Below are 54,475 nucleotides of genomic sequence, written 5' to 3' on the forward strand. Positions count from 1 at the left end.
ACGACCACGGTCTCGCCGTCGGAGAACGGCTCCGGCTGGCTCACCTCCGGCCGCTCCGAGATGGTGACCGTCAGGTTGCCCTGCGCCACGGCGACCTGGGAGACGCGCACGTCCCGCCCCATCACGATGATCCCCGAACGCTCGTCGACCACGATGCGGGCCGTCTGGTCGGGCTCGATCTTCAGCTGCTCGATCTCCGTGAGGAGCTGGATCATGTTGCCCCGGTATTTCGGGGGAATGTTGAGCGTGATGGTGGCCGGATCGGTCGGCTCGGCCGTATCCGCCCCGAGGAAGTCGTTGATCGAGGCGGCGATCCGCTTCGCCGTGGTGAAATCGGGGTTCCGCAGGGACAGCCGGAGCGAGCGCTGCGCGTTCAGCTTGAACTCGACCTCGCGCTCGATGACGGCACCGTTCGCGATCCGGCCGACGGTCGGCACGCCGCGCGTGATCTTCGCGGCGTCTCCCTCGGCCTGAAACCCGGAGATCGTGAGCGAGCCCTGGCTGACGGCGTAGACCTCGCCGTCTGCGCCGAGCAGCGGCGTGACGAGGAGCGTGCCGCCCTGCAGCGACTTCGAATCCCCGAGCGCGGAGACGGTGACGTCCAGGCGGGTGCCCTGGGTCGCGAAGGCCGGGAGGCTCGCCGTGACCATCACGGCCGCGACATTCGCCGTCCGCAGCGTAGCGCCGCGCGTGTTGACGCCCAGCCGCTCCAGCATCGCCGTGAGCGACTGCTTGGTGAAGGGGGCGTTGTTCAGCGTGTCCCCGGTGCCGTTCAGGCCGACCACGAGCCCGTACCCGACGAGCTGGTTCTGGCGCACGCCCTCGACCTGCGCGAGGTCCTTGATGCGGGACAGCGCAGCCGCGGGCGCGCTCGTCGCCGCCCAACCGACGACGGCCGCGACGAGAAGAAGAGACGGAAAGGAGCGCTTCAGGAGGCGGGGCAGCATGGCGGGCCAGTTTGTTGGCATCGCTCGTGCGAGCCGCGTGCCAGCCACCAGGGCAGGCCTAACTCCTTGATCTAGCTCGGAGTGCGTAGCCGAATGACCTCCGATAGCCCTATCCGGAGGGCGGGAATGACTAGCCAATTCGGCAAGTTCTGCCGGGCGCTTAAGAGCGTATTAACCATAGCGGCCCGAACTTCCTGGCCTGAGAGAAGGGCCCGGAGCCAAGCCGACCATGCGCATCGATCCGCGTTTCGCGGCTTCCGCGATCACGCCCTCGATACGCTCGGGCCAGGCATCGGGAACCAAGTTCAAGCTCGAGGAGGGCGGGAAGGCGCACGCCACCGCGACGCACGGCGCGACATCGCTTGCCACGCTCGACGCCATCCTCCAGCTGCAATCGGAAGAGGACCCCGCCGAACGCCGGCGACGCTCGGCTCGGCGTGGCCACGATCTCCTCGACGGCCTCGACAGGCTCAAGGCCGCCCTCCTCGCCGGATCGGTGCCGGCCGCGGAACTGGGCCGGATCGCCAGGTCTCTCGCCGATGCCGGAGCGAGCGGCGACCCGCAGCTCGACGGCATCGTCGCCCAGATCGAACTGCGCGCCAGGGTCGAGCTCGCCAAGCTCGGGCGGGCCGAGTTCACCTGAGCGGGTGAGCGCGCAACCGAGACAATCGTCGGATGTGGCCCTTGGCCCCAGCGGATTGACCCGACCGGGGATATTGGGACAGTTTCCTTAGCAACGAGATGCGGTCGACGAGCCGCATCCCGGGCGCTTGCGCCCGATGATCCGGCCCGGATCGTAGAGGAAACACCGGTCCGCCAGGCCTCGTTGCTCGGTCAATACTCCGACCGTCTGCAGCGGGATCCGGCGTGCCTGCCCATCGAGGTCGCGGCGTTTGAACCTGAGCCTGTTCGTCCAGCAAATCCTGAACGGCCTCACGCTCGGGAGCGTCTATGCGCTCGTGGCGCTCGGCCTGACGCTGGTCTACGGCATCCTGCACATCCCGAACTTCTCGCACGGCGCGCTCTTCATGGCGGGCGCCTATGCGGCGTTCTTCTTCGTCGGGTCCCTCGGGGCTAACTACTGGGTCGCCCTCGCCGGCGCGGCCGCCGTGACGGCCGCGATCGCGGTCCTGTCCGAGCGCCTGGTCTTCTCCCGATTGCGGGACTCGCCTCCGCTCCACGACATGATCGCGGCGATCGGCCTCCTCCTGTTCATCGAGGCGGTCGCGCACGCGATCTGGGGCGCCGATTTCCGCCGCCTCGCCCCGCCCTATCCCGGGATCATGCGGATCGCCGGAACGGTGCTGCCGATCCAGCGCGCGCTCATCATCGCGGGAGCGATCGGCCTGATGATCGCGCTGCACCTGTTCCTGAAGCGCACGACCACCGGGTCGACCATCGTGGCGATGGCGCAGAACCGGGAGGGGGCGTCGCTGGTCGGTATCGACCTCACGCGGGTGTCGATCATCACCTTCGCGATCTCGGGTGCCCTGGCGGCAATCGCGGCCGTGCTCTTCGCGCCGATCAACCTGATCTCGCCCGCGATGGGCAACCTCGTGATCCTGAAGGCCTTCGTGATCATCATCCTGGGCGGGATGGGCTCGGTGCCCGGCGCGATCCTCGGCGGCATGATCATCGGCTTCGCCGAGAGCTTCGGGGCCTTCTACATCTCGACGGACCTGAAGGACATCATCGCCTTCGCGCTGCTCGTCGCGATCCTGTCGCTCCGGCCCCAGGGCCTGTTCCCGGCGCCCGCACGATGACCCGAATGCTGTCCCCCCGCGTGATAGCCCTCGTCGGGCTGGCACTGGCCATCGTCTATCCGCTCGTCGTTCCGAACGACTACTTCATCTATGTCATGGCGCTCGCGTTCATCTTCGCGATCGCCACGATCGGCCTGAACCTCATCCTCGGCTATACGGGCCAGCTCAATCTCGCCCATGCCGGGTTCATGGCGATCGGCGCCTATACGCTCGGCCTGCTCACCGTCGATTACGGCGTGCCGTTCTGGCTCGCCCTCTTCCTGTCCGGCATCGTGGCCGCTGCCTTCGGCTTCCTGGCCGGCCTCGTCTCGCTGCGGCTCCGCGCCGATTACTTCGCGATCTTCACCCTCTGCGTCGGGCTCATCATCTGGCTTGTCATCGAGAAGTGGGACGCGCTGACCCATGGCGTGGTCGGCGTCATCGGCATCCCGGCCCCCTCCCCGATCGGCCCGATCCGGTTCGATACCCCGCTGGCGAACTACTACCTCGTCCTCGCCTTCCTGGTGCTCGCGCTCTTCGTCATGGACAGGATCGTCCACTCGCTGCTCGGGCGCGCCTTCGTGGCGATCCGCAATGGCGAGGGACTGGCGGAGGCGCTCGGCATCCCGCTGATGCGGACCAAGGTCACGTCCTTCGTCATCTCGACCGCCTATGCGGGCTATGCGGGCGGCCTCTATGCCGGGTTCGTGCGCTTCATCGGCCCGCAGATCGCGAGCGAAGCGAACGCCTTCGACATGATCGCCTTCATCCTGGTCGGCGGGCTCGGCACCCTGTCCGGCCCGGTGCTGGGCGCCATCGCCCTCACCTGGGCGACACAATCGCTGCAGTTCCTGCAGGATTACCGCCTGCTGGTGTTCGGGCCGCTGCTGATCGTGCTCGTCATGTTCCTGCCGAAGGGCATCATCGGAACCCTCAAGGCCCGGCAGGCGCGACAGGCGGCAGCCCACGCGGCGGCCGAGCGCGCCGCACTCGGAAAGGTGGAGACCCGGTCGCACGAGACGGACAGGAGCCCCGCGCATGCTTGAGGTCCGTGGGCTCACCAAGCGCTTCGGCGGCCTCGCCGCCGTGAAGGACGTCTCGACCAGCTTCGAACGGGGCAAGATCACCGCCGTGATCGGCCCGAACGGCGCCGGCAAGACGACCTTCTTCAATCTCTGCGCCGGAACGCACCGGCCGACCGAGGGCCAGGTGCTCCTCGACGGCCAGGACATCACCGGGATGCGGCCCGACAGGATCGCGCATCTCGGGATCGCGCGGACGTTCCAGACGACGACCCTGTTCGAGGATGCCAGCGTCCTCGACAACCTGATCGTCGGCCACCGCCTCCGCACGAGCTCGACCCTGCTCGACGTCGTGCTGAACACGAAGCGGCTGCAGGCCGACGAACGGGAATGCCGGGCGAAGGCCGAGGAGGCGCTGCATTTCGTCGGCCTCGAGCACGCGGCCATGCGGGTGGTGGCCGATATCAGCCAGGAGGAGAAGAAGCGTGTCGCCTTCGCGCTCGCGCTTGCGACCGAACCCCGCATCGTCCTCCTCGACGAGCCGGCCGGCGGCGTGAACCCCGACGAGACCGAAGGCCTCGCCCGCCTCATCCGCAAGATGGCGGAGGGCGGGCTCACGGTCGGGCTGATCGAGCACAAGATGGGGATGATCATGGGGCTCGCCGACCGCATCGTGGTGCTGGATCACGGCGAGAAGATCGCGGAGGGAACGCCGGCGGAGGTGTCGCGCGATCCGAAGGTGATCGAGGCTTATCTCGGGGCTGACTATGCTGCGGTGTGAGGGCGCGACGCTCGATTACGGCAGCTACCGGGCACTGTCGGGCGTCTCGATCCATGTCGACAAGGGCGAGCTCGTCGTCATGCTCGGCGCGAACGGCGCCGGCAAGTCGAGCCTGTTCCTGGCGATCAGCGGCCTGCGCAAGCTGAAGGCGGGTTCGATCCGGCTCGGGGAGCACGAACTCGCCGGCCGCAAGCCGTCGCAGATCGTCGCCGACGGCCTCGTCCATTGCCCGGAGGGACGGAAGCTCTTCCCGGGCATGTCGGTGCTGAAGAACCTGATGCTCGGCGCCTACGTGCACCGGAGCGACTCGGAGGGTTCGAAGCCGATTCTCGAACACGTCTTCGAGATGTTCCCGATCCTGCGGGAGAAGCAGCACGACACTGCCGGTTCGCTTTCCGGCGGACAGCAGCAGATGGTCGCGATCGGCCGCGCCCTGATGGGCAGGCCCAAGGTCCTTCTCCTCGACGAGCCCTCGCTGGGCCTCGCGCCGCTCGTCGTGAAGCAGGTGCTCGCCGCCGTGAAGGCCATCAACGAGGCGGGGACGACGGTGCTGCTCGCCGAGCAGAACGCCTTTGCGGCGCTCAAGATCGCGCACCGGGCCTATGTCATCGAGAACGGCCGGATCGTCATGGAGGGGAACCCGGACGCGCTGCTCGGCGACGAGCGCATCCGCAAGGCGTACATTGGGGCGTGAGTGCGCTCCGGGCGTCATGGCCGGGCTTGTCCCGGCCACCCCGGTCGGAGGCGCTCCAAACGATCGGGGTCACCGGGACAAGCCCGGTGATGACACCGTAGAGCGAAGATAAACGACGGAGAGGAAACGATGAACGCAACGAGGCGCACCATTCTTGCCGGCACGGCCGGCGCTGCGATGCTCGCCATGTCGGGCGCCGCCTTCGCCCAGCAGGAGACCCTCACGATCGGCTGGACGGGCCCGCTCTCGGGCGGCGCCGCACTCTATGGCAAGAACACGCTGTCGGGCCTCGAACTCGCCGCGAAGGAGATCAACGACGGCGGGGGCCTCGAGGTCGGCGGCAAGAAGTACAAGATCGAGATCGTCGCCCTCGACGACAAGTATTCGCCCTCGGAAGCGGCCGTGAACGCCAAGCGCCTGCGCTCGCAGTACAAGGCGCCGATCGTGTTCTGCCCGCATTCCGGCGGCAACTTCGCCATGCAGGCATTCAACGAGCAGGACGGCTTCATCATCGGCGCCTATACGAGCGTGCCGCAGATGACCGAGCGCGGCAACAAGCTGACGCTCCGGATTCCGCCGTCCTTCGCCGGCTATATCGACCCCTTCATCAAGACCGAGATGACGGCCTTCGGAAAGAAGCTCGGCATGGCCGGCGCCGACCATGATTACGCCAAGGCCTGGGCGGCGCTCATCGGGCCGGCCTGGAAGGCCGCGGGCGGCCAGGTCGTCGCCGAGAACCCGATGTCCTACAACAAGGACACCGACTTCTATTCCGGCGTGAGCCGCGTCATCGCCGCGAGCCCGGACGTGATGTTCGTGGGCGGCGCATCGGAGCCCACGGCCCTCGTCGTGAAGCAGGCGCGCGAGCTCGGCTTCCAGGGCGGGTTCATCGTGATGGACCAGGCCAAGCTCGACGAGATGGCGGCCGTGCTCGGCAACGACATGTCGCTGCTGGAGGGCGCCATCGGCACGCTGCCGCTCATCCACGACTCGCGCCCGGGCGCAAAATCCTTCGTGCCGAAGTACCGCAAGGCCTATAACCGCGATCCCGGCACCGAGGCCTCGCTCAACTACACGAGCCTGAACGGCGTGACGGAGGCCATGAAGCTCGCCGGCACGGTCACGGACGCTACCGCGATCCATGCCAAGCTGTCCGAGGCCTTCGGCAAGCTTCCGGCCGAGCGCAACCCATCCAACATCAACAGCGTGGACCCGAAGGGCGGCTCGAACGCGGTGCTGGTCGTCGGGCTCGTGAAGGGCGGCAAGGTCGTGCCGGTCGACGCGGCCTCGGGCGCGATCGGCAACTGAGCGGCACGGCATAGGCACCCGGCGGATTGGCATCCGGGCGGCGGACGGGTAATGCCCGCCCAACCGCCCGGAGCCTCCAAGCAGGACCATGACCGACACGCTGCCCGATCGTCTCTCGACGGACCCGAACAGCCCCTACCACGACGCCGACCTGCTGCAGCGCGGCGTCGGAATCCGGTTCAACGGGGCCGAGAAGACGAATGTCGACGAGTATTGCGTCAGCGAGGGCTGGATCCGGGTCGCGGCCGGCAAGGCGCGCGACCGGGCCGGCAACCCGATGACCATCAAGCTGAAGGGCAAGGTCGAGCCCTATCTGCAGCCGCCGGCCGACGGCGCCTCGGAGTGACCGCTCATCCCGGCGAAAGCCGGGATCCAGGTCCTCGCAGGCTACAGGTAGTTGACCAGCGAGAGCCGCTGGAGCGCTGACACCGTCTGGTAACTCGCCTCGAGTCGCGTCTGCGTCGCGAGCAGCTTCATGGCAGCCTCGTTCGGGTCGGCGTCCTCGATCCCGGCGAGCGCATCCTCCGTCTGCGACTTCGTGACCTTCAGGTCCTTCGCGGTCCGGTTCATCACGCCGTTCGCGATGGCGAGCTCGGTCGTGATATCCGCGACGCTCTGCTGCCCCGTGCCGTTGAGGCGAACGGAAACCTGCGCGCTCACGGCCTGGTAGCGCTTCAAGGCGTTCGGGTCCGTCTCCGGGAACGTGTCGGAAGCGAGGACCGCTATGCTCGCCAGCACGGCCTGGAAGGCCGGCTCGTTGGCCTGCGCGCCGATGCCGACAACGTGCGTATCGCCGATCTTCACCGGCGCCGTGTCGCGAGGCGAGGACGAGGTATCGCCCCTGTACCAGGTGATCGTGTTCTCGGGCGTGCCCGGCACTATCCCGGTCGCGGTGTCGTAGGGCGGGCCAGCGACACGCGGCGGCGGGCTCGACGGGGTCGCGGCGAAGAAGTCGTTCGCCGCCTTCATGGCCGAGGAAGCCGGCAGGTCTGACACGGCGATCTCGCCGATCGCGCTCGCGAGCGCCGCCTGGATGTTGGCCGCCGTCTCCGCGAGGGTCGCGCCGATCGCGTAGCCGGTCGTGCCCGCGGCGGTGCTGCCGCCCGCGACGAGCTTGATGGTCTTCGCCGTCCCGTCCGGCAGGGTCAGCCCGAGTTCGACCGTGTCTCCGGCCGCGGGCTGGGCCGCCACGGAAACAGCGACGCTCCGGGGCGGGCCGGCAGTGACGGAGGCCACGACGCCCGTGCCGGTCGCAGTCGCGTCGCCGAGCTTCAGGCCGAACGGCACCGCCTCCTCCGCCAGGCTCACGCCCGTCCCGGTCCCGGACAGCGTCAGGCGCCCGAGGCCGCCCGACCCGAGATCGGCGGCCTTGCGCTCGGCGATGAGCGTCTTGAGCCCGGCGCGCGTGCCGTCGCCATCGAGGATCAGCGACGCGGCTGCCACGGGCTCCGTGTCAGCCGAACGCCCGGAGAAGAGATACCGCCCCGCAACATCCGTGTTCAGGATGTCGATGACGTTCTGCAGGCTGCTCCGGGCAGAGACCGCCACGTTGGTCGCGCCGACCGGCGTCGCGCTGGCCGAAGCCGCGAGGCTCGTGGTCAGGCCCGAGGCGAGCTTCGTGATCTGCTCCAGGCCGGAATTCATCATGCTCAGCCGCAGCTGCCCGTCCCCGATGCTGCTCGCATAGGCGTCCAGGCTCGTGAGGCGGGTGCGGAGCGACAGGCTGGCGGCAGCGCCCCCGGCTCCGAGGCCGGAATAGGTCGCCGACGCCTTCCCGGTGACGAGCTGGCTGCGCAGCGCATCGAGATTCGTCTTCGCCGCCTCGAAAGTCTGCGTCGAGCGCAGGGTGCTGAAGGCGCCCGTGCCGTAGGCCCTGATCGTCACAGGCCGATCCTCATCAGCATGTCGAGCATCTCCTTGGCGGCGGTCATCACCCGGGCATTCGCCCCGTAGGCGGTCTGCAGCTGGATGAGCTGCGCCATCTCCGTGTCGATGTTGACGCCGGACTGCTCGGAGAAGCGGCTCTGGAGCGCGTTCAGAACGACTCTCTGGCCGGAGTCGAGGTTCTGAGCCGAGATCGCGTTGGTGGCCTGGGTGGCCACGATCTGGTTGGCGAAGTCGGAGACGGTGCCGGTCCAGGCCGTGTTGGCCCCGCCGATGCCGGCTGCTCCCGAGAACGAGAAGGAGGCGGTCGTCAGCGCCTGGCGGAGGTGTTCCGGGCGGGTCGTGTCCCCGGCAAGGATCGAGGAATTGTACGCGACCAGGAGCCCGGGATCGTTCTTCACGTCCGCGTTGACGGTGATCCGGGAGGCAAGCCCGAGGAGCTGCGATCCGTTCTCGTAGGATCCGGTATAGACCGCCACCCCATCTTTGAAGAGGGGCAGTTGGACGGCGCCGGTCGTGCCGGTGACGGTCGCCCGCGCCGAGAGCCCGGTCACCTGGGCGGTGCTGCCGTTGCCGGTGATGCGCAGGACGGAGCCGCCCGCGTCGCCCGCCGCGAACCCGCCGCCCATCGCGGCGCCGATCTGCGCGGCGACGGAAGCCATCCCGCCCGAGAAATCGATCCCGATCACGCCGTTGCCGGAGCTGGTCGCGGCACCGGCGGCCGCGGCGCTTCCGGTCTTCACGAAGGTCATCGTGCGGGGAACGCCGCCGACCGTCATCGAGACGGTGATCGGGTTGCCATTCTGCAGCGCTGCGAGGTCCAGCTCGAACCCGGCCGGCGGTCCTGCCACGGCTGTCCCGGCCTCGTTGCGGTCCGAGAGCGCCGAAGCGAGGCCGGCGGCCAGGGCGTCCAGCTGCGTCTGTGCCTGCGGCAGCACCTCGTCGCGCTGCTCGATGAGCGCTGCGATCGTGCCGGACCGGATCAGGCCCGATGCGATCACATCCGTCCTGCCTCCCTGGGCGTTCATGGCCGTGATGGTCCCGACGCTCCGCTTCGCCGGATCGGGATCGTAAGCCGAATGCGGCCCGAGGGGCGATTTCGGGTCGAATTCGAGCGTCACCGGCTGCTGGCCGTTGAAGAGAAGCAGGCCGCCGGTGGTGGAAATGGTGATCACGCCGTTCTGCCGGGGCGTGACCTGGATATCCATCAGCTCGGAAAGCTGGTCGATGAGGAGGTCGCGCTGGTCCTGCAGGGCCGGGCTCTGCGCATTGGCCGGGTCGGCATTCATCTGCCGGCTCACGGCCCCGATCTGCTGCAGGAGCGTATTCGCCTGCTGGACGGCGCCGGACAGCGCGTCCTCCGTCCCTTGCCGCAGGGCCTGGACCTGCCCGGAGAGCGAATTCAGCGAGGCCGCCAGATCGGAGGCGGCAGCCAGAACCTGCGATCGGTTGCTGAAGGTGGAGGGATTGCTCGCCAGCGCCGCGATGGCGCTCGTCAGCGAACTCATGAGGCCCGGCAGCGAGGCGGTCGCGCCCGGCGCATCGAACATCGCATCGAGCGATCTGTGATAGGCCGTCTTGACCGAGGTGTAGCCCGCCCCGGCATTCTCCAGCCGCATCTGCTTCTGCAGCAGGGTGTCGAGGATGCGCCGCACGCCGACGATGTTGACGCCGGTCGTGTTCGTGCCCGCGGTCGCCTCGCGGGTGACGAGCTCCCGGCGGGTGTACCCGACGGTTCCGGAATTCGCGACGTTGTTCGAGACGAGGTCGATCGCGGCCTGCGTCGCCCTCAGGCCGGTCAGGGCGGAATTGATGGCGCCCGAAATGCTCACGGCACGCTGCTCCTGCCGGCCCGATCAGCTTCAGCGGACGATGTTGATGACGTCCTGCAGCATCTGCTGGGCCGTCGACATGACGCGGGTATTCGCCGAATACGCCTGCTGGGTGACGATCATCTTCGAGAACTCGTCCGAGATATCCGTGTTGGACTCCTCGACCGCCGCGCCCGTCATGGTTGTCCCGAACATGCCGAAGATCGGCGGACCCGATTCCGAGGTGGCGCTGAACGTGCTGCCGTCCTCGCGCTTCAGGGAGTCGTCCGCCGCGAAATGCGCCACCGAAACCTGGGCGAGCTTCGCCGTCCGGCCGTTGGTGTAGCTGCCCATGACCGTGCCGTCCGTGTTGACGGCGATTCCGGCCAGCGTCCCGAAGGCGTAGCCGTTCTGCGTGATGGTCGGTGTCGGCTGACCATTGACGTCGCCGAACTGCGTCAGGCTGCCCGCGCCGAAGTTCAGATTGACGTCACCGACCGTGATGCCGTCGACCGTGAGCCCGGTGAGTGAAATATTCGCCGCGGATGTACGCTGGCCATTGCTGTCGAAGGTGACGGGCGTGCCGATGCTCTGCCAGGAGGTTCCCGTTGCGCTCGGCATGGAGTCGGACTGGTAGAACATCATCCAGCTGTTGTCGGCCGTCTTGCCCCAGCGGAACTGAACCGTCGCGGCAGTGCCGTTGCCGGCATAGAGGGTGATCTCGCCGCCCGGCACCGACTGGTTGAGGAAGGTCGTGGCGTCGGCCCCGACCACGGTTCCCGTGGTCACCGGGTTGACCGTGTAGGTGGCAGGATCGATGAGATCCGATCCCGGCTTGCTCTGGGAGTAGCTGTCGGATTTCGGGATCGTGGGGATATTGCCCGAATACAGAACCTCGGTGCTCTGTTTCGCCGGTATGGAGGTTTCGGGGATCTGGATCGGGCTCGTCGAGGAGCCCATGACGGCCCCCGTTGCGGGGTTGTAGGTCGTCCCGACAAGATAACGGCTGGCGCCGTTGACGAGGAATCCCTTCGCGTCGAGCTTGAAGTCGCCCCGCCGCGTGTACTGGTTGATGCTGTTGAAGATCGGCAGCGACTCGGAACCCTCGTTCTTCGCGACCACGAAGTAGCCGTCGCCGGACAGCGCCATGTTCGTCGACAGATTGGTCGAGCGGAGCGTTCCCTGCAGCGTGTTCGTCAGTGCGGAGTTCGCCATCACGGAGCCGGACGCAGCGCGCTTGATCGGCGAGTCCGGGATCAGGTCGACGAAGCTCGTATCGACCCGCTTGAAGCCGACGGTCTGCGAATTGGCGATGTTCCCCGAGATGTTCTCGAGCGCGTAGGATTGGGCTGACAGCCCCGAAACGGCCGTCGACAACGCACCCAGGATACCCATGACTCGCAACCCTCCCCGCCCAGCGCAACGGCGCGGACCAAGACGGGACTAGCCGAGCAACCGATGTGCCAGCGCCAAGTCATTGATTTTCCTGGATACAGAGCCGACGAGGTCGGCTGATACGGCCCGCCTGAGCGGCCGGCCCGGCAGAATGTGCCGGGTTCAGAGCGGCGCGGTCGCCCCGTCCCCGGACCGCGAGAGAAGCTCCCCCGCGACGTCGCCGATCCGTGGGGGCTCCTCCTTGATGAACGGCAGCGGCCGGCAGACCTCGAGCGCCGCGAGCCCGAACCGGGCCGTCATCAAGCCGTTCAGGACGCCCTCCCCCAGCTTCGCCGAGACGCGCGCGGCAAGCCCGAGGCCGAGGACCTGCTGCACGATGCTGTCCCCCACGGCCACGCCGCCCGTGACGGCAAGGTGGTTCACGGCGGCCCGCGCGAGCCGCAGCGCGCCGAAGAAGCCGGGCCGCGCCCCGTAGATGCGGGCGATGCGGCGGAGCAGCTTCGCGGCCGCGTAGACCACGAAGGCGACGTCCACGATCGCCCGCGGCGAGATCGCCGTGACGACGGAGACCTGCTTGGCAGCGCCCGCGATGGCCCGCTTCGCCTCGGCGTCCAAGGGTGCGAGCAGCGTCCGCTCGGCGAGCGCCAGCCTGTCCTCCGCATCCATGATCTCGTCGTCGACGTCGCGGACCCGCGGGCCGATCGTGCGCATGATCCGCGGCTCGTAGAGATCGGCGAGTTCGCGGGCGAGCCTCCGGGCGGCCGTGTGATCCCGGACCGAGAGCGCCTCCGCCGCCGCCTGCCGCAGCCGCTCCAGCCGGCGCTCCTGCCAGACGCCGCGCAGCTCCCGCGTGACGATCGCGAGGAGCGCGAGTGCCGCAAGGGCAGCCAGGGCCAGCGCGATCCAGCCCAGCCAGGGCGCGGCCGCGAAGAGATCGACGATCAGGCGCTCGATCCCGAGGCCGATCGCGAGCGTCGCGAGCGCTCCGACCGAGGAGACCAGGATGCCGATCCACGGCAGGCGCCGCTTTCGCTCGGCAAGCACCGGCACGCCGTCCGCGGCCTCGATCGTCTCCAGCGGCTCCTCCGTGACGGTCACGGGAGGCACCTCGGAGGGCGGCCGAGTCTGGTTGAGGCGATAGGCTCGCGGGCCGGAAGCCAAGATCAGGAACTCCGAACGAGAGGACGGCCGGGGCCGCGAAGGTATGCCAGGGGCCTCAACGGGGCAGGTCGCGCCATTTCACCATTCGGTCGCTGTGGTCGATCACCTCTCCGTCCACGACGAAGGAGCCATCGCCACGATGGTGCAGCGTGCGTCTCTCCTTCCGATCGGGATCGATCCAGACGCGTTCCACGCCGAGGATGAAGAGGTTGTAGGCGTCGACCATCCGGGTATCGGCCACCTTGCATTCGAGATTGGCGAGGCACTCTTCGATCAAGGGCGGCGCGCCCCCCTTCGCAGGCCTCGGCGTCAGGCTGAACTTCTCGAACTTATCGAACTCGTCACCCGAACAGTTTCCGATGTCGACCACCGTCCTGGCGAGATCGACCGTCGGGATCGCGATCACGCATTCGCCCGTCGATCTCAGGGCGCCGTAGCTGTAGTCCCACGGCCCGATGATGCAGCCGATCAGCGCCGGATCGTGCTGGACCACCATGTGGAAGCCCATCGTCATCACGTTCGGTCGGCCGTCCTCCGACGTGGTCACAAGGACGATCGGCCCTGGCTCCAGCAGGCGATAGGCGTGGGAGGCCGGCAATTCCTTCACGTCGTTCCCCTCATGTCTGGTCCGTTCGGCCGCATCGTTTCGAGCAGGCCGCGACGCCCGGGATGGCGCCCGGCCCGTCGCTGGCCACCCCTAGAGCCTGTCGCCCATCAGGAATTCGAGCGCACGATCGAGCCGGATATGCGGCAGAGCACCTGGTCGGCCGACCGCGTCGAGCCCGACGAGCGGCGGCCGGAAGCGGGGGAACCGCAGCGAACCCGGCGCGACGGCGCCGTTCACGATCTCGGCCGGATCCGCCGGCAACTCACCGGGATAGATCGCGGCCTCCTCGGTCCCGTCGAAGACCTCGTCGCCGATCCGCTCCCCGGCTTCGGGCGTGCCGACGACGGTCTTCAGCGTCGCGCGGCCATCCTCCACGGAAGCCTCGCGGGTCGCCCTCACGGAAGCGAGCGCGACGGAGCCGACGCGGGCACCCGCCGCTTCCGTCCGCCGCCCGGCCCGTCCGACGAGATGGCGCAGGAGACGCTCGAGCCGGTCGTGGCTCGTGTGGTGGATGTGATCCGCCTTCGTGGCCGCGAAGAGGACCCGGTCCGCCCGCGGCGCGAAGAGGCGCGACAGGAGGGTGTTGCGGCCGGCATTGAAGGCGAGGAGCACGCGGTCGAGCGCCTCCTCGAGTTCAGCCAGTGCGGCCGGACCGGCATCGACGGCCGCGAGCACGTCGACCAGCACGATCTGCCGATCGACGCGCTGGAAATGGTCGCGGAAGAACGGCCCGACCACGCGAGCCTTGTAGGATTCGAAGCGCCGCTGCATCAGGCTCGCGAGGGTTCCGGGCGCAATCACGGCACCCGGCGGAAGATCGAGCGGCGCGAAGGTGAGCGCCGGCGAGCCGGCGAGATCGCCCGGCATGAGGAAGCGGCCGGGCGGGGTCGTCGCGACCGCCTCCGGGTCGGCCCTCAGCTGCTCGAGATAGGCGCGAAAAGTCTCGGCGGCCTGGGCCGCCACGGCCTCGTCGGCCGGGCCGCCCGGATCGAGGCGGGCGAGTTCGGCGAGCCATGGCGACGCGAAAGCGGCGCGCTCCGGCCGACGGGCGGCCGCGACCGTCGCCGCGGCCCAGTCCGCGAAGTGCTGGTCGATCAGCGCGAGGTCCAGCAACCACTCGCCCGGATAGTCGACGATGTCGAGCGTCAGGCGGCCCGGCCCGGAACGCCAGCGCGATCGGCGCTCGAAATCGATGTCGAGGCGCAATTCGGAGATGCGCGTCGTCGAGGCCGGCCAGCGCCGCTCGGCGATGAGCGCTTCGAGATTGGCCTCGTAGGCGAAGCGCGGGACGTCGTCGTCCGGCTGGTGCGCCAGCCGTGCCCGCCTGATCCGCCCTTCGGCGGCCGGCCGGAAGGCCGGTAGCGGCGTGCCGCGGACCAGATGATGCACGAGCGCGGTGGTGAAGACCGTCTTGCCCGAGCGCGCGAGCCCCGTGACCCCGAGCCGGAGCGTCGGCTGGAAGAGGTTCTGCCCGGCCTCGAAGGCGGCGTGTGCAGCCGAGCCGGCTCGGTTCGCGATGTTGAAGAGGGACGCCAAGAGGTGGGGGCTGCCAATCCTAACCGGAACTTGGGATCGGCGCGGCCGGACCGCAAGCCGCGCCTGCAGGGCGTCTCAGTCGTCGTCGCCGAGGCCGAGCGACTTCGGCGTTTCGAAGGAGACGAGCCGCCCCGTCCGCCGGGCGAGCCGGCGCCATCCGTCGATCTCGAACTCGAGCACCGCGACGCCGGCCGTCGGAAAGCCGCGGCGAAGACGCTCGGCGGCCTCGCCCTCCTCGCCGGCCCGGACGAGGTCGAGCGCGAGCTCCTCGAAGGCCGGGTTGTGCCCGACCAGGATGACGGAGTCGGCCTGCGGATCGGCTTCCCGCGCGACCGCGAGCAGTTCCGGCTCGCTCGCCTCGTAGATGCGCTGGTCGAACTCCACCGGAATGTCGGAGCGCCGGGCGAGCTTCCAGGTCTCGCGCGTGCGCGCCGAGGGTGAGACGAGGGCAAGATCAAGGGACATCGGCGCGAGGTGCTCCGCCATCACGTCCATCTGCCGGCGGCCGCGTGGCGCGAGAACGCGGTCGATATCACGGGCGGCGTCCTTCCCGACGGCCTTGGCGTGGCGAAGCAGGATGAGCCGTTTCATGTGATCCCGTGATCCCTTGATACGTAGGCGCTAGACCGGCAGGGCGGCGTCGATGATCCGCAACTCGACCCGCTCGCCCCCGCCCCACCGGTCGAGGCAGAGCGAGCCGGCCACATGGACCTGCTGCCCGATAGCTCCGAGGAGCGCCCGGCCGAGCGGCTTGTCCGCAGCCCTGAACGCCACCGCGCGCAGGTTCGATCCATCTCCGGATTTCAGCGTTGCGCGGACATGGTTCTGCCCGACCTGCCGGGCATCGACGAGACGGTGCCGCCCGAAGGCGAAAACCGGCTCTGGCTGCCCCTGCCCGAACGGCCCGGCGGTCTCGACAGCGCGGACCGTCTCGATGGTGGCGCCGCCGGCCGTGAGCGCGGCGTCGATCACCAGCGGGTCGGGCGGCTCGTCCGCCGACCGGGCCGGCAGCGATGCAGCCAGCGCATCGCGGAATCGCTCCAGGTCGCCGGCCCGGATGGTGGCGCCGGCCGCCATCGCATGGCCGCCGCCCTTCAGCGCAACACCCTCCTCCGTCGCAAGGCGCACCGCCCGGCCGATATCCGCGCCCGGCACCGAGCGACCGGAGCCGGTCGCAGTCCCGTCCGGCTTGGTCGCGAAGGCGAAGGCGGGGCGGCCGAAGCGTTCCTTGAGGCGGGCGGCCACGAGCCCCACGATGCCGGGATGCCAGTCGGGCGAGGCGAGCACGATGACGGGCATCTCCGGCTCGGCCTCGAGGCGTCGTCCGGCCTCGGCCTCCGCCTCTTCGACCGCCCGCGCCTCGATGGCCCGGCGCTCCTCGTTCAGGCGTTCGAGCGTCGCCGCTATCGTGCTCGCGATCCCGGGGTCGCCGGTGATCAGGAGGCGGGCTCCGAGGGACGAGTCTCCGATCCGTCCGCCCGCATTGATGCGCGGCCCGAGGCAATAGCCGAGATGCCAGCATTCGGGCGCCGTCTCCACGCGCGCGGCATCGATCAGGGCCGCCAGCCCAAGCCGGCGGCGATTGCGCATCACGGCCAGCCCCTGGCGGACAAAGGCACGGTTCAGGCCGTTCAGCGGAACGACGTCCGCAACCGTCGCGAGAGCGACGAGGTCGAGCGCGGCGAGGAGGTCGGGCTCGGCCCTGCCTTGCCAGAAGCCTCGCCGCCTGAGTTCGCGGGCAAGCGCCACCAGGGTCATGAAGACCACGCCCGCGGCGCAGAGGTGGCCGAGGCCGGAGAGGTCGTCCTGCCGGTTGGGATTCACGATCGCGACCGCGCGCGGGAGCTGTTCCGGGGCCCCATGGTGGTCGAGCACCACGACGTCGGCCCCGAGCCGGGCCGCCTCCTCGAGCGGCGCATGGCCGGCCGTCCCGCAATCGACCGTGACGATAAGCGAGGCGCCCTCCCCCACGAGGGCGCGCATCGCCTCGACATTCGGGCCGTAGCCCTCCGTGAGGCGGTCGGGAATGTGGATGGGGGCGGCGAGGCCGCAGGCCTGCAGGTATTCGGCCATCAGGGCTGCCGAGCAGGCGCCGTCGACGTCGTAGTCGCCGAAGATCGCGACCCGCTCGCGCCGCTGCACGGCATCTGCAAGCCGCGCGACGGCCGCCTCCATGGCGGTCAGCGCGCTCGGATCCGGCATGAGGTCCCGCAAGCGCGGCGCGAGGAAGCCGGGGGCGCCCTGGACGGAGACGCCCCGGCCCGCCAGCACGCGCGCCACCACGTCGGGTATGCCGTGCGTCTGGGAAATCGCGGCTGCGATGAGCGAGGATGCGGAATCGAGCCGTTCCACCCAGGTCCGCCCGCACACGGACCGACTTACCCCGTGGACCGGACGGAAGGCCGGAGCCGTGCTCGCGAGCGATTCGGACATGGCCCGAATGTAGCGGAGCCCGGCCGTCAGGCCAGCTTCGCCACGGTCGCGGGCGAGAGCTCGGTCAGAGCGCCTTCCGGTACTGGATGAAGCCCGGCTGGTCGGCGACCTTGTCGTAGAGCGCTCGAGCGGTGGCGTTCGACTCGTGCGTGAGCCAGTAGACGCGGCTCGCGCCTTCCTGCCGCGCGCGATCGTAAACCGCCTCGATCAACGATCGCCCTGCGCCCCTGCCCCTAGCGGCTTCCACCGTGAACAGGTCCTGCAGGTAGCAATAGGGGCCGATCGTCCATGTCGACCGGTGAAAGATGAAGTGGACGATGCCGATGAGTTCCGGTCCGTCGAAGCAGCCGAGGACATTCATCGGCTCGGCCGGGTCCATCAGGCGTGCCCAGGTCGTGTCCGTCACCTCCGGCGCGACGCTCGTCCGGTAGAAGGTGAGGTAGCCGGCCCAGAGCGGCTCCCAGGCGGCGCGGTCGGCCTGTGTCAGCGGGCGAATCTCAAGGTCGGCCAAGCAAGTCCCCCTCAATCGACGATGTTGTTCTCGACCACGTTGTCGGTGGCATGGTCTCCGTTATCGGCCGAACTGCCGAAGGGATAGCCGGCATCCTCACCGCAATAGAGGCGCCAACCCTCGCGGGACCCCACGCTGATCGCCGGCGAATGGAGCGGGGACGCGTAGTCGAAGCGGTTGCCCGCGATGGTGTTGAAGGACGGGGTCTGATGCCGGATCGTGCCCCCCTCGCCGCAATTGCGGTAGAGGAAGATCCCGCCTCTCCACGTCAGCCGGAAGGTGTTGTCGATGATGCGGTTGCGGGCGGATCCGTCGACGGCGATCACCTCGCGCGCCGTGTCGATGTCGAAGCTGTTCCCCGCGATCGTGTTCCCGGCACTCTCTGCGTCCAGATAGACCCCTACCGACACGGAGCGGCCGCGGATCTGCGAGCCGGTCAGGGACACGCCGGTGACGCCGGGCCCGACGTAAAGGGGGATGGCGCCGGCCGAGAGCAGAACCGACTTCTCGATGGCGATCCGGCGCGGTGCGGCCTCCTGGGCGCGCTCCGTGTGGCCGAGCGACCGCGAGGAGCGCTTGAGGACCTCGCCCTGTCCGTTGATGGCCATGCCCCAGATACGGACCGATCCCCTGACCGTGCAGTTGCGGATGGTGATGTCCGTCGGCCGGTCCCACTCGGGCCTGCCGCCTTCCCGCTGCCGCGAGCGGATCTCGACCGTGAATTTCGGAAAGGCCGGCTCGGTTTCGGGCCGGCCTATGGCGCCGCCGCCGCAATCGACCTGGATGCCGCTCGAAGCGCTTCCTTCCAGCAGCAGCCGCCTGCTCACCACGTCCTCCGGCCCGAGCCGGAGGCTGCAGGTGAGGCGCGCGACGTCATCTTCGCCCGAAGCCGGAGACAGGATCGCAGCGCGCGTCCGCGCATCGCATGGCGGCGCGGCTGCGCTCGCACCTGACGGGAAGGCGATCCAGGCGATGCTGCCGAGAGCCGCAAGCCCAGCCGACCGGATCGCCCGCAATGGATCAGCCAGCCGATCCGTGCGTGCTGGCGATCTTGGCCGACATGTCGACGACGATCGCGGAAGCGGAGCCTTTGACGAGTTCGATGCCGCGCTCGCAATCATGCCGGTGCGCATAGCCCTCGCCCGAATCCGCGACCACGTTGCCGTTCTGGACCCGAAGGCGCCAGCGCCATTCCCCATTCGATCCCTTGTAGATCTCGAAGCGCATCGGTTCTCTCCCTGTGCGCAGACCAACGAAGGATCGCGAGGCGGGTTCGCACCGGCCTCGCGCTGGATGTCAGCTCTCCAGGTGGAACTTGGCCATGTTGCGGTGCTCCGCCTTGATGCGCCGCACCGTTCCGGTCGCCGAACGATAGACGAGCGTGTCGGTCTCGATCACGTGCTCGCCGAACTTCACGCCCTCGAGGAGCGCACCGTCCGTGACGCCGGTGGCGGCAACCACGACGTCGCCGCGGGCGAGCTCGTCGACGTTGTACTTCTTCTCCGGATCCGCGACACCCATCTTCTTGGCGCGCTCGCGCTTCTCCTCGGTGTCGAGGATCAGGCGGCCCTGCATCTGGCCGCCGATGCAGCGCAGTGCGCCGGCCGCGATGACGCCCTCGGGCGCCGCGCCGATGCCGAGATAGATGTCGATCCCGGTCTCCTTCGGCATGGAGGTGAAGATCACGCCCATGATGTCGCCATCCGTGATGAGCCGGATGGAGCAGCCGAGCGCACGGACGCGCTTGATCAGATCCTCGTGCCGCGGACGCTCCATGATGAGCGCCGTGATGTCCTTGGGCTCGACGCCCTTGGCTTTCGCCAGGGAGCGGATGTTCTCTTCCGGCGTCCAGTCGAGATCCACGGTCCCCTTGGGATAGCCCGGCCCGATCGCGATCTTGTTCATGTAGACGTCGGGGGCGGCGAGCAGGCTGCCGCCCTCGGCCATCGCCATCACGGCGATCGAGCCCGGCATGTCCTTCGCGCAGAGGGTCGTGCCCTCCAGCGGGTCGACCGCGATGTCGACCTTGGGTCCGGTGCCGTTGCCGACGCGCTCGCCGATGAAGAGCATCGGGGCCTCGTCGCGCTCGCCCTCGCCGATCACGACCGTCCCGTCGATCGGAAGGGTGTTCAGTTCGCGCCGCATCGCGTCGACGGCTGCCTGGTCGGCGGCCTTTTCCTGGCCGCGCCCGCGCAGCCGCGCCGCGGCGACGGCGGCGCGCTCCGTCACGCGAACGAGTTCGAGCGTCAGGATACGCTCGATCAGGATACTTTTCGGGGGCTTGGTGTCTGGCATGGTGCTGCGGGTTGTCCGTCCCTAGCCCGGCGGGAAGGCGCCGGGAGCCTTCGAGATGTCTGGTGTGACGCGCATCAATGATAATCGATCGGAGCTGCCGCCGCTTCACCCTTCGGGAGGAGATCGGATCCCGATCTCCGCTGGCTCACTCCCGCTCGATCCGGATCACCTGCGGCTCCTCGGAAACGAGCCCGTCCGCGGCAATCTTCTCGAGTGCCTCCCGGATCGCGGCTTCCGTCGCCGCATAGGTGATGAGCACGAGCGGCACCGGCTCGGCGCCGCGCCCGTGCTTGTCGGTCGGCGGCAGGCTCCCGGTGGGGCGCTTCTGGACGATCGACTCGATGGAGATCTTCGCCTCCGCCATGCGGCTGGCGACGCCGGCCGCGACGCCCAGCCGGTCATGCACGGTGAGGCGGATGTAATAGCCTCCCTCATGGCGCTGCATCGGGGCCCGCTCGGCCTTGTCGAGCCGGGAGGTCAGCCGGCCGAACGGTGGCGACACCATCCCGGAGGCCACGTCCGCGATGTCGGATACCACCGCCGAAGCAGTCGCATCGCCGCCCGCGCCCGGCCCGATCAGGGTCAGCTCGCGGACCGCGTCGGCATCGATGGTGACGGCGTTCGTCACGCCCATCACCTGTGCGATGGCGGAGGATTTCGGCACCATCGTCGGGTGGACGCGCTGCTCGATGCCGGTCTGGTTGCGCTCCGCCACGCCGAGCAGCTTGATCCGGAAGCCGAGCTCGTCCGCCATCTTCAGGTCGAGGGACGCGATCTTCTCGATGCCCTCGACATAGATGCTGTCGGCATCGATCTCGGTCCCGAAGGCGAGCGCCGTGAGGAGCGCCAGCTTGTGCGCCGTGTCGAACCCGCCGATGTCGAAGGTCGGGTCCGCCTCGGCGTAGCCGAGCTTCTGCGCCGCCGCGAGGCAGGTGGCGAAATCGAGCTCGTCGCTCTCCATCCGAGAGAGGATGTAGTTGCAGGTCCCGTTCAGGATTCCGTAGATCCGCGTGACCTGATTGCCCGCGAGGGCCTCGCGCAGCGTCTTGACGATCGGGATGCCGCCGGCGGCCGAGGCCTCGAAGGCGAGCGAAACGCCCCGCTCCTCCGCGCGGCGGGCCAGGTCGAGCCCATGCCGGGCGAGCAGCGCCTTGTTGGCGGTGACGACGTGCTTGCCGTGCTCGATGGCGGTCTCGACGACGGCCTTGGCCGGACCGTCCGCGCCGCCCATGAGCTCGACGACGCAATCGACCTCCTCGGACCGCGCAAGCGCAACCGGGTCGTCGAACCACCGGTACCGGGAGAGATCGTGGCCGCGGTCGCGATTGCGATCCCGCGCGGAGACGGCCGTGACGCGGATCGGGCGCCCTGCCCGTTCCGTCAGGGCGTTGTCCTGGCGGGCAATAATCCGGAGAGCCGAGCCGCCGACCGTGCCCAGGCCGGCCACGCCGACCCTGAACGGCTGCGCTTGCATGCGGAACTCCTCAACGACGCGGTCGCGTAAAAACGATGTGTGGTCTTTAAGCGGGGCAGGCCTCGGTGTCGAGCGACGGGCCCACCCAGGCGCAGGCTCGGCCCAGGATCGCAGGAACGGAAGCGCAGCCGCCCGTCCTCGCCTATTCGGCGCGTCCCGGATTGCGGCCGAGATAGAGCTCGGCCGCGCGCTCGTCCTGCAGAAGCTCGCCCGCCGTACCCTCCATGGCGACGCGCCCGCCATCCAGGATGCAGCCTCGGTTCGAGATCGCGAGGGACTGCCGGGCCCGCTGCTCGACCACGATGACGGTCACGCCGAGCTTCGGCAGGCCCGCGATCAGCCGGAACGCGTCCGCCACCTTGGCGGGGGCGAGCGCTGCCGTCGGCTCGTCGAGCAGCATCAGGCGCGGCCGGGGCATCAGGGCACGCGCAAAGGCGAGTTGCTGGCGCTCACCGCCGGACAGGCTGCCGGCGCGGGTCCGCCGCCGCTCGGCGAGCGCCGGGAAGGCCTCGAGCAACTCGGCGATCCGCGCCTTCCGGTCCGACACGCCCGTGACGACCTGCAGGTTCTCCAGGATGGTCAGGGACGGAAAGACATTGGACACCTGCGGCACATAGCCGACGCCGCGAGCGACGCGTGTCTCGGGGTTCAGCCCGGCGAGCTCGTTGCCTTCGAGGCGGATCGAGCCGGACATGCGAGGCAGGAAGCCCATCACGGCCTTGGCGAGCGTCGATTTTCCGGCGCCATTCGTCCCTGCGACGGTCAGGATCTCGCCTGCCGACACGGAGAGCGACACCCCGTTCAGGATGTCGACCTCGCTATAGCCGCCGCGGACGTCGTCGATCTGGAGGAGGGTCATGCGACGCCTCCGAGATACGCTTCGCGGACGGCGGCGTCACCGAGGACGGCGCCCGGCTCGCCCTCGGCGATGATCCGGCCGCGGTCCATGACGGCGAGGCGCGGGACGAGGCGGGTCAAGGCCTCCAGGTCGTGCTCGATGATCAGGAAGCCGATCCCGCGCCCGTTGAGCTCGCGGATCCGCTCCATGATCTCGCCGATCAGCACGGGATTCACGCCCGCGAAGGGCTCGTCGAGCAGGATCAGGCGCGGCTCCACCATCAGGGCGCGGCCGAGTTCCACGAGCTTCTTCTGCCCGCCGGAGAGCTTCCCGGCAGGCTGGTCCGCCACATGGGCGAGCCGGAGGAACTTCATCGTCTCCTCGACGCGCGCCGCGATCGCGGCCTCCTCCTTCCGAACCTGACCCGGCCGGAGAAACAAGCCGAGCAGGCTTTCGCCGGTCTGGTCGGGCGCGGCCGCCATGAGGTTCTCGCGCACGGTGAGGTGCCGGAAGTCACGCGGCACCTGGAACGTCCGCACCATCCCGGCCCTCGCGCGCGCCGGGGCGGAAAGATGATCGACCGCCCGATCGTCCAGGAGGACGCTCCCGCTATCCGCGGCGAGAAAGCCGGAGAGCACGGAAAAGAGCGTCGACTTCCCCGCCCCGTTGGGGCCGATCAGCCCGAACAGCGCGCCCGTCTCGACCCGGAACGACACGCCGTCGAGGGCCTGGAACCCGCCATAGGACTTGGTGATGTTGCGTGCTTCGAGGCTCATCGGCGGGTGTAATCCCCGACGAGGCCCTGCGGACGCAGCAGCGTGAACAGGATGAGCATGAGGCCGACCACACCGATGCGGATGGAGGCCATCTCAACCTCGGAAATTCCCGGCAGCACGTCGCGAATGAAGCGCGAGCCCTCGAGGAACAGCATCAGGAGGGCCGTGCCGAGGATCGCTCCCGAGATCCGGCCGACGCCGCCCATGATGATCGCCATCCAGACGTAGAAGGTGACGAGCGGGATGAACTGATCCGGCACGATGTAGGTGATGTAATGGGCGTAGAAGGCGCCCGCGATCCCGGCGAGCGCCGAGCCGACGATCAGGACCTGGATCTTGAACCGGGCCGGATCCTTGCCGAGCGCCTTGATCGCCTCCTCGTTGTCGCGGATTCCCTCCAGCACGCGCCCGAAGGGCGACTTCGAGATCCGCCGCATCATCCAGGCGCCGACCACGACGGTCGCGAGGATGACGGCGAGTACCGCGACCTGGGCCGTCGTGCCGGTCAGGTTGCCGAAGAGCCGCGGAATGCCGGGCAGGCCCTGGACGCCGTTCGTCAGCCACTTCTCGCTCGTGATCACGAGCCGGACGATCTCGGAGAAGCCGAGCGTCACGATGGCGAAGTAGTCGTCCCGCAACCGGAGCGAGATCAGCCCGATCGGCCAGGCCGCGAGCCCGGCAAGCACGGCTGCGGCCACGAAGGAGAGGACCAGGGGCACGCCGTTGAGCGCCAGGATGGCGCTCGCATAGGCGCCGATCGCGAAGAAGCCCACATGGCCGAAATTGATGAGCCCGGTGAGCCCGTATTGCAGGGTCAGGCCCAGGCTCAGCAGGACATAGATCAGCGCGATGATGGCGATCGCGGTGAGATACGCGTCCATCAGCGGGTCGCCTCGATGCGGCCGAGAAGTCCGCGCGGCCTGACGAGCAGCACGGCCAGCATGACCACGAAGGAGAGGGCGATCTTGTAGGTGAACCCGACGAACGGGGTCGAGACTTCCTGCGCGACGCCGAGAACGAGTCCCGCCAGCACGGCGCCGATGGGCGAGCCGATGCCGCCCAGGATCGCGGCCGCGAAGGCCGGGAGGAGCAGTTCCCAGCCGATCTCCGGCGAGACGATCGCCTTGATGCCGAGCATGAGGCCGCCGACGCCCGCGGCTGCGCCCGCCAGCGCCCACATGGCCAGCATCACGCGGTCGGGACGGATGCCTGAAGCACGCGCGAGATCGGCGTCATCGGCGACCGCCCGCATCTGCCGCCCGATCGGGGTCAGGTAGAGAATGGCAAAGGCGACCGCGAGAGCGGCGACCGCGATCCCGGCGAGTTGCAGGTCCAGCGGCGTGATCCTCAGCCCGCCGATCACATAGGGGCGCGCAAGCGGCAGCTGGAAGACCATCTGGCTATGGCCGAAGGCGACGCCGAGCACCGCCCGGATGACGAAGCCGACGCCGATCGACGCTACGAGCAGGGCCACGACGGAGCGCCCCGCGAGGCGCCGGAACACCGTCACATAGGCAAGGAGCAGGACGGCTGCGGCAGCCAGGATCGAGGCGGCGCCGCCGACGGCCAGCGACCCGGTCGCTCGCTGGGCCAGAAGCCCGCTATAGGCACCGAGCGTCATGGCGTCGCCCGTCGCTGCGTTCGGAAAACGCGCGATCCCGAAGACGAGCGTGATGGCAAGCGCCGCAAGCCCGACGACCAGGCCTTGCACGACGCCGTTGACGGCGAGTTGAGCGTAGAACATGCGATTGCGCCCTTGTCCGAGACCGCTCCGCCCGTAAGGGACGGAGCGGACCCGCGATCGGGCTCCAGACCTTAGATCTTGACGACGTATTTGCGGTTGAGCTTGCCGCCCTCGATGAAGAACACGCCGAAATCGGGCGTGACGTCACCGTACTGATCGAAATCGAGGACCGACGAGGCACCCTCGTAATTGATCTTGCCCTGTTTCAGCGCCGCCTTGCCGTCGGCGTAGCTGAAGACCTGGGTGCCGGGCGGGTTCGCGATCTCGCGGATCTTGGCGTTGATGGCCGCCGTCTCCGTCGAGTTGGCGGCTTCGATCGCCAGCGCGATCACGTGGACCATGTCCCACGTCATGGCGGCATAGACGTTCGACTGGCCGGGCTGCCCGCCCATCGCCTTGCGGTAGGCCTCGTCATACGCCTTGTACGAGGGAGCATTCTCGTTCGAGATCGAATCGACGGAGATGACGCCCTCGAGGACGTCCGGGCCGACCGCCTTCACGAGGTCCGGGCTCGCCGCCCAGCCCGGCATGATCCACTTGGTCTGCGCCCCGGACTGGAACCACTCCCGCATGATGATGGTCGTGTCGGCCAGGTACGAGCCCGTGACGATGACGTCCGGATTGGCCGCGAGGACCTTCTGGAGCTCCGAACGGTAGCTGGTCTGGTTGGGCTCGTAGACGACGCTCTCGACGACCTTGCCGCCCTTCGCCTCCCAGGCCTTGCGGAAGCCTTCCGTGTTGCCGATCCCGGAGGCGTTGTTGAAGGCCATCATGGCCGGGCGCTTGAAGCCCTCCTTGGTGGCGATCTCCGCGAAGGCGCGGCCGAAGCGGTCGTTGGTGGCCTGGTAGCGGTAGGACAGGCCCTTGGCGTTCGCGGGCGGCACCGAGAGGGCGGGCGCGCCGGACGTGTTCATCATGATGATGTTCGCGTCGTTGGTGAGCGGCACGACGGCGAGCGACACGCCCGAAGACCAGGTCCCCATAACCGCCCGGACCTTGTTCACGTCGATCAGCTTCTTGGCCGCGAGCACCGCGGCCTGCGGGCTCGTCTGGGTGTCCTCGGGAACGATCTCGAGCTTGCGCCCGGCCGCGCCGCCAGCCGCGTTCACGATCTCCGCGGCCGCGGAGATCATCTTCTGCATGCCGGATCCGAAGGGGCTGCCGGCGCCCGTCACCGGGCAGAGCGCGCCGATGCGGAAGGTCTCCGCGGTCTGGGCCCGCAGGATCGAGGGCGCGGCCACCAGACCGGCAGCGGCTCCAAGCGTCCCGACGAATTGGCGACGTGTCGTGCTCATGCTGTTCCCCATCTTCTCAGGCGTTTGGCCTGTTATGCGTTGAGTTCGTTCTTGGCGAAGCGGCCGGCCTTCATGATCACCGGCAGGTGCTGCCCCTGGCGCGTGAGAAGCGAAAGATCTGCCAACGGGTCGCCGTCGACGACGACCAGGTCGGCATTGGCGCCCTCGGCGAGCACGCCGATGCGGCCTTCCTGGCGGAGCAGGGTCGCCGCGTGGATCGTGGCGGAGCGGATCACGTCGATGGCCGACAGCACGCGGCCGCGCAGCACGAATTCCTCCGACTGGTGGCGGTGCATGGCGCCGAGCAGGTCGGTGCCATAGGCCATCGTGACGCCGGCCTTCTGCATGATCTCCAGCGACTCGAAGCCCTTGAGGCGGACGTCGTCGATCTTCGCCACCGAATCCGCCGGGAAGCCGAGGGACGCGCCCTCGTTCTTCAGGGCCTCGTAGGTCACGAGCGTCGGGCAGGCGATCGCGCCCTTCTCCCGCATGAAGGCGGCCGTCTCGGGCGTGATCAGGTTCGCATGCTCGACGGAGCGCACGCCCGCCTCGACGGCGCGACGGATCGCCTCGTCCGTGTAGAGATGCGCGGCGACATAGGTCTGGGCGTTCTCCGCCTCCTCGACGACCGCCCGCAGTTCGTCCTTGGAGAACCCCAGGAAGGCGATCGGGTCCGTCGGCGAAGCGACGCCGCCATTCGCCATGATCTTGATGAAGGTCGCGCCCTGCCGGATCTCGTCGCGCGCCGCGGCCCGGATCGCCTCGACTCCATCGCAGATGCGCCCCATCGCGCCGAGCCGGAGCGTCTGGTAGTCGGGATCGCGATGGTCGTAGCGGCCCCGGAAATCGGCGTGACCGCCCGTCTGCGAGAGCGCCTTGCCGCAGATGACGAGGCGAGGACCCTCGATCAGCTCCTCGTCGAGCGCCTGGACGAGCGCATGCGTCGCGCCGCCGACGTCCCGCACGGTCGTGAAGCCGCGCATCAGCATCTCGCGCATCAGCTTCGCGGCGCGGTACGCCACGATGGCGTCGGGCAGCATCGCGTTCTGCCCGAGGTTCGGGACGCTCGCGATGACGTGGACGTGGCAGTCGATCAGCCCCGGCATGAGCGTGCGGCCGGCAAGATCGACGACGCGCGCCGACGCGCTTCGGATCGGCTTGTCGGAGACCTCGCGGATGATCCCGCCCTCGACCAGGACGTGGCCTTCGACGGCGTGGTCCGCCGTGCCGTCGAGCAGGGCGGCGTTGCTGAACAGGATCGGGGCCGAGGAACTCATTCGGAGGAGCAGCCGGGAAAAGAGGGCGAGCCGCTCAAAGCCGGCTCTCGACGAGTGTCGTGCTAACCGACCCTAAGCTGTCGGACAACCGCCAAGCCGTTTGCGGGCTTCAGCAAAAGCCCGGCTCCCGCTAGGGTCCTCGCCTGATCAAGGGCGTAGTGGAACCGTGCCGTATATCGAGATTCAGGGCGAAAGCTTTCACGTTCAGATCGACGGAGCGGAGGGGAACCCCGTCCTGCTTCTGTCGAACTCGCTCAGCTCCGACATGACGATGTGGGAGGACCAACTCCCCACCTGGGCCGAGCGCTTCCGCGTCGTGCGCTACGACCAGCGCGGACACGGCAAGTCGGTGGTGTCGCCCGGCCCCTACTCCATCGCGCAGCTCGGGCGGGACGCGATTGCTGTCCTCGATGCCCTGGGGATCGAGAAGGCGCATTGGTGTGGCCTCTCGCTCGGCGGGATGGTCGGCATGTGGGTCCTGACCCATGCCGGCCACCGGATCGATCGCGCCGTGCTTGCCAATACGGCGGCCCGCATGGCCCCGCCCGACCTGTGGAACGGCCGCATGAGGCTCGCCCGCTCGGGCGGCATGGAAGCGACCGTGGAGCCGACGATCACGCGCTGGTTCCCGCAGGAATTCCGGGAACGAGCGCCCGCCACCATGGACAGGATGCGCGCGATGGTCCGCCGCACCCCTCTCGACGGCTACCTCGCGAGCTGCAGCGCGATCCGGGACATGGACCAGCGCACCGCCATCGCGGCTATCGCCAATCCGGTCCTGGTCGTCATCGGCAGCAAGGACCCGGCCACGAAGCCGGCCGACGGAGAGTTGATCCACCAGGCCATTGCGGGCTCGGAGGTGGCCTATCTCGACGCGGCCCATATCTCGAATGTCGAGCAGCCGGAGGCGTTCGGGAAGCTGGTCCTAGAGTTCCTGTCCCGGGCCTGACTCACTGGCCGACGAAGGGACCTCGCCCGGGCAATGCGATCGGGCGGGGGATCGCGTCGGGGTTCAGCCCGGAGGCCGGCGGCGCGGCCCCGGCCTCCCCGGCCCCGATCGTGTACAGGAAGGAGGCGAGGTCGCGCGCTTGCACCTCACTCAGGCCGACGGCCGGCATCCCCGTGTTCGGTACCATGGCGGGCGGGTCGAGGAGCCAGGGAACGAGGTTCTGCGGCGTGTTCGCCATGATGCCGGCGAGCATGGCCCGGCCGCTCCAGCTTTCCAGCGAAGGCCCGACCGTACCCCGCGCGCCCGGCACGCCGGGAACGAGGTGGCAGGCGCCGCAGCCGAAGCTGAGCACCAGGGCCCGGCCGCGCTCCGGATCGGCGCCAGGGATCAGGAGGTGATCCGGTGGCTCCGGGGCGTTGCAGCCTGCCAAGAGCAGCAGGAGCGCCGCAGGTATGAGGCTCCTCATGTGACCGCCCGTCGCGCGGCGGTGGGGCCGGACTCCGACAGCAGCCGGCTCGCCAGATAGAGCCCTGCCGCCAGATAGGCGGCTCCTGCCGGAACCCACATGATGGCGCCGGCAAGCTGCTGGTCCTCCAGCGGCGTCATGCCCCAGAGCGGCGCCCAGAAGGTCGAGCCCGGGTAGATCGGCTCGGGGCTCAGCCCGATCAGGGCCGACAGGAAGCCGCCCTGCACCAGCGTTGCCAGGGCGGCCGCCATGCCGGCGATGGCCGCGCGCGAGGTCGCGGCCGCGGCGATGATCGCCCTCCAGAATAGGAGTGCCGTCCCGAAGAAGCAGGCGTGCTCGAAGGCGTGCATCCAGTCATCCGCGCGTCCGAGTTCGAACGCCGTGGGGGCGTGCCAGATCCACAAGGCGGCGCCGTGCAGGATCGTGGCCGGGGCCGGGCGGGAGAGCCAGTCGAGGGCGGCGTAGAGGCGGCGGGCCGGGGCACTCTGCAGGAGCGGCTTGCGGAGCCCGGCGGGCAGCCCGACCGCCCAGGCGAGATGCGGACGGCCCAGCACCAGCAGCGGCGGCGCGGCCGCGACGAGGAGCACGTGCTGCACCATGTGGGCGGAGAGGATCGTCTCCGAGACGGCGTCCACCGGCGAAACCAGCGCGACGAAAAGCAGGACTTCGCCCGCGAGAAACGAAGCCACGCGCCAACGGGGCAGCGCGGCCGGCAGGCCGCCATGTCGCCGGCGCCAGACCGAGAGCCCGCGGCCGTAAAGCCAGTGCCCGGCGAGCAGCGGGACGAGGACGAGCGGGTCGAAGGTCCAGAACATCCAGGCATCGCCGGGCGGGATCGGCGCGAAGCCGTGCGCGGCGGCCGGGCCTGAGGCCGCGAGCCCACACAATGCCGCGAGGGCGAAAACCGCGCGGGCGTTCGGCTTGTCGGTCGGGCGCATCCCGCTTACGGCTACATCAGAATGACCCGCCATTCGACTCCCCCCGCAAGGGCGCCGGTCGAGACGGGCCACGGCGGTGGCGCGGCTCAGCTCGCCTGCATCGGCTTCGCTGCTGCCGCCCTCGGCGGCTGCAACAGCGTGCAATCGGCCCTCCACCCGGCCGGAAACGACGCCGCCCTCCTTCTCTCGCTGACCTCGCTCATGACCTGGGGCGGGGCCGCGATCTTCGCCTTCACCATGGCCCTGCTCGGCCTCGCGATCTGGGTGAGGCCGCGCTGGCTGCGGCGGCGCGAGACCGTCGTTGCGCTCGGGATCGTGTTCCCGACGACGGTGCTGACCCTGCTGCTGGCCTACGGCCTCCTCGTCCTGCGGGCCACCAATGCGCCGGCGGCGAGCGAGGCGCTCACCATCGAGGTGACGGGCGAGCAATATTGGTGGCGGGTGCGCTACCCGGCCGAGGGCGAGCGCCCGGCCTTCGTGACCGCGAACGAGATCCAGGTGCCGGTCGGGCGGCCCGTCCGCCTCGTGCTCGAGGCCGCGGACGTCATTCATTCCCTCTGGATCCCGAGCTTCGCCGGCAAGATGGACATGATTCCCGGCCGCCGGACCCTGATGCAGTTCACGCCCGAGCGGCCCGGAATCTATCGCGGGGTCTGCGCCGAGTTCTGCGGCGAGCAGCATGCCCGGATGATGTTCGACGTGGTCGCGCTGCCGCCGGCCGAGTTCGAGGCGTGGCGCGAGGCCCAGGCCAGGCCCGCCTCCGAACCCGGTTCGGACTTCCTGCAACGCGGGAAGGAGCTCTTTGCCCGCAGCGGCTGCGGCTCCTGCCACGCCGTCCGGGGCGCCGGCTTCACGGGCGAGCTCGGGCCGGACCTCACCCATGTCGGCAGCCGCCGCTCGATCGGGGCCGGCCTCTTCCCGAACAATGTCGGCACCCTCGGCGGCTGGATCGCGGACGTGCAGGGCCTGAAGCCCGGGGCGCGCATGCCCTCCTACGGCTCGCTCTCCGGCGAGGAGCTGCGCGCCCTGGCCGGCTACCTGGAGCAGCTCAAGTGAACGCCCCGCAGCGCCCGGACAGCTTCGAGGCAGCCCCGTCGGCCCTGCCCAACCCGCTCCCGCGGCCGGAGAATGAGCTCCCCGATCTCGAGCGGGCCTGGAAGCCGCCGCGCGGCATCGCCTTCTTGACGGAGACGAACAACAACTTCGTCGGCCTCTGGTATGTCGGCACGGCGCTGTTCTTCTTCATCGCGGCCGGCATCATGGCGCTGCTCATGCGCGCCCAGCTCGCCCAGCCGGAGAACGCGCTCCTCGGCCACGAGACCTACAACCAGCTCTTCACCATGCACGGCACGGTGATGATGTTCCTCTTCGCGGTGCCGGCCGTCGAGGCCGCCTCCGTCTACCTGCTGCCGAACATCCAGGCGGCGCGCGACCTGCCCTTCCCGCGCCTCTCCGCCTACGCCTTCTGGGCCTATTTCTTCGGCGGCCTGTTCTTCCTGTCGAGCCTGTTCCAGGGCGTGGCGCCGAATACCGGCTGGTTCATGTACCCGCCGCTCACCTCGACGGAGTTCTCGCCGGGCGTCAATGCCGATTACTGGCTGCTCGGCATCGGGTTCATCGAGATCTCGGCCATCGCGGGTGCGATCGAGATCATCGTCGGCGTGATGAAGACGCGCGCGGTCGGGATGAGCCTCAACAAGCTCCCCGTCTATTCCTGGGCCATGCTGGTCTTCGCCGTGATGATCGTGATCGGCTTTCCGGCCATCATCCTCGGCACGATCCTGCTCGAGCTCGAACGCGCCTTCGACTGGCCGTTTTTCATTGCGGCGCGCGGGGGCGACTCGCTCCTGTGGCAGCACCTGTTCTGGTTCTTCGGCCACCCCGAGGTCTACATCATCTTCCTGCCGGCCGCCGGGATGGTCTCCATGATCGTGCCGACGGTCGCCCAGACGCCGCTTGTCGGCTACCGCCTCGTGGTCCTCGCGCTCATCGCGACCGGATTCCTGTCCTTCGGCCTGTGGGTGCACCACATGTTCACGACGGGGCTGCCGAAGATGAGCCTCGGCTTCTTCTCGGCGGCCAGCGCCGCCGTGGCGATCCCGTCCGGAATCCAGGTCTTCGCCTGGATCGCCACCATCGCGTCGGGCCGGATGAAGCTGACGACGCCCGCGCTTTTCATCATCGGTTTCCTGTTCATCTTCACGCTCGGCGGGCTGACGGGCGTGATGGTCGCGGTCGCGCCCTTCGACTGGGTCGCGCACGACACCTATTTCGTCGTCGCGCATCTCCATTACGTGCTGATCGGCGGGATGGTGTTCCCGCTCTTCTCCGCCCTCTACTACTGGGTGCCGGTCGCCTCGAAGCGGCAGCTCTCGGAGAAGTGGGGCCGCTGGGTCTTCGGCCTGATGTTCGCGGGCATGAACATCGCCTTCTTCCCCATGCACATCGCCGGCCTCATCGGCATGCCGCGGCGCGTCTATACCTACCAGCCCGGCCTCGGGCTCGACCCGTACAACCTCGTCTCGACGATCGGCGCCTTCATGTTCGCGGCGGGCGTGGCGCTGTTCCTCATCGACATGCTGCGCAACTTCCGGCCGGGCGGGGAGAATGCCGGCAATGTCTGGCGCGCCCCGACCCTCGAATGGCTGCCGAACGGCAACTACAACACGCGCTCGGTGCCCTGGATCGCGAGCCGCGATCCGCTCTGGGACCAGCCGAAGCTGCCGCAGGAGGTCGAGGAGGGCCGCTGGTACATGCCCGGCACCGTGACGGGGCGGCGCGAGGCGCTCGTCACGAGCCCCATCGAGGCGCGGCCGCAATACATCCTCATCGTGCCGGGTCCCGGCTGGGCCCATGTCCTCGCCGCCGCCTTCACGGCCGCCTTCTTCGCGCTCCTCACCGTCAAGGCGAACTACCTGGCCCTCGCCTGCGGGATCGCCGGCATCGGCTGCGTGATGTGGTGGCTCTGGCAGCTCGATCCGGGGCCCATCGTGCCTCCGGCCGATATCGGGGGCGGCGTGACCCTGCCCGTCTACGCGACCGGGCCGAGCAGCCATTCCTGGTGGGCGATGGCCGTGCTCATGGTCGTGTGCGGCATGATCTATACCTGCCTCGTCTTCTCCTACCTGTTCCTCTGGCTCGTGAACCCGACCGCCTGGCCGCCTGCCGGCGTATCGCTGGCGCCGGGCTGGGCCGGGCTGGCCGGCATCGGCCTCTACGCCCTATCATCCCTGCTGATGTGGCTCGCCTATCGCCGGCTCGGCGGGCCGGACCATCGGCCCCTCATCGTGCCCGTCCTCGTCGCGGCGGCGCTCGTCCCGGCTCTCGCGGCGGGCGCTCTCGGCCTCTGGGCCGAGCTGTCCGTGGGGCTCGACCCGAAGGGCTCCGCCTATGGCGCCGCCGTCACGACCATGCTGGCGATGCAGATCCTCTTCGTCGGCATCGTCGTGCTGATGGCGGGCTTCACGCTCGCCCGCTGGTGGGCCGGCAAGATCGACCGGGTGCGCCGGTCGATCTTCGATAACGTGACGCTGTTCTGGCACTACACGACGGGCCAGGGGATCGTTGCACTGACGGTGATCCACGGCTTCCCTCGCCTCGCGGGAGGCCTGTGAGGTGGAGCGCCACCGGCCCACGCTGCGCCTCCTGGAGACCACGGGCGGGTTCCTGGCCTGGGGCGCCCAGTTCACGATCGTCTACATGGCCGTCTCGGTCGCCTGCTCCCGCGGCTGGGGTGGCCAAAAGCTTCTCGGATTGCCGGCCCTTCCGGCCGTGATCGTGCTGGCGACCCTCGCAGCCCTCGCGGCCGCGGCTACCCTGCTCCTCCTCGGCCTCAAGCGCCGAAAGGGCTCGGGGCTCACGGCGAGCCAGGACTTCCTGAACAACGTCACGATCCTGGTGAGCGCGCTCTCGCTGGTGGCGATCGTCTACAACGCGCTCCCTGGCCTCCTGCTGCCGAGTTGCTCCTGACGGAGGCGCCGCTTGACCTTCCAGCGGTGGGAAGCGGCAGGGTTCCGCCATCCCGGCTTCGAAGCCGGCCTGGAAGGACCAAGATGAAGACCGTTACCCTCCTGGCAGCCGCCCTCGCGCTCGCCACCGCGAGTTCCGCCTCCGCGCAGCATGCCGGGCATGGCGGCCATGCCCATCACGGCGAACAGGCCGGCTCGGCGAGCCACGCCGGCCATGCGACCGCGGGCGGCGGCAAGCATGGCGGCGGCGTGAAGTGCCATGGTGGCAAGGCCAAGCACACCCATGCCGGCGCGCCCCGGGCCAAGAAGGCCGGCGCCTCCGCCGAGACCGCCTCGACTCGCGAGTTCAAGGAGGCGCACGCGCGCATGATGAGCGGCATGGACCAGCCGTTCACGGGCGACGCCGATATCGATTTCCGCGTCCACATGATCCCACACCACCAGGGCGCGATCGACATGGCCCGGGTGGCGATGCGGCACGCCAAGGACCCCTGGACGCGCCAGCTCGCCGAGGCCGTGATCGTGGAGCAGCAGCGGGAGATCGCCGAGATGCAGGCCTGGCTCGCAAATCGCGGCGTCGCGGCCCCTGCCGGCGGCCAGCCGCGCCACATCATGGGCTCCGACGCCTACCGTACCCTGCACGAGGAGGCGGGCACGCGGGGCGAGGCGCGCGGCCAGTCCTGGGCGCCGGGCTCGGGCATTCGGTAGGCGTGCAGGCCGCGACGGGTGGCGTCGACCGGCAGGGTTGGCGTCAGCCCGTTGCGGCCGCTCCGCGTCTCACCGAAAGCGGGCTGTTTCCGCGCTGCTCAGGGCGTCAGGGGTAGTGCCTTGAGCTCCTTGCGGGCTGTGCCGAAGCTGCCGAGTTGATACACCGACGCGCCGGTCACCCCGAATGTGAATGCAGGGAATGGCTCGGCCAGCATCTTGTTCAAATAGGCTTCCGTGGCGACGCCGGTCGTCACGTGCGGATTGAAGTGCTGGCCGGCCGCCATGGTGACGAAACGGGACACATACTCGATCAGGGCCGGTTGAATGTCGCGCCCGTTCTCTTCGCTAAAGAACGCGGCGGGAGTGCCGGTCGGGACGGTGTAGGGTTCGACGGCGGCGATCAGGTTGCCTTGCAGGCGACGCAGATCGTCGGTCGGTTCGACCACGATGCCAGCGAGGCCGACGGGAGGCGATGGAATGTAGTAGTATTTCACCGCCTTCATCGTCCAGTTCGTGGGCTTAGCCTTCGCCAGCACTGCATTTGCCGCCGCAAACACTTTGTCGAGATCGTCGGTGCGGACGAATTGCTGCAACAGGGTCACGTGCTGATGGTGCGTCGCGTCCAGCGCAAAGCCCTCGGGAAAGGATTGCCGCAGGCGCTCGTTGGCGGCCTTGGCGTGCTGCATCATGGTCGCGTCGGGTTCGAGTGCGATGTCGATCGCGGTCACTGCGACGGGTTGCGCCGTTGCGGCGGCGGCGATGAACAGCGGCGCTATTGCTGCGGCAACCGATCCGGCGCCGAGCAGGACGGAACGGCGGTGGACATGCTTCCCGGAAGCCATCTCTCGTCCTCCCCTCGCCGAGCAGAACGCGGCGGTTCGGCCGACCCATGCTCGTCCGAGACGAGCGCCTGCTTGATCGCTTTGGACAACGGCCAAGATGCTGGCGGCGATGCGTCAGCGGGCTTGGGACATGCGGGCGGGCCCTTACTTGAAAGCGGGTGCGGGGCACGCGAGGGAGCCTGCAAGACTGCAACGCCGCGCCGCTCGCGACCCAGAAATCCTCGAGGCTCTCGAGGGTAGCGCCCGCCCGAGAATGCCGCCTTGATCCGGATCGACGCCTTTCTGTCCTTCAACCTCGCCGTTGTGCTGCTTCTCTGCGGCAAGGCGCTGGTCATGAAGCTGCCGCTCCTGCAGCGGTACTCGATACCCGAGCCCGTCGCGGGCGGGATCCTGTGCGCGGCGGTCGTCGGCCTGATCTATGCCCTCTCGGGAACGAAGATCCTGTTCAGCCTCGGGGTTCGGGACTTTCTGCTCCTCATCTTCTTCGGAGGGATCGGCCTCAACTCGGACATCCGCTCCCTGCTGCGCGGCGGAAAGCCCCTCGGCATCCTCGTTCTGCTCGCGACCGTCTTCATCCTCGCGCAGAACCTCACCGGAATGGGTGTCGCCTCGCTGTTCGGGCTCGACCCCAAGGCCGGGCTTATGGCCGGCTCCATCTCGCTCACGGGAGGGGTCGGGACGACTCTTGCCTGGGCGCCGATCTTCGTGCGGGACCACGGGATCGCCAACGCGCTCGAGATCGGGGTGGCGGCCAACACGGTCGGTCTCGTCGCCGCCTGCGTCATCGGCGGTCCGATCGCAGCCTTCCTCATCAAGCGTCGGCACCTGAAATCGGCGAGCGATGCCGCGCTGGAGATCGGGGCGCCGAACGCGCGACGGTACGTGCCGCTGGACTATATCTCGGTGCTCTGGGCCGTTCTGGCGCTCAACCTCACGCTGATGCTGGGCGTTGGGCTCCACCGCCTCATCGAGACGACTGGCGTGACCCTGCCGACTTTCGTGAGCTGCCTGCTGGCAGGTATCCTGCTGCGGAACCTCACCCCGATTGCGGTCGGCCAGGCCCTCAATCGCGCCTGGCCGGGCATCGGCCAGGGGCTCGCCCTGCTCTCGGACCTCGCGCTGGGCATTTTTCTCACCATGGCCCTGATGGGGCTGCAGCTCTGGGAACTTCACGGCGCGTTCCTGTTCATCGCCACCGTGCTTGCGCTGCAGGTCGGCCTCACGATCGCCTACGTGATCCTGGTCGTGTTTCCGGCCATGGGCCGCGACTACGAGGCCGCGGTGGTCTCGGCGGGTTTCGGCGGCATCACGCTGGGTTCGACGGCGACGGCTATCGCCAACATGGCAGCGGTGACTCAGCAATACGGTCCCGCACCCCGCGCCTTCATCATCGTTCCGCTCGTCTGCGGCTTCTTCATCGACATCATCAACGCGATCATTGTGTCGGCTTTCCTGAGCTGAGAGGCGGCGCGCTGGCCTCCTCGCCTGCGTGCCGCTCGCTGTGGAAGGTCGGGCGGCGGCGATGGGCGGCCGCGAACCAGGCGGCCCAGAGGATCGCAAGGCCGGGCGGGACGAGGAGGTCCCAGAAGGTGAGCGCCGGGTCCGGGGCAGCGGGACGCAGGAGCCACAGCATCTTGAGGCCATAGGCCAGGAGGCCGAGGGCGCTTCCGGCGATCATCGTCCGGTGCCCGACCCCGATGGGGATCAGCAGCACGAGGGCGAGGCCGAGGGCGGCGAGCGCGGCCTCGAGCGCGAGGAGCCAGGAGCCGGAACGCCGGAGATACCAGGCGGCCTCGCCGGGAAGGTTCGCCAGCCACACGATCAGGAACTGCGCGAACCAGGTCCAGATCGCCAGCAGCATCAGGGTCACGAGCGCGCGTTCGAGGCTCACCATGCGGTGGCCCGCCGGGCTCTCGCCGCGCAGCAGCGACAGAAAGATGCCGCCTGCGAGCGCGGCGAGGAGTTGCGTCAGCACGAAGGCCCAGGGGAACAGGCCGGATTGCCAGCGCGGCTCGCGCGCCATGATCCAGTCGCCGGCGGCGGCGGTCGCCGTGACCGCGACAAGCGCAAGGCCGATGGCGCTGGCGCGCCAGGGGTGGCGCGTCCCCGTGATCCAGTAGGCGAGCGCGGACCAGACCGCGAGGTAGAGGGCCGAGCGGAGGAGGATCATGTCGGGCCGCAGCACGGCCTGGCGGAGCCCGCTCATTCCCGTCGCGCCAGGGTCGGCGAGCCAGGGATAGAGCTCCGGCAGCCGGACCGAGAGCGGCAGGGCGAAGAGGGCGAGAAGCGGGACGGTCCGGGCCGCCGCCTCGGCCTCGGACCGTACCGGATCGAGCCAGTGTTCGCCGAGGATGTGGCCGAGCATCAGCACGCCGAGGCTCCCGACCGCGAGGCCGCTTCCGACCACGAAGGCGAGATACCAGGCCTCGACGGCCGGTCCGGACGGGAGCAGGAAACCCAGGGCCGAGGCCGCCGCCCCGCAGGCGACGATGATCGCGACTCGCGTCCAGGAGACCGGGCCCGCCCGCCCCTGGTCGGTCTCGCTCATGGTGCATTCCCCAGGCGCGAGACATGCTCGGCGATGGCCCAGGAATCCGCATTCCCGACCTGCTCGGCCATCGGCCGCATCCTGCCGTGTCCATGGCGAATGACGTCCACGATCCGGTTCGGGGAGCGCGCCGCCTCGTCCAGTTTCGCGAAGGGGAGCGGGGCCGGGAAGCCGCGCCGGACGACCGGCCCGTCGCCACGGCCGGCAGGGCCATGGCAGGGCGTGCAGAACGCGGCGTAGGCCTCCGCGCCTCGCGCCAGCAGGCCGGGCGTCACGGCCGGCCTCTCCGTCGAGGCGCCCGGGAAGGGGCGCGGCACGGAGCCTTCCGGCAGGGTGCCGGAGGGCCGCATGACGGCGCGCGTCGCAGCGTTCTCCGGCCGTTCTTCCGTGCCGCTGTCGCAGGAAGCCGCGACCAGGGCGACGAGAGCCGAGGCGAGCAGCGCCCTCACGCTTCCACCTCCGCCACACGCCGGGGCTCGAGCGCGGCGAGGAAGCGGCCGGTCGCGGCCGCATCGAAGAGCGGGTCCTCGCACCGGATCACGAGGAAGAATCGGTCCTGCGAGGCGCGTTCGAAGCCCGGCACGGCGAAGACCGGGTGGTCCAGCCGAGGCAGGCGCAGGATGACCAGCATGCCGATCAGGGTCGCGGCGCCGGCCCACAGGATCGCCACGATGATGGTCGCCGGGATGAAGGCCGGCCAGGCATGGAGCGGCCGCCCGCCGACATTGATCGGGTAGTCGACGGCGTTCATCCAGTATTGGAGGAAGTATTGCAGCGCCGCCCCGAATGCGCCGGCGAGAACCGCGATCCAGGGCAGGACGCGCGGGTGGTAGCCGAGCGAGCGAGCGAGATCCCGCATCGGGAACGGCGCATAGACGTCGAGCCTCGCATAGCCCGCCTTCCGGGTCGCTTCCACGGCGCGCATCAGGGCCTCGTGGTCGGTGAATTCCGCGATGAGGCCGTGGAGCGGCGCCGCCATCACGCGCGCTCCATATGCTCGTCGTGCCGCGCCTCGAACATGGAGACGACCGGCAGGAAGCGCGCGAACAGGAGCAGCAGCGCGGCAAAGAGCCCGATCGTGCCGGCGAGGAGCCCCGTCTCGACGAGGGTCGGCGTATAGCTTCGCCACGTCGAGGGCAGGTAGTCCTTCTGCAGCCCGCCGATCAGCAGCGAGAACCGGTCGCACCACACGCCCGCATTCACGCCGATGCCGGCGAGAACCGGGACGAGAAGGCCGATGCGCCACGAGCGCCGCCAAAGGAGTTGGGGCACGAGCACCATCAGCAGTGTCGCCGCGATCGCGTAGCCCGCATATGGGCCCGTCCAGCGGTTGAGCATGGCCTCGCGGCGGACCGGCTCGGCCATGAGCGCCGCCAGGATCTCGTCGAGGAACAGGTAGCCCGCCACGAGCCCGCTCCCCAGGACGAGCTTGCCGAGAAGGTCCATGTCCTCGTCGTCGATGACGAAGCCGAGATCCAGCGACCGGCGCAGGATCGCCGCGACGAGGAGGACCGTCGCGAGCCCCTGGGTGAGGCCGGAGGCCACGAACTGGAGCGGCAGCCGCGTGTCGTGCCAGCCGGGCACGAGGGTCGAAGCGAATTCGAACGCGACCGTCGACTGCATCACGAGGATGAGCGGCAGGACGAGGATCGCGGCGATCCGGTACGCGACCTGGTGATAGGCCCATTGCCGGAGCGAGAAGCGCCAGCCGAGCGCCAGGATGCCGTAGACCCGCGCCGCCCTGACGGAGCGCGCGCGGTCGCGCAGGGTCGCGAGATCCGGGATCAGCCCGACATACCAGAGGAGCGAGGTGATGATGACGTGGGTCGAGATCGCCCAGAAATCCCAGGTGAGCGTCGAGCGGAATTGCGGCCAGACCTCGAAGGTCGCGGGATACGGAAAGGTCCAGTAGAACAGCCAGGGCCGCCCGAGATGGATGATCGGGAACATGGCCGCGCAGGCGACCGCCATCAGGGCCGCACCCTCCGCGAAGCGGTTCACGGCGGTGCGCAGGTCGTGCCGGCGGAGCACGAGGATGGCGGCGAAGAGCGAAGCGCCGTTCGCGACGCCGATCCACCAGGCGTAGTTGATGAGGTCGAAGCCCCAGACGAAGGGGATGTTCACGCCCCACACGCCGACGCCGCGCAGCCAGGAGGCGCCGAGCGTCACGGCGAGCGTCAGAACCATCAGGCCGGACAGTCCCAGCGACAGGCGCCAGAGCGGCCCGAAGCCCGGCGAGAGCGGCTTGTCCGCGATGCGCTTCGCGGCCGGGGCGGTGACGGCCTCCTCGCTCACGGCCCCTCCCCGCCCGGAACCACGCGGGCCAGATAGGTGGTGCGGGGACGCGTGTTGAGCTCGCCGAGCAGGGCGTAGTTGCGCCCGCTCGCCTGCGCCCGCGCCACGGCGCTCTCCGGGTCGGCGAGGTCGCCGAACACGATCGCCCGCGTCGGGCAGACGCTCGCGCAGGCCGTAGTGATCTCGCCGTCGCGGATCGGGCGGTCCTCCATCCTGGCGGCGATGCGGGTCGCGGCGATGCGCTGGACGCAGAAGGTGCACTTCTCCATCACGCCGCGGCTGCGGATGGTGACCTGCGGGTTCGCCGCAGCCTCGGGTACAGCATAGGGGCCTTCCCGGGGGTCGCTGAAATTGAAGCGGCGAACCTTGTAGGGACAGTTGTTCGAGCAGGTCCGCGTGCCGATGCAGCGGTTGTAGACCATCTCGTTCAGCCCCTCCGTCGAATGGACGGTGGCGTTGACCGGGCAGACGACCTCGCAGGGCGCGTTCTCGCAATGCATGCAGGGTACCGGCTGGAAGGCCGTTTCATATCCAGCACCCTCCTCCGCCTCGTAGCGGTCGACGCGGAGCCAGTGCATCTCCCGGCCCTTGGCGGCGTCCTCGGGCCCGACCACCGGGATGTTGTTCTCCGACTGGCAGGCGACCATGCAGGCATTGCAGCCGATGCAGGAATCGAGGTCGATCGCCATGCCCCAGGCATGCCGGCCGGGAGGCCAGGCCGGGTAGAGCGATGCATCGGGCGGGCGGTCTTGCAGGTCCGCCCCGCGATCCTCGACAATCCGCACGATCTGCCGGCCCGCCATCGCGGCATGGTGCTGGGTCGTGATGAGTTCGTCCCGCCCCGCGGCCTTGAAGACCGTCCCGCTCGCGATCCAGGGATCCTGTGATCCTCGGACGCGATACGCATCGAAACCGACATCAATCCCGACGCGGCCTGCGTCGCGCCGGCCATAGCCGAGCGGCAGCGTGACGGCGCCCTCGGCATGGCCGCGGAGCGGCCAGACGGGACATTGCAGCCTCCGTCCCGCGACCGTCACGTCGATGCGGTCGCCCCTCTCCAGACCCATGCTTCTGGCCGTCTCGGGTCCGACCAGGGCGGCATTGCCCCAGACCTGCTTGGTGAGCGGCTTCGGGAGCTCCTGGAGCCAGCCGTTATTGGCGTAGCGCCCGTCATGGAGCGATGGATCCGGCGCGAAGACGATCTCGATCGCCGCCTGCCTCGATTGCTCCCCCGCCCGGTCCCAGCCGGGGGCGAGCTGGACCTCGACAGGTTCCGCCGCGCTTCCCTCCACGATCCCGGCCCCGAGCGCCGCCTCGAACCGGCGCTCGAAATCGGAGCCCCAGCTCTCCCGCCAGGTTGCCGCGACCCGCTCGCGCTCGCCGAGCCCATCGCCGATGAACGCACCGAGCACGTCCTCTGGAGAGAGGCAGAAGCCGTCCCGCCGCATCGTGGGCTGGCGGAACGACACCGTGCCGTCGAAGGCACGCGCATCGCCAAAGCTCTCCAGCGCATGCGCGGCCGGCAGATGCCAGCGGCACAGGGCGGCCGTTTCGTCCCGGGCAAGGCCGAGATGAAGGGTGTTAGGCACCCGGGCGAGCTTCCCCACAAAGTCGATATCCGCCGGTGCGTCATAGGCCGGGTTGCCGCCGAGGATCGCCAGACGCGTCACGCGTCCGGCGTCGATCGCCTGGGCGAGTTCGCCGATCGAGCCGAGGTCGCGGGGAAGCACGGGCGCGATCGCCCGCACGCTCCGCCCGAAGCTGCCGAGCCGCATGTTGATCCCATGCGCCAGCGCGTGAATCTCGGACGGCTGCTCCGGCCCGACCGTCACCAGCCCCGCAGGCCCGGCCTCGCGCAAGGCGTCGGCGATTCCGGCGGCGGCCGGGTGAGCATCGGGCGAGGTGTCTCCGTTCAGCCCAGAGATGATGGCGCGGAGGAACGGGCCGATTTCGCTCGGCCGAAGGGCGACCCGCTGGTCAGCGCGAGCGCCGACGAGGCTCGGCGTCGTCTCGACGGCAAACAGCCGCGGCAGCGGCCGGCCGGTCACCCTGCGGCGCGCGGACCAATCCATCGCGTAGCGCAGACGACCCGGGCCCGCGGCGAAGAGGTCGCCGCCCACGGCCAGAACTGCGTCCGCTGCAGCGAGATCGTAGACGACATCTGCGGCCCGCCCGAAGGCCAGTTCGGCCCCGCGCGCGGCCTCGTCCCGCACCAGCGGGGCATGGGCGAAGAGGCCGATCTGCGGAAAGCGGCTGCGGAGTTCGCCGAGGAGCCGGCCGTACGTCGGGGAGGCGCTCGGCTCGACCAGAACGGCCGTGCCGCGACCGGAGGCGGCGAGAAGCGCCTCGCGCCAGCGTGCCAGTTCCGCCTGCACCTGCGCCGCGTTGCGCGGCTCTCCCGTCTCGACCGGAATTCGCGACCGGTCCGGGTCGTAGAGGGCCAGGATCTCCGCCTGCGCAAAGACATCCGCGGCGCCGAGACTCGCCGGATGGAGCGGATTGCCGTCGATCCTGATCGTCCGGCCGTCGACGGCGGTTGCGAGCACGCCCGTTCCGTAGCCGTCGCGCTCCAGCGTGGTGGCGAACTGCACCGGCTCGCCCGGAGCGAGACCCGGCGTCCGGCGCGGCTGCGAGAGGAGCGCCGCCCGGCCGGATTCCTCCCGGTTGTCGTCGCAGCCGGACAGCCCCAGCGCCGCCACCGAGGCGGCGACGAGTTGCAGCAGGGTGCGCCGATCCACCGGCCCGGCCTGCGCCACATCGGGGAAGACCTGCGCGACGAGCCGGCGGCCCTCGGGCGCGTCCGCCAGTTCGTCGAGGCCGCGTTGCCGGCCGGCGCCCTCCGTCATCGGTGGCATGTCGAGCAATCCGTGAGCCGGCTTCGCGCCTCGAGGTAGAAGGCCCTGACCTCCTCCGGGGCGCCTTTGTCGTGCGGGCCCCAGCCCATCGAGAACACCGCGCCCTGCGGCCGGATCCGGTCGGCCGGATCGCGGTGGCAGTCCAGGCACCAGCCCATGGACAGCGTCTGCGTCTTCACCGTCTCGGCCATCTGGTCGACCCGGCCGTGGCAGGTCTCGCAGGCGACGCCCTTCTGGACGTGGATCCCGTGGTGGAAATAGGCATGCGCCGGCAGCCGGTGCAGCGACACCCACGGGATCGGCACGTCGAGCGCGGCGCTCGTGCGGACGGGTTCGAGAAGGCTCGCGCCCTGCCAGATCTCGGAATGGCAGGTCAGGCAGGTCGAGGCGGTCGGCATGCCGGCCGCGGCGGCGCGCTCGACCGTGGAATGGCAGTAGCGGCAATCGATCCCGAGCGTGCCGGCATGCAGGCTGTGCTGGAACGGGATCGGCTGCCTGGCGGGCTTGCCGACGTTCCAGGCGGCATCCGACCGCGCCCAGAAGAACAGGAGCGCCGCAAGGCCAAGCCCGCCGGCCAGAACAAGGGCGATCGCAGCCCTGAAGCGCACGGTGGCTCGATGAGTGAAGAGCTGAGCCATGTGCTCCTTGAGGCGGGACCGCCCGGGAGCCTGGCCGTCGGTCCTCCCGGCCGGCAACGAAGCGCGACCATTTGCGAAACCCGATCAGCGGGTTCGGGTTTCATCCGGATGCAGCGCCGCAATGGAAAACAGGATCTCGACCGCGCATTCGACGTCCTGGTCCGGCATGTGCCCGCCTGGCTCGGCCGGATCATCGGTCGGGTACGTCAGCCGAGTTCGCGCTGGTGGCGCATCCCGCTCGGGCTCGTCTTCATCGTGTCGAGCTTCTTCTGGTTCCTGCCCGTGGTGGGAATCGAGTTCCTGCCTCTGGGACTGCTCCTCATCGCACAGGATGTGCCGTTCCTCCGTGGACCGGTCGGCCGCGCGGCACTCTGGCTGGAGCTCAAGTCCGTCCGGCTGGTGCGCTGGTGGAAGGGCCGCACGCGGCCGGGCGCGCGGGGCGGGCTCGCTCCGCTGGCCTGAGCGCGCCTCGACCCCGTTCAGTCGATCCCGACCAGCCAGGTCACCGCGATACTGATCAGGACCAGCGCCACGAGGGAGATCACCACGCAGGCCGAGATCGGGCCGCCGATTTCCCGCATCGTCTTCACGTCGACGCCCAGGCCAAGGGCCGCCATGGCGACGATGGTCAGGATCTTGGCAGCGCTCGTCGCCGGGGGGACCACCGCATCGGGCAGCCATCCGGCCGACCGGATAGCTGCAAGCGCCACGAAGGCGAGGATGAACCAGGGAACGAGGCGCGACAGCTGCAGCTTCGGCGCGCCATGTGCCCCTCCCTCGGGCCGGTTGTGCAGGATCGAGAGCACGAGCAGGAGCGGCGTCAGCATCAGCACCCGCGTCATCTTCACGATCGTGGCGATCTGCGCGGCGCCGAGCCCGACGGGCAGGGTCGCGGCCAGGACCTGCGGCACGGCATAAACCGTGAGGCCCGCGATGGTGCCGTATTGCGCGTCCGACAATCGAAGCAGGGGGACCAGGAGCGGCAGGCCCAGCACGACGAGCACGCCCAGCACCGCCGTGAAGGCGATCGAGCCCGCGATATCCCGGGCACTTGCCCCGATGACGGGAGCCACCGCCACGATCGCGGAATTGCCGCAGATCGAGTTTCCGCTCGCCACCAGGATCGATACGGTCGAACTCAGCCCCATGGCGCGGCCGACCAGGAAGCTGATCGCGAAGGCCACCACCACCGTGGCGACCACGCCGATCAGCAGCGGACCGCCCGATGCGAGGATCGCCGTCAGGCTCACGGACGCCCCGAGCAGCGCGACGGCGATCTCGAGGATGAGCCCGCCGCTCAGCCGGATACCGCCCACCCAGGCCCGGCCAGGGACCCAGAAGGTCCGAACGGCGACACCCAGCAGCAGCGCGATCACGAGCGCATCGACGAAGGGGAAGCCGAGGAGCGCAGCCTCGATCCGCTCGATCAGGAGCGCCGCCCCGGTAAGGCCGATGCAGAGGAGCAGGCCGGGAGCGGCATCGCCCACATGGCGGCGAAGCCGGCCGCCGCGGGGATCGGACATTGCCACGCCGCTACGCTACGCCGGGGAGGCAGAGCCCGCGCCCGGCGATCGTGAAACATGCGGGCAGGCGAATGCGCGCCGAACAGCCAGATCGAACCCGCGGCATGGATCACCTTCCGAGAAAGCTGGAGGCGAAAGCCGCCATCGACCTCGCGCTTACGGACGCGCGTTCGGCCTCGATGGCCGGTTTCCGCTTCCGAAAGGCGACCGCGTGGTGGAACAGCGCGCGCGACGATTCAAGCCCGATCTTCGCCCCGGCTACCCGCGGGTGAGCGACCGTCCCCCTTCGGGCCAAGCGGAGGGCACGGTGTCGCTTTCACCAATGCGCCATCGCGGCCGTCAGACCGCGATGGCGAACTCCACGATGCCTTGCGGGCGCCGCCTATGCGACGTCCGTCGAGAGCGCTGCCTCGAGCTTTCCGAGGCCCTCGACCAGGATGTCGTCCTCGACCGTGAGCGGCACGAGGATCCGGATCGTGTTCGCGTTCGTGCCGCAGGACAGGAGGATGAGCCCGTTCTCGTAGGCGCGCTGGACGACACGCTTGGTCATCTCCGCATCCGGCTCGCTCGCCCCGCGCTCGCGCACGATGTCGAAGGCGACCATGGCGCCCAGGCCGCGGACGTTGTCGACGGGAACGATGTCGTTCCGGCGCGGCAGGGCCTGCAGGCGAGCCATCAGCTTCTCGCCGAGCTGGCGCGAGCGCTCGATGAGGTTTTCCTCCTCGAAGACCGAGATGACGGCGAGCGCGGCCGCGCAGGCGAGCGGGTTGCCGGCATAGGTGCCGCCGATGCCGCCCGGCGCAGCGGCGTCCATGAGGGAGGCCCGGCCGATCACGCCCGAGAGCGGGAAGCCGCCTGCGAGGCTCTTCGCCACGCAGATCATGTCCGGCTGCACGTCGTAGTGCTCCATGGCGAACATCTTCGCCGTGCGGCCGAACCCGGTCTGCACCTCGTCCGCGATGAAGACGATGCCGTGCTCGTCGCAGATCCGGCGGATTGCCCGCATCAGCTCGGGCGGCGCCTGGTGGAAGCCGCCCTCGCCCTGCACGGGCTCGATGATGATGGCCGCGATCCGTGCGGGATCGACATCCGCCTTGAAGATGTAGCCGAGGAACTTCAGCGCCTCGTCGACCGACACCGAATCCGGACCAGCGGGGAACGGCACGTGCCAGATTTCGGGCACCACGGGTCCGAGGCCCTTCTTGTAGGGCACGACCTTCCCGGTCAGGGCCGAGGCGAGCGCCGTGCGGCCGTGGAACGACCCCGTGAACGCGATGACGCCGCTGCGGCCGGTAGCGGCCCGCGCCATCTTCACGGCGTTCTCGGTCGCTTCCGCGCCCGTCGTGAACAGGGCGGTCTTAAGCGGCCCGTCGATCGGCGCGAGCGCGTTCAGCTTCTCGGCGAGCTCGATATAGGGCTCGTACATCAGCACCTGGAAGCAGGTGTGCGTGAAGCGGTCCATCTGCTCGCGGACGGCCTGCAGCACCTTCGGATGGCGGTGCCCCGTGTTCAGGACCGCGATGCCGCCGGCGAAATCGACATAGCGCCGGCCCTCGACATCCCAGACCTCGGCATTCTGCGCCCGGTCGGCCGAGATCGGCGTCACATGGCCGATCCCTCGCACCACGGCCTGCTCGCGCCGGGAGAGCAGCTCTGAGTTGGTCGCCATCTTCTTCCTTTCAGCTTCGTGCGGAGGCATCGGGGCTGGACCGGATGCCATCCTCCGCAACGATCTCGATCACGGTCGGCCCATCGGCCGCAAAGGCCGCGGCGAGGGCGTCCCCGAGCCCGGCCGGTTCAGTCACGCGCGCAAAGCCCGCGCCGTAGGCGGCGGCCAGGTGGTCGAAGCGCGGAGGCGTGATCTCGACCCCGATCCGCTCGATGCCCTGGCGGTCCATATCCTGCGCGATCTGGCCCAGGGCGGCATTGTTCCAGACGAGCACGGGCAGCGGCAGGCGAAGGTCCGCCGCCGTCCCGAGCTCCTGTCCGGTGAAGCCGAAGCCGTAATCGCCCGCAAGCGCCACGACGGGGATGTCCGGCCGGGCGAGCTTGGCGCCGATCGCGGCCGGCAGGGCGTAGCCGAGCGTGCCGAATCCGACCGGATGGATCCAGCTCCGAGGCCGCCGGGCCGGAAAGGCCTGGTTCCCGGCATAGGCGATCTGCGTCATGTCGGTGACGACGAGGGATTCGTCGGGCAAGGCCTGCCGCAGCGCCGCCAGCATCGCCAGATGCGGCGCGCGGCGCTCCAGGAGGCCGGCGTCGGAGCGCCGCCGCAGCGCCGCGACGTCGCCCGCCCAGGCGGCCTTGCCACGGCCCGCCAGCGCGCCGAGGAGATACTCCACCGCGGGGCGGACATCGCCGAGGACGGGCAGCGTGTCGAAACGCTCGTCCGAGAGCATGTCCGGGTCGAGATCCACCCGGATCAGCTTGCCCCCGATCGGCAGCGTGTCGGCCCAGTGATCCGGAACGGCGAGTTCCGTGCCGAGCGCCAGCACGACGTCGCTCCGGCGGAGCAGGTCCCGCCCGGCCTCGGTGCCGAGCCGCGCCCCCAGCGAATACGGGCCGTCGTCGGGCACGATGCCCTTCCCGGCGATGCTCGCCAGGACGGGGAGCCCGAGGAGATCGACGAGCTGCCGGATCTCCTCCGATGCACCCGCGGCGCCGCCGCCCACGATCAGGAGCGGCCGCTCTGCCTCCGCCAGGAGGCGGGCCGCGTCCTCGAGCGCCTGGGTGTCGCTCCCGCAGGGGCGGAGCCGCGCCATCGGGGCGGACCTCGGCGCGGCGGGTGCCGCCCCCACGTCGAGCGGCAACTCGAGATAGACCGGACGCGGACGCCCGGCCTGGATCCTGCCGACGCTCAGCGCGACGGCCCGGCTCGCGGAGACCGGGTCGAGGATCCGGAGGTTGGACGAGACGATGCCGCCGAGCGCCTGCGCCTGGTCCCGCATCTCGTGCAGTTCGCCGCGCCCCAGCCCGAGATGGCGGCGCTCGTTGACGCTCGCGAGCACCACCATCGGGACGCTGTCGGAATAGGCCTGCCCGATCGCGGTCGCGGCGTTCATCAGGCCTGGTCCGCTGATCAAGACGCAGAGCGCCGCCCGTCCGCTGGCCCGCGCGTAGCCGTCAGCCATGAAGGCTGCGCCCTGCTCATGGCGCGGCGTGACGTGGCGCAGGCCGGAGCGCGCGATCGAGCGGTAGAGGTCGAGCGTGTGGACGCCGGGGATGCCGAATGCGACGTCGATCCCCGCCGCCTCGAGGTCGGCGATCACGACATCGGCGGTGCTCGTCCCGTTCGTCATGCGATGTCGTCCCGTTTCACCGCCCGGGGCACATGATCCGGGAAGACGAGACGGGCTGCGTCATCCGGCTGGAAGCCGTCATGCCCGCTGCCCGTCGGCTGCTCGATGCGTATCTCGCCGAGCGGCGTATCGGCCAGGATATGCACGGACGCGCCGTGATAGGTCACGTCCAGGATCTTCGCGGACACGCCGTTGGGAAATGCCGCGGTGCGGGGTGCGAGCGCGAGTTTCTCGGGGCGGAGGCTCAGCATCACCCGCTCGCCCGCAGCGGCTTCGATGCCGGACGCCGCGAAGGTCTCGCCTCCCGCCGTGAGCAGCGCCGCGCCGCCGGCATTCGCGCTCACCGTCGCCTCGACCACGTTGCTGCGCCCGACGAAGCTCGCCACGAAGGCGGTCGCGGGCCGCTCGTAGATCTCGGTCGGCGAGCCGAGCTGGACGATGCGTCCGCGGTTCATCACGGCGATCACGGTCGAGAGCGACAGCGCCTCATCCTGATCGTGCGTGACGTTCAGGAAGGTGCGGCCGAGCTTCCGGTGCAGGCGCTTCAGCTCGTCCTGCAACTGCACGCGCAGGAGCCTGTCCAGCGCGCTCAGCGGCTCGTCCAGGAGCACGATCGCGGGGTCGAACACCAGCGCACGCGCCAGCGCGACACGCTGCTGCTGGCCGCCCGAGAGCTGCGCCGGCTTCCGGTCCGCGAAGGCGGCGAGACCGACCAGCTCCAGAACGGCCGCAACCTTCGCCCGGATCTCCGCCTTCGGGAACTGCTTCACCTCGAGCGGGAAGGCGACGTTCCCGAACACCGTCATGTGCGGAAACAGCGCGTAGCCTTGGAAGACGACGCCCAGCTCGCGCTTCTCGGGCGGCAGCCGCGCGATGTCCCGCCCCTCGAGGCGGATCGTGCCGGCGCTCGGCGACACGAAGCCGGCGATGGCCATCAGGAGCGTCGTCTTGCCCGAGCCGGACGGTCCGAGAAAGGTGACGAATTCCCCGCGCGAGACGGCCAGCGACACATCCGACAGGGCGGAGGAATTGCCGTAGCGCTTGGAGAGGCCCTCGATCTCGAGAAGCCGCGCCTCAGTATCTGTCTTGGTCATGTCGTTGCGCGCTCAGCGCTCGCCGCAGGGCGCCAGAGGCGCACGAGCAGAAGCAGCAGCGTGAGGCCGATCATGATGCTCGATGCTGCCGCGACCGCGGGATCGACCCGCTCGGTGAGGCTGCTCCAGATCACGAGCGGCAAGGTGCTCACCTTTCTGCCGGTGATGAATAGGGCGACGACCACCTCGTCCCATGAGGTGACGAACGCGAAGGCGGCTCCGGAGAGGACTCCCGGCCAGATGCTCGGCAGGACGACGCGGCGGAGCGCGAGGAGCGGTGACGCGCCGAGGCTGCGCGCGGCATCCTCGATGCGCCGGTCCACCCCGGCGAGCGACGTCGAGACCGTGATGACGACGAGCGGCGTGGCGATGAGCGTGTGGGCGACGACGACGCCGATCGGTGTGTCGATCCAGCCGAGGTCGATCCAGGTCCGGTAGAAGGCCAGGGCGTGCACGACCGGCGGCACGATCAGCGGCCACAGGATCAGCGAGCGGATCACCCCCGCGACGGACGGGCTCAGGCGCCACAGGCCGGTCGCGCAGAGGGTCCCCAGGACGGTGGAGCAGAGCGCCGTCAGGACGGCGATGCCGAAGCTCGTCACGATGCCGCCGGACCAGCGCGGGTCCTGCACGAGCTTCGCGTAGTGGCGGAACGAGATCGAATCCGTCGGCAGCGAAAGATATGTCTCGGGCGTCACCGAGACGGGCAGCACGACCAGGATCGGGGCGATCAGGAAGATGATCGCGGCCCATCCGACCAGCAGGACCAGCGCGCGGGCGAATCCGCCTGAAATGGTGCGGCTCATCGGGTTCGCTGCCCGAGCATGCTGCCGAGATCGGCCACGCGTCCGAGCGTCGCCAGCGCGGCCACCACCGTCAGCAGCAGCATCGTGGCCAGCATCGTGGCGGTGCCCCACTCGATGGATTCGTGGACGAGCACACGGACATATTCCGCCACCATCAGAACGCGGCCACCGCCCAGGATCGCGGGCGTGACGTAGAAGCCCAGCGAGAAGACCAGGGTGATGAGCAGGGCGCTGTAGAGGCCGGGCAGGCTGAGCGGAAAGAACACACGCCGGAAGATCGTGACCGGAGAAGCCCCGAAGGCGCGCGCGGCCTGGAAGAGGCGCGGGTCGATGGACTTCATGCTCGCCCAGAGCGGGAATATGGCAAAGGGCAGCATGTAGTGCACCATGCCGATCACGACGCCGATCTCGTTGCGGACGAGCTGCAGGGGCGCGTCGACCACGCCCGCCGACAGCAGTGCGGAGTTCAGGACGCCGTTGCCGCGCAGGATCGTCACCCAGGCGAATGCCCGGACGAGCACCGAAAGCCAGAGAGGCAGCAGCACGAGCACGATCATGACGCGCCGCGCGCGCTCCGATGCGAGCGTCAGCGCCGCCGCGGTGGCGTAGGCCACGACGAGCGTGATCACCGTCGTGAGGGTGCAGATGCGGATCGTGGCCAGGAGCACCCGATGGATCACATCGGACACGAAGAGCTGGCGGTAGTTCTCGACGAAGCCCGGCGCCTCCGTCACGCTCAGGCCCAGGATGCGCAGGAGCGGGAGATTGTAGAGGACGACGATCAGCAGCACGGCGGGCGCGACCAGCGCGACGCCGAGCCTCGTCGTCGAATCCATTCTCTGCAGCACGGTCCCGCTTTCCAGCTACGCCGCTCAGGCGGCTCCGTGGACGACCTTGCCGTCCACGAGGGTCATCCAGGAAGCGATCTCGGGAATCCGCTCTTCATCCACCGTGAAGACGTCCGCATCGAGAATGGCGATGTCGGCGAGCTTCCCGGGTTCGAGGGTGCCCTTGAGATGCTCCTCGCGACCGGCATAGGCGCCGTCATACGTGTAGGCCCGGAGGGCATCCCAGACGCCGACGGCTTCGGATCCATCCAGGTCCCCTCCCCGATCCGTGCGCCGGGTCACGAGCGAGTAGATGCCGCGCATCGGGTTCGGATGGCAGATCGGGGCATCGGAATGCCCCGGCGCGATCACGCCGAGTTCCTTCCAGCTCCGGTGCGGGAACATGTCCTTCATGGCGGCAGCGCCGCGATTGGCGATGTATGCCTCGCCGAGATCGTACATGAACCCCGTCGCGGAGGTCGGGATGACCCCGAGCCGCTTCATGCGCTCGCGGATCGCCGGCGGCACGCAGCAGCTGTGCTCCACCCGCATGCGGTGATCCTGTGACGGGTGGGCGGCGAGCGCCGCCTCGAACGCGTCGAGCACGAAATCCACGCCGCGGTCGCCGACGCCATCGGCGCAGACCGTGAGGCCCGCGGCGGTCGCCTCGGTCACGCGCCGGGTGAAATCCTCGGGGCTATAGAGGAGCATGCCCGTGTTGTTCTCGGGCTCGCCGACGATCGGCTTGCCGATATACGGCTCGTAATAGGCGGCGGTGCGGCCGCTGGTGCTGCAATCGGGGCACCACTCCACGCCGACGATGCGAACCCATTCGTCCCCGAAGCCCGAGCGGATGCCGCTGCGAATGACGGACTCGACGAGCCCGTCTTCCTTGCCGCTGACGATGACGCCGATGCGCATCGGGAGCCGCCCCTCGCGCCGGAGCGTCTGATAGGCGCGGATGCCGTGGGAGGTGGTGAGCGAGTTGTGGAGGGACGTAATCCCGTAGCTCAGGAATTCCGCGAAGACGGTTCCGAGGCCGGCCGCGAAGTCGTCCGCCGTATAGTCGCGCATGATCTCGTCGATCACCGCATAGGCGGCATTCTCGCGTAGCAGCCCGGTCGGCTCGCCCGTCCCCGGATGACGATCCGTGCGGCCGAAGGGCGGGTCCGGATAGTCGCCCCCGAGCTTCGCGCGCCGCAGCGCCTCGCTGCTGGCCACGCCGAGATGGCAATCGGTGCGGAACACGAAGACGGGCCGCCCGCCGCCCGCCTGGTCGAGTTCCTCGCGCGTCGGATAGCCGCCCAGCTTGTTGTCGTCGTAGCGGAAGCCTGCACACCAGGCATCGGCCGGGAGTGTGGCCGCGCGTTCGGCGATGATCGACAGGACCTCGTCCTTCGACCTCACCTTCGGGTAGCTGAAATCCGCCCAGCGATGGATGCGGGCGCCGTAGAGATCCGCATGCACGTGGCATTCGACGAAGCCGGGAAGGACGGTCCGGCCGCCCGCGTCGATGCGCACGGTCTCCGGACCTGCCCAGAGGGCGATCTCGCTCGCCGTCCCGACGGCCGCGATGCGGCCGTCCTTGATGGCGAGCGCCTCGTCGAAGCGCCCCTCCTCGACCATCGCGGCAACCTTGCCGTTCTCGATGATCGTATCAGCGAAGACCTGCATGCGGTGACGCTCTCTCAGGAGGCGACGGTGTCCAGGAAGCGCTTGCTTACCGGGATGATGTTCTCGGCGTACCAGTCGCCGTTCTGCACCACCATCAGCTTCCTGTTGTCGGGATGGGCCGGGTTCCGGGCCGCAAGCGCGGGATCGTACTGACCCTCGGCGGCCGGGTTCGCGGGCCCGTTGCCGAGCAGCTTCAGCAGCTCGATCTGTCCGGCTGGATCCTGCATGGAGGCCAGGAATTCCATGGCGAGTTTCTTGCCGGCCGGGTTGTCCTTCATCACCGACATGACGCCGGGATGCAGGAGGCCGCCGTTGAAGGTGTACTTCACGCGCCCCTTGGTCTCCTGCTCGAGCAGGTTGGCGCGGGTGTGCCAGATCTGGCCCATGACGACCTCGCCGTCGCGGAAGACCTGCTGGCTGCTGGCGCCCGTATCCCAGAGCACGAGGTGCTCCTTGATGGACTTGATCTTCTCGAGGCCGCGATCGACGTCGAGCGGATAGAGCTTGTCGAGCGGAACGCCATCGGCGAGGAGCGCCGCCTCGAGCGCGCCCGCCATGTACTTGTACATGACGCGCTTGCCGGGGAACTTCTTGACGTCGAAGAAGTCGGCCCAGCTCTCGGGCTGCTTTCCGCCGAGCGCCTTGGTGTCGTAGGCGAGGACCGACCCGTACAGGAACACCGAGGCGCCCCACTTGTAGTCGAGGCCGGGCAGCGTCTTGGCGCGGTCGAAGACCGAGTAGTCGATCTCTTCCAGCACGCCGAGCTTGCCCAGCGAGGCCTGGGTGCCGACGCCGCCGTCCAGGATGTCCCAGGTGACGTTCTTCGACTGCACCATGGCGCGAGCGCGCCCCGGGCTCGGCCCGCTGCCATCGAGGACCACCGGAATGCCGGACTTCTTCGTGTAGGGCTCGCACCAGGCCTTGCGGTACGCGTTCTCGGCGTCGCCGCCCCACATGGCGAAGACGATCTCCTTGGCGGCAGCCTGCGCGGACCCGGCGCTGCCGACCCCGGCGAGGCCCAGCAGCGCCCCGAGCTGAAGAACGCGCCGGCGGTCGAGCGAACCGCGTTCGAGCCGCTCAGCCGCGCAGAGGACGGCGTCTTCTAGATACGTCTGCACCCTGGTCATTCCCCGCCTCCGAGGCAAGTGTCTGATATGCTAGCGGCGCCTAGCTTGCAAAGCGTGGCTGCGCTGTCAATCAGGGGTAGCACGAAAGCGGGAGGACAGCATCAAAGTTAGCTCCTTCCGCAGCCGCCGCGCTACCCTCTGCCATATCAGCGCACGAAGGATCCGCGCTGGATGGCGCGCCAGACTGCGTCAGGGGTCGCGGGCATCTCGATGGCATCGACGCCGCATTCCGCGAGCGCGTCGAGAAGCGCGCCGACGATGGCGGGCGGCAATCCGACGGAGCCGACCTCGGCGCATCCCTTAGCCTTCAGGGGGTTGTGCTCGCAGGGCGTCGAATGCGTCAGCACCTCGAAGGCCGGCAGGTCGCCGGCGCGCGGAAGGGCGTAG

The 54,475-nt window shown here is 69.2% G+C and carries 53 protein-coding genes (1 of these 53 only partly in view); 15 read left to right on the forward strand and 38 right to left on the reverse strand.

Features of this window, described 5'->3' with window-relative positions:
* On the reverse strand, nucleotides 1-968 hold the 5' portion of the coding sequence (locus ACO2SS_RS23100; RefSeq protein ID WP_423280193.1) for a flagellar basal body P-ring protein FlgI. It extends 187 nt beyond the left edge of the window; the window shows 968 of its 1,155 coding nt (coding positions 1-968); its start codon is at nucleotides 966-968; its stop codon lies off the left edge, out of view.
* A 208-nt stretch (nucleotides 969-1,176) separates the two neighbouring features.
* Here ACO2SS_RS23100 and ACO2SS_RS23105 point away from each other — a divergent pair, with 208 nt between their 5' ends.
* From ACO2SS_RS23105 to ACO2SS_RS23135, 7 genes are all read left to right on the forward strand, one after another.
* Entirely contained in the window at nucleotides 1,177-1,590 is a 414-nt protein-coding gene (locus tag ACO2SS_RS23105; RefSeq protein WP_423280194.1) for a flagellar assembly protein FliX, read from the forward strand.
* Nucleotides 1,591-1,840: 250 nt separating this feature from the next.
* Entirely contained in the window at nucleotides 1,841-2,710 is an 870-nt protein-coding gene (locus tag ACO2SS_RS23110; RefSeq protein ID WP_423280195.1) for a branched-chain amino acid ABC transporter permease, read from the forward strand.
* A gap of 5 nt (nucleotides 2,711-2,715) precedes the next feature.
* A complete protein-coding gene (locus ACO2SS_RS23115; protein WP_423280196.1) occupies nucleotides 2,716-3,735 on the forward strand; it encodes a branched-chain amino acid ABC transporter permease in 1,020 nt (339 codons plus the stop codon).
* Nucleotides 3,728-4,492, forward strand: coding sequence for an ABC transporter ATP-binding protein (locus ACO2SS_RS23120; RefSeq protein ID WP_423280197.1), 765 nt, complete (start codon nucleotides 3,728-3,730; stop codon nucleotides 4,490-4,492). Before ACO2SS_RS23115 ends, ACO2SS_RS23120 begins: the two co-directional genes overlap by 8 nt.
* Nucleotides 4,479-5,186, forward strand: a complete 708-nt coding sequence (locus ACO2SS_RS23125) for an ABC transporter ATP-binding protein (protein ID WP_423280198.1) — start codon at nucleotides 4,479-4,481, stop codon at nucleotides 5,184-5,186. Before ACO2SS_RS23120 ends, ACO2SS_RS23125 begins: the two co-directional genes overlap by 14 nt.
* Nucleotides 5,187-5,315: 129 nt before the next feature.
* Nucleotides 5,316-6,494 (forward strand): ABC transporter substrate-binding protein, encoded by a 1,179-nt coding sequence (locus ACO2SS_RS23130; protein ID WP_423280199.1) that lies wholly within the window; start codon nucleotides 5,316-5,318, stop codon nucleotides 6,492-6,494.
* Between the two features lie 88 nt (nucleotides 6,495-6,582).
* Nucleotides 6,583-6,840, forward strand: a complete 258-nt coding sequence (locus ACO2SS_RS23135) for a DUF3297 family protein (RefSeq protein ID WP_423280200.1) — start codon at nucleotides 6,583-6,585, stop codon at nucleotides 6,838-6,840.
* Between the two features lie 41 nt (nucleotides 6,841-6,881).
* On the opposite strand, the gene ACO2SS_RS23140 is transcribed toward ACO2SS_RS23135, so the two are convergent.
* The 19 genes from ACO2SS_RS23140 to ACO2SS_RS23230 all read right to left on the reverse strand — a co-directional run bounded on the left by ACO2SS_RS23140 (nucleotide 6,882) and on the right by ACO2SS_RS23230 (nucleotide 27,531).
* Nucleotides 6,882-8,378 carry a flagellin gene (locus tag ACO2SS_RS23140; protein WP_423280201.1) on the reverse strand — a complete coding sequence of 499 codons (1,497 nt, stop codon included), beginning with the start codon at nucleotides 8,376-8,378 and terminating at the stop codon, nucleotides 6,882-6,884.
* The gene (flgK, locus tag ACO2SS_RS23145; RefSeq protein ID WP_423280202.1) at nucleotides 8,375-10,210 is read right to left on the reverse strand and encodes a flagellar hook-associated protein FlgK; all 1,836 of its coding nucleotides are present in this window, start codon (nucleotides 10,208-10,210) and stop codon (nucleotides 8,375-8,377) included. Before flgK ends, ACO2SS_RS23140 begins: the two co-directional genes overlap by 4 nt.
* Before the next feature lie 30 nt (nucleotides 10,211-10,240).
* On the reverse strand, nucleotides 10,241-11,584 hold the full coding sequence (locus tag ACO2SS_RS23150; protein ID WP_423280203.1) for a flagellar hook protein FlgE: 1,344 nt from the start codon (nucleotides 11,582-11,584) through the stop codon (nucleotides 10,241-10,243).
* Nucleotides 11,585-11,746: 162 nt separating this feature from the next.
* Entirely contained in the window at nucleotides 11,747-12,745 is a 999-nt protein-coding gene (locus ACO2SS_RS23155; protein ID WP_423280204.1) for a YcjF family protein, read from the reverse strand.
* A gap of 55 nt (nucleotides 12,746-12,800) precedes the next feature.
* Nucleotides 12,801-13,352, reverse strand: a complete 552-nt coding sequence (locus tag ACO2SS_RS23160; protein WP_423280205.1) for a flavin reductase family protein — start codon at nucleotides 13,350-13,352, stop codon at nucleotides 12,801-12,803.
* A 90-nt stretch (nucleotides 13,353-13,442) separates the two neighbouring features.
* A complete protein-coding gene (locus ACO2SS_RS23165; RefSeq protein ID WP_423280206.1) occupies nucleotides 13,443-14,888 on the reverse strand; it encodes a YcjX family protein in 1,446 nt (481 codons plus the stop codon).
* Between the two features lie 75 nt (nucleotides 14,889-14,963).
* Complete coding sequence (locus tag ACO2SS_RS23170; RefSeq protein ID WP_423280207.1) at nucleotides 14,964-15,479, reverse strand: SixA phosphatase family protein; 516 nt, start codon at nucleotides 15,477-15,479, stop codon at nucleotides 14,964-14,966.
* Nucleotides 15,480-15,509: 30 nt separating this feature from the next.
* On the reverse strand, nucleotides 15,510-17,321 hold the full coding sequence (recJ, locus tag ACO2SS_RS23175) for a single-stranded-DNA-specific exonuclease RecJ (protein WP_423280208.1): 1,812 nt from the start codon (nucleotides 17,319-17,321) through the stop codon (nucleotides 15,510-15,512).
* Between the two features lie 64 nt (nucleotides 17,322-17,385).
* Nucleotides 17,386-17,832: a GNAT family N-acetyltransferase gene (locus tag ACO2SS_RS23180; RefSeq protein ID WP_423280209.1), complete on the reverse strand. Its 447-nt coding sequence runs from the start codon at nucleotides 17,830-17,832 to the stop codon at nucleotides 17,386-17,388.
* Between the two features lie 11 nt (nucleotides 17,833-17,843).
* Complete coding sequence (locus ACO2SS_RS23185) at nucleotides 17,844-18,659, reverse strand: right-handed parallel beta-helix repeat-containing protein (RefSeq protein WP_423280210.1); 816 nt, start codon at nucleotides 18,657-18,659, stop codon at nucleotides 17,844-17,846.
* 193 nt (nucleotides 18,660-18,852) lie between these two features.
* Entirely contained in the window at nucleotides 18,853-19,059 is a 207-nt protein-coding gene (locus ACO2SS_RS23190; protein ID WP_423280211.1) for a YegP family protein, read from the reverse strand.
* 69 nt (nucleotides 19,060-19,128) lie between these two features.
* A complete protein-coding gene (glpX, locus tag ACO2SS_RS23195) occupies nucleotides 19,129-20,127 on the reverse strand; it encodes a class II fructose-bisphosphatase (protein ID WP_423280212.1) in 999 nt (332 codons plus the stop codon).
* A 145-nt stretch (nucleotides 20,128-20,272) separates the two neighbouring features.
* The gene (locus ACO2SS_RS23200; RefSeq protein WP_423280213.1) at nucleotides 20,273-21,601 is read right to left on the reverse strand and encodes a homoserine dehydrogenase; all 1,329 of its coding nucleotides are present in this window, start codon (nucleotides 21,599-21,601) and stop codon (nucleotides 20,273-20,275) included.
* 142 nt (nucleotides 21,602-21,743) lie between these two features.
* Nucleotides 21,744-22,460: an ABC transporter ATP-binding protein gene (locus tag ACO2SS_RS23205; RefSeq protein WP_423280214.1), complete on the reverse strand. Its 717-nt coding sequence runs from the start codon at nucleotides 22,458-22,460 to the stop codon at nucleotides 21,744-21,746.
* Complete coding sequence (locus ACO2SS_RS23210; RefSeq protein WP_423280215.1) at nucleotides 22,457-23,215, reverse strand: ABC transporter ATP-binding protein; 759 nt, start codon at nucleotides 23,213-23,215, stop codon at nucleotides 22,457-22,459. Before ACO2SS_RS23210 ends, ACO2SS_RS23205 begins: the two co-directional genes overlap by 4 nt.
* Entirely contained in the window at nucleotides 23,212-24,096 is an 885-nt protein-coding gene (locus ACO2SS_RS23215) for a branched-chain amino acid ABC transporter permease (protein ID WP_423280216.1), read from the reverse strand. Before ACO2SS_RS23215 ends, ACO2SS_RS23210 begins: the two co-directional genes overlap by 4 nt.
* Nucleotides 24,096-24,959, reverse strand: coding sequence for a branched-chain amino acid ABC transporter permease (locus tag ACO2SS_RS23220; RefSeq protein ID WP_423280217.1), 864 nt, complete (start codon nucleotides 24,957-24,959; stop codon nucleotides 24,096-24,098). Before ACO2SS_RS23220 ends, ACO2SS_RS23215 begins: the two co-directional genes overlap by 1 nt.
* Before the next feature lie 71 nt (nucleotides 24,960-25,030).
* Nucleotides 25,031-26,254, reverse strand: coding sequence for an ABC transporter substrate-binding protein (locus ACO2SS_RS23225; protein WP_423280218.1), 1,224 nt, complete (start codon nucleotides 26,252-26,254; stop codon nucleotides 25,031-25,033).
* Between the two features lie 32 nt (nucleotides 26,255-26,286).
* Nucleotides 26,287-27,531: an amidohydrolase family protein gene (locus ACO2SS_RS23230; protein WP_423280219.1), complete on the reverse strand. Its 1,245-nt coding sequence runs from the start codon at nucleotides 27,529-27,531 to the stop codon at nucleotides 26,287-26,289.
* A gap of 166 nt (nucleotides 27,532-27,697) precedes the next feature.
* On the opposite strand from ACO2SS_RS23230, the gene pcaD reads away from it, so the two are divergent.
* Nucleotides 27,698-28,480, forward strand: coding sequence for a 3-oxoadipate enol-lactonase (pcaD, locus tag ACO2SS_RS23235; RefSeq protein WP_423280220.1), 783 nt, complete (start codon nucleotides 27,698-27,700; stop codon nucleotides 28,478-28,480).
* Between the two features lies 1 nt (nucleotide 28,481).
* On the opposite strand, the gene ACO2SS_RS23240 is transcribed toward pcaD, so the two are convergent.
* Nucleotides 28,482-28,946, reverse strand: a complete 465-nt coding sequence (locus ACO2SS_RS23240; RefSeq protein WP_423280221.1) for a c-type cytochrome — start codon at nucleotides 28,944-28,946, stop codon at nucleotides 28,482-28,484.
* Nucleotides 28,943-29,917, reverse strand: coding sequence for a cytochrome c oxidase assembly protein (locus ACO2SS_RS23245; protein WP_423280222.1), 975 nt, complete (start codon nucleotides 29,915-29,917; stop codon nucleotides 28,943-28,945). Before ACO2SS_RS23245 ends, ACO2SS_RS23240 begins: the two co-directional genes overlap by 4 nt.
* Here ACO2SS_RS23245 and coxB point away from each other — a divergent pair.
* The 4 genes from coxB (at nucleotide 29,906) to copM (ending at nucleotide 34,560) form a co-directional block, all read left to right on the forward strand.
* Nucleotides 29,906-30,940 carry a cytochrome c oxidase subunit II gene (gene coxB, locus ACO2SS_RS23250; RefSeq protein ID WP_423280223.1) on the forward strand — a complete coding sequence of 345 codons (1,035 nt, stop codon included), beginning with the start codon at nucleotides 29,906-29,908 and terminating at the stop codon, nucleotides 30,938-30,940. The two genes, ACO2SS_RS23245 and coxB, sit on opposite strands and share 12 nt — an antisense overlap.
* Complete coding sequence (locus tag ACO2SS_RS23255; protein WP_423280224.1) at nucleotides 30,937-33,498, forward strand: cbb3-type cytochrome c oxidase subunit I; 2,562 nt, start codon at nucleotides 30,937-30,939, stop codon at nucleotides 33,496-33,498. Before coxB ends, ACO2SS_RS23255 begins: the two co-directional genes overlap by 4 nt.
* 1 nt (nucleotide 33,499) lies before the next feature.
* Nucleotides 33,500-33,853 carry a hypothetical protein gene (locus ACO2SS_RS23260; protein WP_423280225.1) on the forward strand — a complete coding sequence of 118 codons (354 nt, stop codon included), beginning with the start codon at nucleotides 33,500-33,502 and terminating at the stop codon, nucleotides 33,851-33,853.
* 83 nt (nucleotides 33,854-33,936) lie between these two features.
* Nucleotides 33,937-34,560 (forward strand): CopM family metallochaperone, encoded by a 624-nt coding sequence (gene copM, locus ACO2SS_RS23265; protein WP_423280226.1) that lies wholly within the window; start codon nucleotides 33,937-33,939, stop codon nucleotides 34,558-34,560.
* A gap of 98 nt (nucleotides 34,561-34,658) precedes the next feature.
* On the opposite strand, the gene ACO2SS_RS23270 is transcribed toward copM, so the two are convergent.
* The gene (locus ACO2SS_RS23270; protein ID WP_423280227.1) at nucleotides 34,659-35,402 is read right to left on the reverse strand and encodes a hypothetical protein; all 744 of its coding nucleotides are present in this window, start codon (nucleotides 35,400-35,402) and stop codon (nucleotides 34,659-34,661) included.
* 261 nt (nucleotides 35,403-35,663) lie between these two features.
* Between ACO2SS_RS23270 and gltS the strand changes: the two genes are divergently transcribed.
* The gene (gltS, locus tag ACO2SS_RS23275; RefSeq protein ID WP_423280228.1) at nucleotides 35,664-36,863 is read left to right on the forward strand and encodes a sodium/glutamate symporter; all 1,200 of its coding nucleotides are present in this window, start codon (nucleotides 35,664-35,666) and stop codon (nucleotides 36,861-36,863) included.
* On the opposite strand, the gene ACO2SS_RS23280 is transcribed toward gltS, so the two are convergent.
* Genes ACO2SS_RS23280 through ACO2SS_RS23305 form a run of 6 tightly spaced genes read right to left on the reverse strand, consistent with a single transcriptional unit; the run spans nucleotide 36,838 to nucleotide 43,738 of the window.
* The gene (locus tag ACO2SS_RS23280; protein ID WP_423280229.1) at nucleotides 36,838-37,950 is read right to left on the reverse strand and encodes a hypothetical protein; all 1,113 of its coding nucleotides are present in this window, start codon (nucleotides 37,948-37,950) and stop codon (nucleotides 36,838-36,840) included. The genes gltS and ACO2SS_RS23280 overlap by 26 nt on opposite strands.
* Nucleotides 37,947-38,399 carry a c-type cytochrome gene (locus ACO2SS_RS23285; protein WP_423280230.1) on the reverse strand — a complete coding sequence of 151 codons (453 nt, stop codon included), beginning with the start codon at nucleotides 38,397-38,399 and terminating at the stop codon, nucleotides 37,947-37,949. The genes ACO2SS_RS23280 and ACO2SS_RS23285 overlap by 4 nt, the downstream gene beginning before the upstream one ends.
* Nucleotides 38,396-38,929 (reverse strand): DUF3341 domain-containing protein, encoded by a 534-nt coding sequence (locus ACO2SS_RS23290; RefSeq protein ID WP_423280231.1) that lies wholly within the window; start codon nucleotides 38,927-38,929, stop codon nucleotides 38,396-38,398. The genes ACO2SS_RS23285 and ACO2SS_RS23290 overlap by 4 nt, the downstream gene beginning before the upstream one ends.
* On the reverse strand, nucleotides 38,929-40,245 hold the full coding sequence (gene nrfD, locus ACO2SS_RS23295) for an NrfD/PsrC family molybdoenzyme membrane anchor subunit (protein WP_423280232.1): 1,317 nt from the start codon (nucleotides 40,243-40,245) through the stop codon (nucleotides 38,929-38,931). Before nrfD ends, ACO2SS_RS23290 begins: the two co-directional genes overlap by 1 nt.
* Nucleotides 40,242-43,100 carry a Fe-S-cluster-containing hydrogenase gene (locus tag ACO2SS_RS23300; RefSeq protein WP_423280233.1) on the reverse strand — a complete coding sequence of 953 codons (2,859 nt, stop codon included), beginning with the start codon at nucleotides 43,098-43,100 and terminating at the stop codon, nucleotides 40,242-40,244. The genes nrfD and ACO2SS_RS23300 overlap by 4 nt, the downstream gene beginning before the upstream one ends.
* A complete protein-coding gene (locus tag ACO2SS_RS23305; RefSeq protein ID WP_423280234.1) occupies nucleotides 43,088-43,738 on the reverse strand; it encodes a cytochrome c3 family protein in 651 nt (216 codons plus the stop codon). Before ACO2SS_RS23305 ends, ACO2SS_RS23300 begins: the two co-directional genes overlap by 13 nt.
* A gap of 108 nt (nucleotides 43,739-43,846) precedes the next feature.
* Between ACO2SS_RS23305 and ACO2SS_RS23310 the strand changes: the two genes are divergently transcribed.
* The gene (locus ACO2SS_RS23310; protein WP_423280235.1) at nucleotides 43,847-44,200 is read left to right on the forward strand and encodes a hypothetical protein; all 354 of its coding nucleotides are present in this window, start codon (nucleotides 43,847-43,849) and stop codon (nucleotides 44,198-44,200) included.
* Nucleotides 44,201-44,217: 17 nt separating this feature from the next.
* Here the strand turns inward: ACO2SS_RS23310 and ACO2SS_RS23315 are convergent, their stop codons facing one another.
* Complete coding sequence (locus tag ACO2SS_RS23315; protein ID WP_423280236.1) at nucleotides 44,218-45,261, reverse strand: YeiH family protein; 1,044 nt, start codon at nucleotides 45,259-45,261, stop codon at nucleotides 44,218-44,220.
* 104 nt (nucleotides 45,262-45,365) lie between these two features.
* Between ACO2SS_RS23315 and ACO2SS_RS23320 the strand changes: the two genes are divergently transcribed.
* Nucleotides 45,366-45,533, forward strand: a complete 168-nt coding sequence (locus ACO2SS_RS23320; RefSeq protein WP_423280237.1) for a hypothetical protein — start codon at nucleotides 45,366-45,368, stop codon at nucleotides 45,531-45,533.
* Nucleotides 45,534-45,643: 110 nt separating this feature from the next.
* Here ACO2SS_RS23320 and gabT read toward each other — a convergent pair whose 3' ends face one another.
* From gabT to ACO2SS_RS23360, 8 genes are all read right to left on the reverse strand, one after another.
* Entirely contained in the window at nucleotides 45,644-46,930 is a 1,287-nt protein-coding gene (gene gabT / locus ACO2SS_RS23325) for a 4-aminobutyrate--2-oxoglutarate transaminase (RefSeq protein ID WP_423280238.1), read from the reverse strand.
* 10 nt (nucleotides 46,931-46,940) lie between these two features.
* Nucleotides 46,941-48,560, reverse strand: coding sequence for a 5-guanidino-2-oxopentanoate decarboxylase (locus ACO2SS_RS23330; RefSeq protein WP_423280239.1), 1,620 nt, complete (start codon nucleotides 48,558-48,560; stop codon nucleotides 46,941-46,943).
* Nucleotides 48,557-49,654 carry an ABC transporter ATP-binding protein gene (locus ACO2SS_RS23335; protein WP_423280240.1) on the reverse strand — a complete coding sequence of 366 codons (1,098 nt, stop codon included), beginning with the start codon at nucleotides 49,652-49,654 and terminating at the stop codon, nucleotides 48,557-48,559. The genes ACO2SS_RS23330 and ACO2SS_RS23335 overlap by 4 nt, the downstream gene beginning before the upstream one ends.
* Entirely contained in the window at nucleotides 49,651-50,460 is an 810-nt protein-coding gene (locus tag ACO2SS_RS23340) for an ABC transporter permease (protein ID WP_423280241.1), read from the reverse strand. The genes ACO2SS_RS23335 and ACO2SS_RS23340 overlap by 4 nt, the downstream gene beginning before the upstream one ends.
* The gene (locus tag ACO2SS_RS23345) at nucleotides 50,457-51,308 is read right to left on the reverse strand and encodes an ABC transporter permease (RefSeq protein ID WP_423280242.1); all 852 of its coding nucleotides are present in this window, start codon (nucleotides 51,306-51,308) and stop codon (nucleotides 50,457-50,459) included. Before ACO2SS_RS23345 ends, ACO2SS_RS23340 begins: the two co-directional genes overlap by 4 nt.
* Nucleotides 51,309-51,332: 24 nt before the next feature.
* A complete protein-coding gene (locus tag ACO2SS_RS23350) occupies nucleotides 51,333-52,961 on the reverse strand; it encodes an amidohydrolase (protein WP_423280243.1) in 1,629 nt (542 codons plus the stop codon).
* Nucleotides 52,962-52,975: 14 nt separating this feature from the next.
* Entirely contained in the window at nucleotides 52,976-54,088 is a 1,113-nt protein-coding gene (locus ACO2SS_RS23355) for an ABC transporter substrate-binding protein (RefSeq protein WP_423280244.1), read from the reverse strand.
* A gap of 146 nt (nucleotides 54,089-54,234) precedes the next feature.
* Nucleotides 54,235-54,475 (reverse strand): hypothetical protein (locus tag ACO2SS_RS23360; protein WP_423280245.1); only part of this gene is annotated, 241 nt, incomplete at its 5' end.

Source organism: Enterovirga sp. CN4-39 (genome assembly GCF_049446235.1).
Lineage (GTDB): Bacteria > Pseudomonadota > Alphaproteobacteria > Rhizobiales > Beijerinckiaceae > Enterovirga.

What these genes read in the sequence shown, in the direction of transcription:
- ACO2SS_RS23105 (WP_423280194.1), top strand. Translation starts at nt 1,177, where the DNA reads ATGCGCATCGATCCGCGTTTCGCGGCTTCCGCGATCACGCCCTCGATA.
- ACO2SS_RS23115 (WP_423280196.1), top strand. Translation starts at nt 2,716, where the DNA reads ATGCTGTCCCCCCGCGTGATAGCCCTCGTCGGGCTGGCACTGGCCATC.
- ACO2SS_RS23120 (WP_423280197.1), top strand. Translation starts at nt 3,728, where the DNA reads ATGCTTGAGGTCCGTGGGCTCACCAAGCGCTTCGGCGGCCTCGCCGCC.
- ACO2SS_RS23125 (WP_423280198.1), top strand. Translation starts at nt 4,479, where the DNA reads ATGCTGCGGTGTGAGGGCGCGACGCTCGATTACGGCAGCTACCGGGCA.
- ACO2SS_RS23130 (WP_423280199.1), top strand. Translation starts at nt 5,316, where the DNA reads ATGAACGCAACGAGGCGCACCATTCTTGCCGGCACGGCCGGCGCTGCG.
- ACO2SS_RS23135 (WP_423280200.1), top strand. Translation starts at nt 6,583, where the DNA reads ATGACCGACACGCTGCCCGATCGTCTCTCGACGGACCCGAACAGCCCC.
- ACO2SS_RS23150 (WP_423280203.1), bottom strand. Translation starts at nt 11,584, where the DNA reads ATGGGTATCCTGGGTGCGTTGTCGACGGCCGTTTCGGGGCTGTCAGCC.
- ACO2SS_RS23170 (WP_423280207.1), bottom strand. Translation starts at nt 15,479, where the DNA reads ATGAAACGGCTCATCCTGCTTCGCCACGCCAAGGCCGTCGGGAAGGAC.
- recJ (WP_423280208.1), bottom strand. Translation starts at nt 17,321, where the DNA reads ATGTCCGAATCGCTCGCGAGCACGGCTCCGGCCTTCCGTCCGGTCCAC.
- ACO2SS_RS23190 (WP_423280211.1), bottom strand. Translation starts at nt 19,059, where the DNA reads ATGCGCTTCGAGATCTACAAGGGATCGAATGGGGAATGGCGCTGGCGC.
- glpX (WP_423280212.1), bottom strand. Translation starts at nt 20,127, where the DNA reads ATGCCAGACACCAAGCCCCCGAAAAGTATCCTGATCGAGCGTATCCTG.
- ACO2SS_RS23200 (WP_423280213.1), bottom strand. Translation starts at nt 21,601, where the DNA reads ATGCAAGCGCAGCCGTTCAGGGTCGGCGTGGCCGGCCTGGGCACGGTC.
- ACO2SS_RS23205 (WP_423280214.1), bottom strand. Translation starts at nt 22,460, where the DNA reads ATGACCCTCCTCCAGATCGACGACGTCCGCGGCGGCTATAGCGAGGTC.
- ACO2SS_RS23210 (WP_423280215.1), bottom strand. Translation starts at nt 23,215, where the DNA reads ATGAGCCTCGAAGCACGCAACATCACCAAGTCCTATGGCGGGTTCCAG.
- ACO2SS_RS23215 (WP_423280216.1), bottom strand. Translation starts at nt 24,096, where the DNA reads ATGGACGCGTATCTCACCGCGATCGCCATCATCGCGCTGATCTATGTC.
- ACO2SS_RS23220 (WP_423280217.1), bottom strand. Translation starts at nt 24,959, where the DNA reads ATGTTCTACGCTCAACTCGCCGTCAACGGCGTCGTGCAAGGCCTGGTC.
- ACO2SS_RS23225 (WP_423280218.1), bottom strand. Translation starts at nt 26,254, where the DNA reads ATGAGCACGACACGTCGCCAATTCGTCGGGACGCTTGGAGCCGCTGCC.
- ACO2SS_RS23230 (WP_423280219.1), bottom strand. Translation starts at nt 27,531, where the DNA reads ATGAGTTCCTCGGCCCCGATCCTGTTCAGCAACGCCGCCCTGCTCGAC.
- ACO2SS_RS23240 (WP_423280221.1), bottom strand. Translation starts at nt 28,946, where the DNA reads ATGAGGAGCCTCATACCTGCGGCGCTCCTGCTGCTCTTGGCAGGCTGC.
- coxB (WP_423280223.1), top strand. Translation starts at nt 29,906, where the DNA reads ATGACCCGCCATTCGACTCCCCCCGCAAGGGCGCCGGTCGAGACGGGC.
- ACO2SS_RS23245 (WP_423280222.1), bottom strand. Translation starts at nt 29,917, where the DNA reads ATGGCGGGTCATTCTGATGTAGCCGTAAGCGGGATGCGCCCGACCGAC.
- copM (WP_423280226.1), top strand. Translation starts at nt 33,937, where the DNA reads ATGAAGACCGTTACCCTCCTGGCAGCCGCCCTCGCGCTCGCCACCGCG.
- ACO2SS_RS23270 (WP_423280227.1), bottom strand. Translation starts at nt 35,402, where the DNA reads ATGGCTTCCGGGAAGCATGTCCACCGCCGTTCCGTCCTGCTCGGCGCC.
- ACO2SS_RS23280 (WP_423280229.1), bottom strand. Translation starts at nt 37,950, where the DNA reads ATGAGCGAGACCGACCAGGGGCGGGCGGGCCCGGTCTCCTGGACGCGA.
- ACO2SS_RS23290 (WP_423280231.1), bottom strand. Translation starts at nt 38,929, where the DNA reads ATGGCGGCGCCGCTCCACGGCCTCATCGCGGAATTCACCGACCACGAG.
- ACO2SS_RS23300 (WP_423280233.1), bottom strand. Translation starts at nt 43,100, where the DNA reads ATGCCACCGATGACGGAGGGCGCCGGCCGGCAACGCGGCCTCGACGAA.
- ACO2SS_RS23305 (WP_423280234.1), bottom strand. Translation starts at nt 43,738, where the DNA reads ATGGCTCAGCTCTTCACTCATCGAGCCACCGTGCGCTTCAGGGCTGCG.
- ACO2SS_RS23310 (WP_423280235.1), top strand. Translation starts at nt 43,847, where the DNA reads ATGCAGCGCCGCAATGGAAAACAGGATCTCGACCGCGCATTCGACGTC.
- ACO2SS_RS23315 (WP_423280236.1), bottom strand. Translation starts at nt 45,261, where the DNA reads ATGTCCGATCCCCGCGGCGGCCGGCTTCGCCGCCATGTGGGCGATGCC.
- ACO2SS_RS23320 (WP_423280237.1), top strand. Translation starts at nt 45,366, where the DNA reads ATGGATCACCTTCCGAGAAAGCTGGAGGCGAAAGCCGCCATCGACCTC.
- gabT (WP_423280238.1), bottom strand. Translation starts at nt 46,930, where the DNA reads ATGGCGACCAACTCAGAGCTGCTCTCCCGGCGCGAGCAGGCCGTGGTG.
- ACO2SS_RS23330 (WP_423280239.1), bottom strand. Translation starts at nt 48,560, where the DNA reads ATGACGAACGGGACGAGCACCGCCGATGTCGTGATCGCCGACCTCGAG.
- ACO2SS_RS23335 (WP_423280240.1), bottom strand. Translation starts at nt 49,654, where the DNA reads ATGACCAAGACAGATACTGAGGCGCGGCTTCTCGAGATCGAGGGCCTC.
- ACO2SS_RS23340 (WP_423280241.1), bottom strand. Translation starts at nt 50,460, where the DNA reads ATGAGCCGCACCATTTCAGGCGGATTCGCCCGCGCGCTGGTCCTGCTG.
- ACO2SS_RS23350 (WP_423280243.1), bottom strand. Translation starts at nt 52,961, where the DNA reads ATGCAGGTCTTCGCTGATACGATCATCGAGAACGGCAAGGTTGCCGCG.
- ACO2SS_RS23355 (WP_423280244.1), bottom strand. Translation starts at nt 54,088, where the DNA reads ATGACCAGGGTGCAGACGTATCTAGAAGACGCCGTCCTCTGCGCGGCT.